The 57,671-nt window shown below is 37.4% G+C and carries 52 protein-coding genes and 2 riboswitches (2 of these 54 cut by a window edge); of the genes, 19 read left to right on the plus strand and 33 right to left on the minus strand.

Going from position 1 to position 57,671, the window contains the following annotated elements:
• On the plus strand, nucleotides 1-172 hold the end of the coding sequence (locus tag AC3WJF_RS04900; RefSeq protein ID WP_492450005.1) for a hypothetical protein. 296 nt of this gene lie to the left of the window's left edge; only the last 172 of its 468 coding nucleotides appear in the window; its start codon lies beyond the left edge, outside the window; it ends in the stop codon at nucleotides 170-172.
• Between the two features lie 161 nt (nucleotides 173-333).
• On the opposite strand, the gene AC3WJF_RS04905 is transcribed toward AC3WJF_RS04900, so the two are convergent.
• The 5 genes from AC3WJF_RS04905 to AC3WJF_RS04925 form a co-directional block, all read right to left on the minus strand.
• Complete coding sequence (locus AC3WJF_RS04905) at nucleotides 334-1,530, minus strand: class I SAM-dependent rRNA methyltransferase (protein WP_492450006.1); 1,197 nt, start codon at nucleotides 1,528-1,530, stop codon at nucleotides 334-336.
• A 14-nt stretch (nucleotides 1,531-1,544) separates the two neighbouring features.
• Nucleotides 1,545-2,204 (minus strand): molybdate ABC transporter permease subunit, encoded by a 660-nt coding sequence (gene modB / locus AC3WJF_RS04910; protein WP_492450007.1) that lies wholly within the window; start codon nucleotides 2,202-2,204, stop codon nucleotides 1,545-1,547.
• 179 nt (nucleotides 2,205-2,383) lie between these two features.
• Nucleotides 2,384-2,563, minus strand: a complete 180-nt coding sequence (locus AC3WJF_RS04915; protein WP_492450008.1) for a small acid-soluble spore protein H — start codon at nucleotides 2,561-2,563, stop codon at nucleotides 2,384-2,386.
• Between the two features lie 248 nt (nucleotides 2,564-2,811).
• Nucleotides 2,812-4,674, minus strand: a complete 1,863-nt coding sequence (locus AC3WJF_RS04920) for an ABC transporter ATP-binding protein (protein WP_492450009.1) — start codon at nucleotides 4,672-4,674, stop codon at nucleotides 2,812-2,814.
• A complete protein-coding gene (locus AC3WJF_RS04925) occupies nucleotides 4,674-6,401 on the minus strand; it encodes an ABC transporter ATP-binding protein (protein ID WP_492450010.1) in 1,728 nt (575 codons plus the stop codon). The genes AC3WJF_RS04920 and AC3WJF_RS04925 overlap by 1 nt, the downstream gene beginning before the upstream one ends.
• A 165-nt stretch (nucleotides 6,402-6,566) precedes the next feature.
• On the opposite strand from AC3WJF_RS04925, the gene AC3WJF_RS04930 reads away from it, so the two are divergent.
• Nucleotides 6,567-7,133: a GNAT family N-acetyltransferase gene (locus AC3WJF_RS04930; protein ID WP_492450011.1), complete on the plus strand. Its 567-nt coding sequence runs from the start codon at nucleotides 6,567-6,569 to the stop codon at nucleotides 7,131-7,133.
• 41 nt (nucleotides 7,134-7,174) lie between these two features.
• On the opposite strand, the gene AC3WJF_RS04935 is transcribed toward AC3WJF_RS04930, so the two are convergent.
• Nucleotides 7,175-8,890, minus strand: a complete 1,716-nt coding sequence (locus AC3WJF_RS04935; protein WP_492450012.1) for an ABC transporter ATP-binding protein — start codon at nucleotides 8,888-8,890, stop codon at nucleotides 7,175-7,177.
• A 369-nt stretch (nucleotides 8,891-9,259) separates the two neighbouring features.
• Here AC3WJF_RS04935 and AC3WJF_RS04940 point away from each other — a divergent pair, with 369 nt between their 5' ends.
• From AC3WJF_RS04940 to pepT, 4 genes are all read left to right on the plus strand, one after another.
• On the plus strand, nucleotides 9,260-9,661 hold the full coding sequence (locus AC3WJF_RS04940; protein WP_492450013.1) for a DoxX family protein: 402 nt from the start codon (nucleotides 9,260-9,262) through the stop codon (nucleotides 9,659-9,661).
• Nucleotides 9,662-9,862: 201 nt separating this feature from the next.
• Nucleotides 9,863-11,101: an ATP-binding protein gene (locus tag AC3WJF_RS04945; RefSeq protein ID WP_492450014.1), complete on the plus strand. Its 1,239-nt coding sequence runs from the start codon at nucleotides 9,863-9,865 to the stop codon at nucleotides 11,099-11,101.
• 361 nt (nucleotides 11,102-11,462) lie between these two features.
• Nucleotides 11,463-12,818: an MATE family efflux transporter gene (locus tag AC3WJF_RS04950; RefSeq protein ID WP_492450015.1), complete on the plus strand. Its 1,356-nt coding sequence runs from the start codon at nucleotides 11,463-11,465 to the stop codon at nucleotides 12,816-12,818.
• 82 nt (nucleotides 12,819-12,900) lie between these two features.
• Complete coding sequence (pepT, locus tag AC3WJF_RS04955) at nucleotides 12,901-14,133, plus strand: peptidase T (protein ID WP_492450016.1); 1,233 nt, start codon at nucleotides 12,901-12,903, stop codon at nucleotides 14,131-14,133.
• A gap of 25 nt (nucleotides 14,134-14,158) precedes the next feature.
• Here the strand turns inward: pepT and AC3WJF_RS04960 are convergent, their stop codons facing one another.
• Nucleotides 14,159-14,371 (minus strand): hypothetical protein, encoded by a 213-nt coding sequence (locus tag AC3WJF_RS04960; RefSeq protein ID WP_492450017.1) that lies wholly within the window; start codon nucleotides 14,369-14,371, stop codon nucleotides 14,159-14,161.
• Nucleotides 14,372-14,464: 93 nt separating this feature from the next.
• Here AC3WJF_RS04960 and AC3WJF_RS04965 point away from each other — a divergent pair, with 93 nt between their 5' ends.
• From AC3WJF_RS04965 to AC3WJF_RS04995, 7 genes are all read left to right on the plus strand, one after another.
• On the plus strand, nucleotides 14,465-14,794 hold the full coding sequence (locus AC3WJF_RS04965) for a PadR family transcriptional regulator (RefSeq protein ID WP_492450018.1): 330 nt from the start codon (nucleotides 14,465-14,467) through the stop codon (nucleotides 14,792-14,794).
• A complete protein-coding gene (locus AC3WJF_RS04970; protein ID WP_492450019.1) occupies nucleotides 14,791-15,201 on the plus strand; it encodes a permease prefix domain 1-containing protein in 411 nt (136 codons plus the stop codon). Before AC3WJF_RS04965 ends, AC3WJF_RS04970 begins: the two co-directional genes overlap by 4 nt.
• 677 nt (nucleotides 15,202-15,878) lie before the next feature.
• Nucleotides 15,879-16,904 carry a Delta(5) desaturase DesA gene (desA, locus tag AC3WJF_RS04975; RefSeq protein WP_492450020.1) on the plus strand — a complete coding sequence of 342 codons (1,026 nt, stop codon included), beginning with the start codon at nucleotides 15,879-15,881 and terminating at the stop codon, nucleotides 16,902-16,904.
• 121 nt (nucleotides 16,905-17,025) lie between these two features.
• A complete protein-coding gene (locus AC3WJF_RS04980) occupies nucleotides 17,026-18,333 on the plus strand; it encodes an alkaline phosphatase family protein (protein ID WP_492450021.1) in 1,308 nt (435 codons plus the stop codon).
• Between the two features lie 76 nt (nucleotides 18,334-18,409).
• Complete coding sequence (locus AC3WJF_RS04985) at nucleotides 18,410-19,687, plus strand: MFS transporter (RefSeq protein WP_492450022.1); 1,278 nt, start codon at nucleotides 18,410-18,412, stop codon at nucleotides 19,685-19,687.
• A 90-nt stretch (nucleotides 19,688-19,777) separates the two neighbouring features.
• Entirely contained in the window at nucleotides 19,778-19,900 is a 123-nt protein-coding gene (locus AC3WJF_RS04990; protein ID WP_492450023.1) for a DUF4023 family protein, read from the plus strand.
• A gap of 373 nt (nucleotides 19,901-20,273) precedes the next feature.
• The gene (locus AC3WJF_RS04995) at nucleotides 20,274-20,642 is read left to right on the plus strand and encodes a VOC family protein (protein ID WP_492450024.1); all 369 of its coding nucleotides are present in this window, start codon (nucleotides 20,274-20,276) and stop codon (nucleotides 20,640-20,642) included.
• Nucleotides 20,643-20,710: 68 nt separating this feature from the next.
• On the opposite strand, the gene AC3WJF_RS05000 is transcribed toward AC3WJF_RS04995, so the two are convergent.
• The 3 genes from AC3WJF_RS05000 to AC3WJF_RS05010 all read right to left on the minus strand — a co-directional run bounded on the left by AC3WJF_RS05000 (nucleotide 20,711) and on the right by AC3WJF_RS05010 (nucleotide 23,253).
• Nucleotides 20,711-21,196: a PaaI family thioesterase gene (locus tag AC3WJF_RS05000; protein WP_492450025.1), complete on the minus strand. Its 486-nt coding sequence runs from the start codon at nucleotides 21,194-21,196 to the stop codon at nucleotides 20,711-20,713.
• Nucleotides 21,197-21,298: 102 nt separating this feature from the next.
• Nucleotides 21,299-22,540 (minus strand): MFS transporter, encoded by a 1,242-nt coding sequence (locus AC3WJF_RS05005; protein ID WP_492450026.1) that lies wholly within the window; start codon nucleotides 22,538-22,540, stop codon nucleotides 21,299-21,301.
• A 263-nt stretch (nucleotides 22,541-22,803) separates the two neighbouring features.
• On the minus strand, nucleotides 22,804-23,253 hold the full coding sequence (locus tag AC3WJF_RS05010) for a CBS domain-containing protein (protein WP_492450027.1): 450 nt from the start codon (nucleotides 23,251-23,253) through the stop codon (nucleotides 22,804-22,806).
• A gap of 330 nt (nucleotides 23,254-23,583) precedes the next feature.
• On the opposite strand from AC3WJF_RS05010, the gene AC3WJF_RS05015 reads away from it, so the two are divergent.
• Complete coding sequence (locus AC3WJF_RS05015) at nucleotides 23,584-24,024, plus strand: MarR family winged helix-turn-helix transcriptional regulator (RefSeq protein ID WP_492450028.1); 441 nt, start codon at nucleotides 23,584-23,586, stop codon at nucleotides 24,022-24,024.
• A gap of 102 nt (nucleotides 24,025-24,126) precedes the next feature.
• On the opposite strand, the gene AC3WJF_RS05020 is transcribed toward AC3WJF_RS05015, so the two are convergent.
• From AC3WJF_RS05020 to AC3WJF_RS05030, 3 genes are read right to left on the minus strand one after another with little or no spacing between them, the layout of a single operon-like run.
• Nucleotides 24,127-24,291 (minus strand): hypothetical protein, encoded by a 165-nt coding sequence (locus AC3WJF_RS05020; RefSeq protein WP_492450029.1) that lies wholly within the window; start codon nucleotides 24,289-24,291, stop codon nucleotides 24,127-24,129.
• Nucleotides 24,292-24,300: 9 nt separating this feature from the next.
• Nucleotides 24,301-25,734: an aldehyde dehydrogenase family protein gene (locus tag AC3WJF_RS05025; protein WP_492450030.1), complete on the minus strand. Its 1,434-nt coding sequence runs from the start codon at nucleotides 25,732-25,734 to the stop codon at nucleotides 24,301-24,303.
• A 17-nt stretch (nucleotides 25,735-25,751) separates the two neighbouring features.
• Nucleotides 25,752-27,386, minus strand: coding sequence for an acetolactate synthase large subunit (locus AC3WJF_RS05030; protein ID WP_492450031.1), 1,635 nt, complete (start codon nucleotides 27,384-27,386; stop codon nucleotides 25,752-25,754).
• 285 nt (nucleotides 27,387-27,671) lie between these two features.
• Here AC3WJF_RS05030 and AC3WJF_RS05035 point away from each other — a divergent pair, with 285 nt between their 5' ends.
• Nucleotides 27,672-29,276 carry an FMN-binding glutamate synthase family protein gene (locus AC3WJF_RS05035; RefSeq protein ID WP_492450032.1) on the plus strand — a complete coding sequence of 535 codons (1,605 nt, stop codon included), beginning with the start codon at nucleotides 27,672-27,674 and terminating at the stop codon, nucleotides 29,274-29,276.
• A 68-nt stretch (nucleotides 29,277-29,344) separates the two neighbouring features.
• On the opposite strand, the gene AC3WJF_RS05040 is transcribed toward AC3WJF_RS05035, so the two are convergent.
• Both AC3WJF_RS05040 and AC3WJF_RS05045 read right to left on the minus strand, forming a co-directional pair.
• The gene (locus AC3WJF_RS05040) at nucleotides 29,345-30,133 is read right to left on the minus strand and encodes an ABC transporter permease (protein WP_492450033.1); all 789 of its coding nucleotides are present in this window, start codon (nucleotides 30,131-30,133) and stop codon (nucleotides 29,345-29,347) included.
• Nucleotides 30,130-31,011, minus strand: a complete 882-nt coding sequence (locus AC3WJF_RS05045; protein ID WP_492450034.1) for an ATP-binding cassette domain-containing protein — start codon at nucleotides 31,009-31,011, stop codon at nucleotides 30,130-30,132. Before AC3WJF_RS05045 ends, AC3WJF_RS05040 begins: the two co-directional genes overlap by 4 nt.
• A gap of 186 nt (nucleotides 31,012-31,197) precedes the next feature.
• On the opposite strand from AC3WJF_RS05045, the gene AC3WJF_RS05050 reads away from it, so the two are divergent.
• Nucleotides 31,198-31,983, plus strand: coding sequence for a TetR/AcrR family transcriptional regulator (locus AC3WJF_RS05050; protein ID WP_492450035.1), 786 nt, complete (start codon nucleotides 31,198-31,200; stop codon nucleotides 31,981-31,983).
• Nucleotides 31,984-32,021: 38 nt separating this feature from the next.
• On the opposite strand, the gene AC3WJF_RS05055 is transcribed toward AC3WJF_RS05050, so the two are convergent.
• From AC3WJF_RS05055 to AC3WJF_RS05075, 5 genes are all read right to left on the minus strand, one after another.
• A complete protein-coding gene (locus AC3WJF_RS05055) occupies nucleotides 32,022-32,744 on the minus strand; it encodes an amino acid ABC transporter ATP-binding protein (protein ID WP_492450036.1) in 723 nt (240 codons plus the stop codon).
• Nucleotides 32,737-33,396 carry an amino acid ABC transporter permease gene (locus tag AC3WJF_RS05060; RefSeq protein WP_492450037.1) on the minus strand — a complete coding sequence of 220 codons (660 nt, stop codon included), beginning with the start codon at nucleotides 33,394-33,396 and terminating at the stop codon, nucleotides 32,737-32,739. The genes AC3WJF_RS05055 and AC3WJF_RS05060 overlap by 8 nt, the downstream gene beginning before the upstream one ends.
• A gap of 36 nt (nucleotides 33,397-33,432) precedes the next feature.
• A complete protein-coding gene (locus AC3WJF_RS05065) occupies nucleotides 33,433-34,209 on the minus strand; it encodes a basic amino acid ABC transporter substrate-binding protein (RefSeq protein WP_492450038.1) in 777 nt (258 codons plus the stop codon).
• Between the two features lie 220 nt (nucleotides 34,210-34,429).
• The gene (locus tag AC3WJF_RS05070; RefSeq protein WP_492450039.1) at nucleotides 34,430-35,596 is read right to left on the minus strand and encodes a M20 family metallopeptidase; all 1,167 of its coding nucleotides are present in this window, start codon (nucleotides 35,594-35,596) and stop codon (nucleotides 34,430-34,432) included.
• Nucleotides 35,597-36,012: 416 nt separating this feature from the next.
• Nucleotides 36,013-38,232, minus strand: a complete 2,220-nt coding sequence (locus AC3WJF_RS05075) for an MMPL family transporter (RefSeq protein WP_492450040.1) — start codon at nucleotides 38,230-38,232, stop codon at nucleotides 36,013-36,015.
• A 137-nt stretch (nucleotides 38,233-38,369) separates the two neighbouring features.
• On the opposite strand from AC3WJF_RS05075, the gene AC3WJF_RS05080 reads away from it, so the two are divergent.
• Both AC3WJF_RS05080 and guaC read left to right on the plus strand, forming a co-directional pair.
• Nucleotides 38,370-38,993, plus strand: a complete 624-nt coding sequence (locus tag AC3WJF_RS05080) for a TetR/AcrR family transcriptional regulator (RefSeq protein ID WP_492450041.1) — start codon at nucleotides 38,370-38,372, stop codon at nucleotides 38,991-38,993.
• A gap of 149 nt (nucleotides 38,994-39,142) precedes the next feature.
• Nucleotides 39,143-40,126 (plus strand): GMP reductase, encoded by a 984-nt coding sequence (gene guaC, locus AC3WJF_RS05085; protein ID WP_492450042.1) that lies wholly within the window; start codon nucleotides 39,143-39,145, stop codon nucleotides 40,124-40,126.
• 78 nt (nucleotides 40,127-40,204) lie between these two features.
• On the opposite strand, the gene AC3WJF_RS05090 is transcribed toward guaC, so the two are convergent.
• The 11 genes from AC3WJF_RS05090 to yeiL all read right to left on the minus strand — a co-directional run bounded on the left by AC3WJF_RS05090 (nucleotide 40,205) and on the right by yeiL (nucleotide 53,699).
• Nucleotides 40,205-40,468, minus strand: a complete 264-nt coding sequence (locus AC3WJF_RS05090) for a helix-turn-helix domain-containing protein (RefSeq protein ID WP_492450043.1) — start codon at nucleotides 40,466-40,468, stop codon at nucleotides 40,205-40,207.
• 16 nt (nucleotides 40,469-40,484) lie between these two features.
• Nucleotides 40,485-41,483 (minus strand): hypothetical protein, encoded by a 999-nt coding sequence (locus tag AC3WJF_RS05095; protein WP_492450044.1) that lies wholly within the window; start codon nucleotides 41,481-41,483, stop codon nucleotides 40,485-40,487.
• A 248-nt stretch (nucleotides 41,484-41,731) separates the two neighbouring features.
• Nucleotides 41,732-43,267 carry a malate:quinone oxidoreductase gene (locus tag AC3WJF_RS05100; protein ID WP_492450045.1) on the minus strand — a complete coding sequence of 512 codons (1,536 nt, stop codon included), beginning with the start codon at nucleotides 43,265-43,267 and terminating at the stop codon, nucleotides 41,732-41,734.
• A 220-nt stretch (nucleotides 43,268-43,487) separates the two neighbouring features.
• Nucleotides 43,488-44,918 (minus strand): aspartate ammonia-lyase, encoded by a 1,431-nt coding sequence (aspA, locus tag AC3WJF_RS05105; RefSeq protein ID WP_492450046.1) that lies wholly within the window; start codon nucleotides 44,916-44,918, stop codon nucleotides 43,488-43,490.
• A gap of 123 nt (nucleotides 44,919-45,041) precedes the next feature.
• Entirely contained in the window at nucleotides 45,042-46,439 is a 1,398-nt protein-coding gene (locus AC3WJF_RS05110; protein ID WP_492450047.1) for an NAD-dependent malic enzyme, read from the minus strand.
• A gap of 355 nt (nucleotides 46,440-46,794) precedes the next feature.
• The gene (locus AC3WJF_RS05115; protein ID WP_492450048.1) at nucleotides 46,795-48,369 is read right to left on the minus strand and encodes a nuclease/transposase family protein; all 1,575 of its coding nucleotides are present in this window, start codon (nucleotides 48,367-48,369) and stop codon (nucleotides 46,795-46,797) included.
• Nucleotides 48,370-48,765: 396 nt separating this feature from the next.
• Nucleotides 48,766-49,650: a VOC family protein gene (locus AC3WJF_RS05120; RefSeq protein ID WP_492450049.1), complete on the minus strand. Its 885-nt coding sequence runs from the start codon at nucleotides 49,648-49,650 to the stop codon at nucleotides 48,766-48,768.
• Nucleotides 49,651-49,815: 165 nt separating this feature from the next.
• Nucleotides 49,816-50,070, minus strand: coding sequence for a zinc ribbon domain-containing protein (locus AC3WJF_RS05125; protein ID WP_492450050.1), 255 nt, complete (start codon nucleotides 50,068-50,070; stop codon nucleotides 49,816-49,818).
• Between the two features lie 500 nt (nucleotides 50,071-50,570).
• Entirely contained in the window at nucleotides 50,571-52,130 is a 1,560-nt protein-coding gene (locus AC3WJF_RS05130; protein ID WP_492450051.1) for an MDR family MFS transporter, read from the minus strand.
• Nucleotides 52,131-52,311: 181 nt separating this feature from the next.
• Nucleotides 52,312-52,917 (minus strand): TetR/AcrR family transcriptional regulator, encoded by a 606-nt coding sequence (locus AC3WJF_RS05135; RefSeq protein WP_492450052.1) that lies wholly within the window; start codon nucleotides 52,915-52,917, stop codon nucleotides 52,312-52,314.
• A 110-nt stretch (nucleotides 52,918-53,027) separates the two neighbouring features.
• Nucleotides 53,028-53,699: a transcriptional regulator YeiL gene (gene yeiL, locus AC3WJF_RS05140; RefSeq protein ID WP_492450053.1), complete on the minus strand. Its 672-nt coding sequence runs from the start codon at nucleotides 53,697-53,699 to the stop codon at nucleotides 53,028-53,030.
• Nucleotides 53,700-53,779: 80 nt separating this feature from the next.
• Here yeiL and AC3WJF_RS05145 point away from each other — a divergent pair, with 80 nt between their 5' ends.
• Nucleotides 53,780-54,958 (plus strand): MFS transporter, encoded by a 1,179-nt coding sequence (locus AC3WJF_RS05145; protein ID WP_492450054.1) that lies wholly within the window; start codon nucleotides 53,780-53,782, stop codon nucleotides 54,956-54,958.
• A 90-nt stretch (nucleotides 54,959-55,048) separates the two neighbouring features.
• A riboswitch (glycine riboswitch) is annotated at nucleotides 55,049-55,127 on the minus strand.
• 3 nt (nucleotides 55,128-55,130) lie between these two features.
• Nucleotides 55,131-55,233: riboswitch (glycine riboswitch) on the minus strand.
• 186 nt (nucleotides 55,234-55,419) lie between these two features.
• Here the strand turns inward: AC3WJF_RS05145 and AC3WJF_RS05150 are convergent.
• Both AC3WJF_RS05150 and speB read right to left on the minus strand, forming a co-directional pair.
• A complete protein-coding gene (locus AC3WJF_RS05150; protein ID WP_492450055.1) occupies nucleotides 55,420-56,799 on the minus strand; it encodes a purine-cytosine permease family protein in 1,380 nt (459 codons plus the stop codon).
• Nucleotides 56,800-56,930: 131 nt separating this feature from the next.
• Nucleotides 56,931-57,671 carry the 3' portion of an agmatinase gene (speB, locus tag AC3WJF_RS05155; RefSeq protein WP_492450056.1) on the minus strand. The gene runs 255 nt beyond the window's last position, so the window shows 741 of its 996 coding nt (coding positions 256-996); its start codon lies off the right edge, out of view; its stop codon occupies nucleotides 56,931-56,933.

Consider the following 57,671-nt stretch of genomic DNA (forward strand, 5'->3'; position numbering starts at 1 on the left):
TGTGGAGGATTTCCCTGAAGAAAAGTGGAAGAACGATGAAGGACATACGCTAATTCTCGTCCACGAGGATGATATGTGGAATGTTTATGCAGGATTGAACCTAGATGGGACGTTTAATTCATATGGGGAAGCGGCGGAATACTTGGATGAAGAAGGATTCGAGCGCGCTTAGAGCCTGAATGGCCCGAATTTATATTGGAATGGCCCGAAACGCAGCTTGAACGGACCGAAAATAGGAAAAAACAGACCGAAATAACCACCGAACAGACCGAAACAGGACTATATACCTATACAAACAAGCACTTAAAAAACCCGCCTAAGCGGGTTTTACTTTTATCCTAGCTTTTCTATAAATACTACTTTTAAGTAATTCCCCTCTTTAAACTCCGGTATCGTTCGAAAATCTTTCGGCAAAGAAAATTCCTGCCTCAATTTATACCCAACACCTGATTCCTTAAAAGCAGCATCAATAAATCCTTTAAATTTCCTCATATCAAACGTACTGCAATTCGTGGATGCCACAATGATTCCCTTGTCTTCTGTAATTGCGATGGCATCTATTAAGAGATTTTTGTAATCCTTTGCGGCACTAAATGTATGCTTCTTCGATTTAGCAAAGCTTGGAGGATCAAGGACTACCATATCGAATCGTAATCCCTTTCTAACTGCGTACTTAAAGTAATGAAAAACATCCTCTACAATAATATCGTGGTTATCGGCGTCCACTCCATTTACAGTAAACTGTTCAGTGGTTTTCGCCTTGCTTCGATTCGCAACATCCACACTTGTTGTTTTGGAAGCACCACCTAGAGCAGCAAAAACGGAAAATGCTCCTGTATAGGAAAAGAGATTCAAAACAGTTTTTCCCTTGGCATAATGGTCACGGATCGTTTTTCTAACTTCACGCTGATCTAAAAATACCCCCACCATGGCACCTTCATTTAAATAAATCGCAAAATTTACCCCGTTTTCTTTTACCAAAAGAGGGAAGCTGCCCCGTTCTCCCATGACAAAATCATCATCTTCTATGTATTGACCTTTAGTGTCAAACCTTTTTTTCTCATATACCCCTTTAAACGTAACAAGATTTTGCAATGCTTGCAGCACAAAAGATTTATATTGGAATATCCCTTTGCTATACCAATTGATCACATAATAACCATCATAATAATCAATAATTAGCCCGCCAATTCCGTCTCCCTCGCCATTAAAGACTCGGAATGCTGTCGTCTCGGAATCTTGAAAGAAATGCTCCCTTTCTTTAAAAGCAGCACGCATTTTCTTTTCAAAAAAGCTCTCATTTATTTCCTCATTTTCTTTTTGAGTCAATACCCAGCCATATCCTTTGTTCTGCCGGCCAAAATACCCTTTTGCAATAAACTGTTTACGCTCATTCAGCAGTTTAATAACTACGCCTTCGTCATGCAAGCCATCTACGTCCGCTAACGAATCTTTCAATATAAGGGGATATCCTTTCTTATATTGATTCACATATTTTGCTATCACTTGTACGCTAACTTCATTTTTCATAAAAATCGTCCAATCTACAATTTCTTATTTATATTGATAATCATTAACATTAAAAAGGAGATTCCTATTATACACCCTACCCATGCCCAGGCAAGCTTCATGTTCCCAGCATCTATAGCAAGATAAACAGCTGTTGGGAGTGTTTGTGTTTTCCCTGGGATATTACCGGCAAACATTAAAGTTGCCCCAAACTCGCCAAGTGCACGTGCGAAGCTTAGAATCCCACCTGTAATGATAGATCTGAATGCAAGCGGAAGCAATATGAATAAAAAAATGACCTTCCGATTTGCCCCGTCCACTTTTGCCGCACCAACAATATCCAAGTCAATTGCTTCAAAGCCTGTTTTGGCGGATTGATACATAAGCGGAAATGCTACAACTGCCGCTGCGATTACAGCTGCTCCGAATGTGAAGATGATGGACTGATGAAAAATCCATTCATAAAACTTGCCAATAGGACTATTTTTCCCAAAAGCTACAATTAATAAAAATCCCACAACAGATGGTGGCAAAACAAGTGGAAGCAAAAACAACGTTTCAACTAAGCTCTTCCCTTTAAACCTTGTACCAGCCATCATCGCTCCAAAGCATACTCCAAAAATAAGGACGATGAAACATGAGATAATTGCTACTTCGATGGATAATGTAACTGGTGACCAAAAATCAAGGACCATTTTCTACAATATTTCCCCTCTCCCCTATGTATTCAATTTAGAAATCTATATTTATTACCATATTAAATAACCTGTTCTTTTATAAAATTGTTTTACCTATTTACACTATATTAACATGTTATCTGTTCCAATTTATAAAAGAAAAGAGATCAGCTCCAAAAAGAACTGATCCCTCACTATTACTGTTCTATTAATTCGTTTACCGATACCTCTTGCTCACTTTCAGGCTGTCCAAGGGGATAAATTCTAGCTGTTTCCCTCTTTTCATCGACATTCTGGATATAAATAGGAGTACCGTTGTATGTAACATTTGCCATCACAGGGGAACTCGCAATTTCTTGTGCACGTTGTTTGTTCACTCTTCTAACCCTCCTTTTATAAATATCCTTTCAAAAAAGGAGGAGGATTATTCCTTTTATGATTTTATGAGGACACAGATTCCGCTATTTGCGTAAAAACACACAGAAATCACTGTATTTTTGCAAAATAACGGATCCTATGTCCGCAAATATAAAGAAATACCCCATTTTGTCACATATAAAGGAACTGGTGCCCGCTAACTACGGTAACCTTGTTCTAAACCAAAAAAGAACAAAATTTTATCTATTTAAGATTCAATCGCATTCTCAATATTTTTAAATTGATTAAAAAACATATTATAATATCTACCTTGCTTATCCAACAGCTTCTCATGGCTACCTTTTTCGATAATTTCCCCATGATCCACGACCATAATCGTATCCGCATCCCGAATCGTGTTCAAACGATGGGCGATGATGAAACTCGTTCTACCTTGCATAATATTTAATAATGCCTCTTGGATATGAAGCTCTGTTCGAGTATCAATACTGCTTGTTGCTTCATCTAAAATAAGCAGTGAAGGCTTTGATAAAATAACCCGGGCAATTGCTAGTAGCTGTCGTTGACCTTGACTTAGGTTGCCGCCATTCTCCAATAGCATCGTGTCATATTTCAATGGCAGCCTGTTAATGAACCGATCCGCATTCGCCATTGCAGCTGCTTTCTCCACTTCTTCATCTGTTGCATCTGGTTTTCCATACATAATATTTTCTCTAATCGTTCCCGAAAATAAATACGTATCCTGAAGAACAATACCAAAGCACCTTCTTAAGCTGTCTCTTGTATACTCCCTAATATCACGACCATCGATGTAAATACTGCCATTTGTCACATCATAAAATCGAGTTAAAAGATTCACAACAGTCGTTTTACCTGCTCCAGTTGGGCCTACTAATGCGGTGCTTGTGCCCACTTGAGATTCGAAGTTTATATTTTTTAAAATTGGTACATCCGGCCGGTAACCGAAGCTGACATCCTTAAATACAACATGACCTTTTGGATTTTTTAATTCGACTGCATTTGGCAAATCTTCCGGTTCTTCTTGTTCATCTAAAATTTCAAATACACGCTCCGCACCGGCGACGCCAGATTGTAGGACGTTAAAGATATTAGCTAAGTCGTTAAGCGGTCTAACAAATTGTCTGGAATAACTCAAGAAACTGGCTATTATCCCAACTGTAATTAAGCTTTTCACTGCTAATATCCCACCAACAATCGCAACTGCTGCAAATCCAATATTATTGATTACATTCATGATCGGCATTAAGAATCCCGAAAAAGTTTGTGCCTTCAAGCCAACCTTTCTTAACTCATTGTTGACTTCCTCGAATTCCTCAATAGCTTTTTCTTCATGGTTAAATGCCTTTACTACTTGTATGCCGGAAATTGTTTCTTCAATATGGCCGTTTAATTTTCCAAGCTGCACTTGCTGATTTTTAAACAAAACACTTGTCTTTTTCGCAATCGATCTAGTTAATAAATAAACTAAAGGTACTGTAATTAGACTGGCTAATGTCAATATTGGACTTAGGATAAGCATCATAATCAGGGAACCTAAAATGACAATGGATCCAGACATTAATTGTGTTGTGGACTGTGAAATCGTGTTGCTTACATTATCAATATCGTTCGAGAGTCTGCTCATTAATTCTCCGTGAGTACGTTTATCGAAAAACGCTACCGGGAGCTTTTGTAATTTCTCAAATAAGGATTTCCTTAAGCTTTTTACAATTCGCTGTGATACACCAGCCATTAACCAGCTTTGTAAAAAAGTAAGGGCGCCATCCGCAATATAGGCTATTAAAAGAACGAATATCATAATCTCCAGTAGTCCGAAATTAACTTTTCCACCTTTAATTGACATCGCATCAATCGATTTTCCAAGTAGATATGGTGCAGACAGTGTAAGAACAGAATCAAGGATGATAAATAGAAAGACAATCGATAGTAGCTTTTTTTCCTTTCCGATGTAAAACCATATTCTTTTCAGCGTTCCTTTAAAGTTCTTTGGTTTTACAACCGGTGCTCCTCTTCCAGGCCGAAAGTTTCCTCCTGGTCTAAGCGGCGGCGCAGTTTGCCCGCCTCTATTTTCATTTCTTTCTTGAGACATTAGCGCACCTCCTTGCCGACTTGCGATTGGAAGATTTCTTGATAGACTCTACATGTTTTCATTAATTCCTCATGGTTGCCGATTCCGACAACTTCCCCATTGTCTAAGACGATAATTTTATCAGCATCCATAATCGAGGTAATTCTTTGTGCGATTAGTAGACATGTTAAGCCGTTCGCATATTTTTTCAAAGACTCCTTAATTCTAGCCTCCGTCGCTACGTCTACAGCACTTGTACTATCGTCTAAAATAAGGATCTCTGGATTCTTAACCAATGCCCTTGCAATCGAAACTCGTTGTTTTTGACCGCCAGAGAAATTAACTCCTCCTTGACCTAAACGAGTATTGTATCCTTCTGGTGAAGCGGAAATAAAGTCATGTGCACCAGCCATTGTAGCTGATTTCTCAATTTCTTCAATGGTTGCATCATCTTTTCCCCAACGAATATTTTCCGCTACTGTACCTGTAAAGAGCGTTGTTTTTTGTGGGATAATTGCGATTTTCTCTCTTAATTTTTTTGGATCTATATTTCGAATGTCTTCTCCGTCTACTTTTATACATCCGGAAGTTGTTTCATAGAAGCGCGGGATTAGCCCTACCAGACTGCTTTTCCCCGAACCTGTTGAGCCAATAATTCCCACTGTTTCTCCAGGTAAGCATGTAAGATTAATATTTTTCAATACAGGGTCACCAGATGCACCTTTATAGGAAAAAGAAACATTTTCAAAGTCAATTCTCCCCTTGATGTTGGGATTTCCAACAGCCCCTTCTTTCCACGTTACTTCATTTTCCTCAACGAAGACTTCTCCAATACGGCCGGCTGATGCACGTGCTCTTACAAACATATTAAATACCATGGAAATCGTCATTAAGGAAAAAAGGATTTGCGTCATATAATTGATAAACGCAATAACGTGACCAATTTGAATATGGCCTGATTCTACACCATTTCCACCTATCCAAAGCACCGCAATAATCCCGAAATTGACTGTCAGCATAATCGCGGGGCTAAAAACAGACATTAGCCTTGTTGCGGAAATGGATTTAGCTTGAAACTCCTCATTAGCTACATCAAATTTTGTAACTTCATAATCAAAACGGTTAAATGCCTTCACAACTCGCACACCGGATAAATATTCCCGCATTACCCTATTCACCTTGTCCAGCGCTTTTTGCACTCGAATAAATAATGGGTAGCCAAGCTTCATGTTCATCACGATTAATATCGCTACCATTGGTACAACTACAGCCAAAACAACAGCTAAATGCAAGTTAAGGCGAGCAGCCATAATAAGGCCGCCGACACAAAGAATTGGTGCTTTAGCGAATATTCTCATCAATCCGTTCATAAACACTTGTACTTGTGTGACATCGTTCGTTAACCTAGTGATTAAGGAAGCCCTGTCAAACTTATCAATTTTTTCAAACGTTAAACTCTGAATTTTTTTGAATAAATCTGATCTAAGCTCCGCCCCAAAGTTTTGTGAGACGATACTTGCTGCGATATTTCGAGTGGAAGCAGCTATTGCCCCCAACCCTGTAATCAAAAGCATAAGTCCCCCTTTTTGCAGAACATAGCTTAAATCTTTATTGGCCACTCCAACATCGATTATTTTTGACATAATAGTTGGCTGCATGAGGTCACATATTGCTTCAAAAGTTACAAACATAACCGCTACACTAAAAGGCAGCCAGTATTTCTTTGAATATTTCTTCAAGAAGCTCATTGTAGTATCCATCCTTGGCTCTATTTATTTCGTAAAACGAATCTACTATTAACAAGATACTACCCATTTTCGAAATAGTCACTACTTTTTTCGCTTCCCTAAATATTTTTTAGAGGATTTTATTGGATTATGCTCGAATAGACTTCTAACGAGGTGAAAAAATCGATGAATACATCATTGGAGCTTTCGGATATTCCGGTTATCGAAACGGAGAATTATTACTTGCGGGGGGCCACATTAGAAGATGCTAGGTCCATGTTTCCATTTATGAGCGACCCCGAAACCATGAAATATATTACCTCCCATCCGGTAATAACAGTGGAGGAATTAGAAACAAATATTGTAAGGAAGCTAGAAAACTTTAAGAAGAAAAAGGAAATTCCGTGGGTTATCGTTCATAAGCAAGACGATCAAGTCATCGGCATGTTCCGATTTCACCAATTACATACATGGCACCAAAAAACGGAAATGGGTGTGGTTATTCATAAGGATTATCAACAAAAAGGAGTCATGACAGAAATTCTACCCAAAATTTTAGCTTTTGGATTTGATAAGCTTCGGTTAAATCGAATTGTCGGTGATATTTTTGCGGATAATCAAGGTTCGAAAAAGTTAATGGAGAAGTTCGGCTTTCATAAGGATGGGGTTCTTCGCCAGACCGATTTTGACGGAGAACGGTTTTATGATACCGTGGTTTATTCTATGTTGAAATCGGAATATAAGGGTGTGTGATGACTGCATTAATAAAGGACTGACCAAGTCAGTCCTTCTTCTTATCTTTGGTATTGAACACGATGAAGTCTCGCAAAAATTCCGTCCTTTTCCAATAATTCATCATGCTTTCCTTCTTCCGCTATACCTGTTTCGTTCACAACTACAATACGGTCTGCATTGCGAATGGTTGCTAAGCGGTGTGCAATAATCAAGGTAGTTCGGTCTTTCGCAAGCTCCGTCAAGGCATTTTGAATAATCATTTCAGTTTCTGTATCTAATGCGGAGGTTGCTTCATCCAAAATTAATATTGGTGGATTTTTCAGGAACATCCGAGCAATGGCAATCCTTTGTTTCTGCCCACCTGAAAGCTTCAACCCTCTTTCCCCAATTTGCGTTTCATATCCAAATGGCAGAGAATCGATAAAATCCTCGAGATGAGCACGTCTGGCTGCTTCCGCTATGTCTTCCTCTGTAGCATGAAGATTACCGTACGCAATATTTTCTCTTAATGTCCCTGTAAAAAGAAAGACATCCTGTTGAACAATCCCTATTTGCGATCTTAGGGAGTTTTTTGTCATTTGCCGAATATCTATTCCATCGATGGTAATGCTTCCTCCATCAACATCATAGAACCTCGGAATCAAGGAGCAAATGGTTGTTTTACCAGCACCAGAAGGACCTACAAATGCTATTGTTTCTCCTGACTTAATTTTTAAGCTAACCCTTTCTAAGACGGATTTATGCTCATCATAACTGAACGTAACATTATGAAATTGAATATTCCCTTTAAGAAAAGGAACCTCTACAGCATCATCAACATCCACCACATCTGGTGCTGTATCAATGAGCTCAGTAAATCGTTTAAAACCTGCCATTCCTTTTGGGTATAACTCCATTAATGCACTTATTTTATCAATCGGTTTAAAAAGTACATTTATATAGAGTACAAACCCGACAAGTTCTCCGTTTGTTAGTTGATCGTTAAAGCATAGCCATGCTCCGTAAATCAAAACAGCAAGTGTAATAAAGCGGGTCATCATATAGATTCCTGAACTACTGAAGGACATGACCTTATAGCCGCCAAGCTTAGCTGCCCGAAACTTACGATTATTCGTTGTAAACCTTTTAATCTCGTAACCTTCATTCGTAAAAGATTGAACAACTCTTACCCCGGACACACTATCCTCAACTCGGGCATTCACATCAGCAATATCACTGTACATCTGCTTCCATGCACGATTCATTTTCAAATTACAAACAATAATTAGCCAAATTAAAAAAGGAACAATCACAACGGCAAGAAGTGCAAGCTTTACATTAACCGTAAGCATGATAATGAAGGCACCGAAAAACGTCATCACAGCAATGAATAAATCCTCCGGCCCGTGATGAGCCAGTTCTCCAATATCAAATAAATCATTCGTAATACGACTCATAATATGGCCTGTTTTCGTATTATCAAAAAATCGGAAGGATTGCTTTTGGACATGCTGGAACAATTGCTGGCGCATATCCGTTTCAATATTAATCCCAAGCTTATGGCCCCAATAATTCACAATGTACTGTAAAAATGTACTAATCATATAAATACATAATAATCCAATGCTAACCGTCACAATGGTGGACCAATTTTTGGTCGGCAATAGGGAATCAATAAACCATTGAACCGCGAGCGGAAAAGCTAATTCTAGGATTGCCACCACAACCGCACTGCTGAAGTCCATCATAAATAGTTTTTTATGTGGAATATAGTAAGAAAAGAAACGTCGAATCATAAGAAACTCCTTATCTAAAAATATAATTCCGATTATATGGTTAATAAGTCTTTTTATCAAGAAAATTGTTACATTATTTAGAAAAAAAGAGGGATGCAACCGTTAATATAGGCCCATATGTTGTAGTATTTCTATATGTAATGGAAGTTCTCGTTGCACTAACAGGAAGGCATCCCGTTTCTAAAATTCCAGAATCAGTTAGCTTGTAGACCAAAAGCACCCTTCATCGGTGTTCTTTTATTACCATAATTTTAAGCCATTCTTACTATAGGGATAAAATGGTAATAGGTATAAAATATTTACATAAGCTCATAATAAGTTTATCTATGCGTACAGTTACGATTCACTTTTGCGAGAGTAGGGATACAAATGTTAGCAGACCTTGGACTTTTAATTATCCGGGTTGTCATTGGTCTTACCTTTATCGGACATGGTTCACAAAAACTATTTGGATGGTTCGGGGGTGGTGGCCCAAGCAAAACAGGAGATTGGCTTGAATCAATCGGAATACGTCCTGGCGGTAAAATATGGGCCATTCTTGCAGGATTGTTCGAGTTTATTGGGGGATTACTTTTTGGTGCCGGTGTATTTACTCCAATAGGTGCCGGTTTAATCGTTATTATTATGATTGATGCCATTTTTTCCGTCCATATTAAAAATGGATATTGGATTGATCAAAACGGATATGAATATTGCTTTGTATTGATTGCTGTAGTGATAAGTGTAGCGATGATTGGTCCAGGTAAATATGTATTATTTAGCCCTTACTAATTACATAAGAGTATTAATGAAACCCAAATGGTAGTGGTCTAATATTTCATTAGGTCCTTCCCTTTGGTTTTTTATTTTTACAGCAATAGTTAATATAGCGCCAACTTTATTTAATCTTATTAGGAAATAAAAAATCCGTTGTGCTATGACAAGGATTTGGTATAATTCCTCTATAGATGAAAATTTTGGGGGTCACCAAATTTGAGAGATTTCATAGAATGTTTATTCTTACATTTTTTTATTTTGATGATCATCCCACTGGTTAATAATATCATCTATAAGAGTAAGAAGATACTTCATAAAAAAATCATCATGACTGCCATTCTTTTATCTGCATTATTTCTTACACTTATCTTCCCCATTGTTTTTCCAAATGGCGTACAATTTGATATGAAATTCATCCCAGTTTATATTTCTTATTTCTATATAAGCCCTTTGGCCGGTTTTCTATCAATATTAGAAATTATTATTTTCAAAGGATTTACAGAACAAAATCTAGTATGGCTTGAAATGATTAATTACACTATAATGCTCCTTATCTTTTATGGTGCAGGAAAGCTTTATAAAAAACTTACTTTAAAGCAAAAATTATATATTCCTATTATTATCTATTTACTAATTCTTGGCACCCGAACGCTTTACTTTCTAAAAGAAGGCGATTCCCACTATATAGTATATCTTGTATTATTTGTTGTTGTGTCATGGTTGGCACTGGCATCTATTATTTACATAATTGAAATGAATGTAGTTCATTTGTCTATGCTGGAAAAATTACAATATGCCGATAAATTAAATGCTATTAATCAGCTTGCTGCCTCGGTAGCACATGAAATCCGAAACCCTATGACAACTATTCGCGGGTTTTTGCAAATAATGAAGGATGAAAAAAACCTTACACTAGATCAAAGCTCCTTTATTTCTATTTCCCTATCTGAACTTGATCGTACGCATAACATCATTAATGATTTCTTAGCCTTGGCAAAGCCATTGAATAAGGAAGTGGAACGAATTAATGTTACAAGCCAATTGTATGCAATTATTGACTTTATGATTCCATTTGCCGTTTTGTCCAATGTGGAAATTACCTGTGAAATTAATAAAAACTTATGGATAAACGGGAATCAAAATGAATTTAAGCAATTAATTATCAATCTTTTTAAAAATGGAATTGAAGCTATGCCATCCGGAGGCATTTTATCCGTAACAACCTCTTTATCTAAAAATACTGTTGCCATTTCTATCAAAGACCATGGTATAGGGATGTCAAAACAACAAATTAAACTGTTAGGTCAACCCTATTATTCCACCAAAACAAAAGGAACCGGTCTAGGACTCTTAATTTCGTTCGATATCATTAAGAGGATGAACGGAAAATATGAAATCGAGAGCCAGGAGCAGAAAGGTACATGCTTTACCCTTACATTTAATGAAGCAAACTGACAATAAATATTGATTATGATGATTGAGCAAGTTTGTGATACTTGCTTATTTTTTTATGTATTGGTCAAATTATTTCAATTATTTGGGTCCAAAAACAAATTTCGTGCGCAGAAGAAATTTCTAATATCTTTCTCATAAACATAGGGTTAAAATGGAATTTGTATTTATTAAAGGCTCCTTTCTTAAACATTGTTGCTTTTGTAGATTAAAAACCTAAAAAACATCTTTTTTTCGGGTTAAGAAATTATAAACTTTTTAAGAAAAGATGCCCCGAAACTAAACCTACATTAGGATATATAACAATTTACGAGAAGCAACTCTTTATAAGAAAACAACCTTATTATATGAAGGGGATATTTTCTTGGACACAAATACGAATAATTATCAGGAACAAACACTTTTTAATATATCGTGGCCGCTTTTCATCGAACTCGCTCTCCATATGGGGATGGGGATTATTGCCACTCTAATGCTGGGTCATTATTCCGATGATGCGGCGGCTGGAGTTGGTGTCGCCAATCAATTGCTGAATATGTTTATTTTAATTTTCACCGTTACTTCCGTTGGTGCCACTATTTTAATTGGACAGAAGCTTGGAGCAGGCGAATTTAAACATGCCAGACAGCTTGCTCGTTCTGCATTTGGACTAAATTTTTGGTTCGGGGTTGCTATTTCCCTTTTTATTACCCTTTTTGGCAAACAGCTTTTAAGCTTATTTGATATCCATGGAGATGTTCTTCGTTACAGTCTTACCTTTGTTCATATTTGTGGGATTTCACTCTTTCTTGAATCAATCTCTCTCGCACTAAGTGCTGTTCTTCGTAGTCATGGGCACACAAAGGAATCCATGATTGTGACGATTATCATGGATATTATTAGTGTCGGTGGAAATGTAATTGCCATTTCCGGCATCTTCGGCCTTCCAATCACAGGTGTAACAGGTGTTTCTTGGGCAATGGTCGTGGCACGTGTTTTCAGTGTCACTGCTCTATTATTTATGGTCTACCAGCGACTTGCATTAAAAATGAAAATAAGTGATATTTTCAAACTAAAAAAAGAGGATATTCGCGGGCTGATGTCCATAGGAATACCATCAGCAGGTGAAAACCTTTCCTATCAATTTTCACAGCTAATCATTACAGGTTTTATTGCAACGATCGGCGTTTCCGCCTTAGCAGCAAGAGTTTATATATTAAATATTAACATGGTTTGTTATTTGTTTACGCTTGCAATTGCACAAGGGACCCAGTTACTCGTCGCTCGTTATATAGGTGGAAAACAGTATGACCGGGCATTACATCGCGGCATCCGCACGCTCAAGATTTCGATGTGTGCTTCCTTTATCACATCACTCATTATTGCTTTAGTAGGCGCTCCTATTTTAAAGATATTTACACACGACCCACATATCATCGCTATTGGACTACCGGTATTATGGGCTATTGTCTTTATCGAGCCAGGTAGAGCCATGAATATTGTATTAATGAACTCCCTCAAATCGGCTGGAGATGTTCGCTTCCCAGTAGTTATTGGAATTATTTCGATGTGGGGAGTTGCTGTTTTTCTCAGTTATGTACTTGGAATTCATTTTGGACTTGGTCTATTAGGTGTTTGGCTAGCCCAAGGTGCTGATGAATGGCTACGTGGTTGTTTCGCCCTTAAGCGATGGATGAAAAAACCATGGGAACGAATATCAAAAGTAAAAATAAGTGCGTAGAATTTTTTAGACTCCCCTCTCTTAAAACGTGTGGGAGTCTTTTTTTAGTGGTATTATAAGTATAAAAAAGGAGTTGAGATTCATGAAAAATGAAATCATTGAAAGATTTACATCCTATGTAAAAGTCGACACTCAATCAAATGAAGATAGCAATACATGTCCTTCAACACCTGGTCAGTGGACACTTCTTAACATGCTTGTAGATGAATTAAAATCTATTGGCATGGAAGAAGTAACAATAGACGAGAATGGATATGTGATGGCAACCCTTCCTTCCAATACGGATAAGGATGTACCAACGATTGGATTTCTTGCTCACGTTGACACTGCCACTGACTTTACAGGCACAGACGTAAAACCACAAATCGTGGAAAACTATGATGGAAGCGATATTGTATTGAATGAAGCCTTACATATTGTGTTATCTCCTAAAGACTTCCCAAGCCTTGAACAATACAAAGGGCACACATTAGTAACAACAGATGGTACCACCTTACTTGGTGCAGATAACAAAGCTGGCATTACTGAAATCATGACTGCAATGGCTTATTTGATCAAACATCCAGAAATTAAGCATGGAAAAATAAGAGTTGCCTTTACTCCTGATGAGGAAATTGGCAGAGGGCCTCATAAATTTGATGTCCCTGCATTTAATGCAAAATTTGCTTATACAGTCGATGGCGGTCCACTTGGCGAATTAGAATATGAAAGCTTTAACGCTGCTGGAGCAAAAATCACTATAAAAGGTAACAATATTCACCCTGGATCTGCAAAGGGCAAAATGGTTAACTCCGTTAAAATTGCAATGGAATTACAAAGTCTGCTACCGACTGAGGAAGCCCCTGAATATACAGATGGCTATGAAGGCTTCTACCATCTTCTCTCGATTAACGGTGATGTGGAACAAACGAAGCTTGCTTATATTATTAGAGATCATGACAGAGAAAAATTCAATGCGAAGAAAGCTAATCTCGAAAAAATCGTTCATGAATTACAAGACAAATACGGCAAAGACAACATCATTCTAGAAATGAACGATCAGTACTACAACATGAAGGAAAAAATCGAGCCGGTGAAGGAAATCGTCGATATCGCTTATCAAGCAATGAAGAACTTGGATATCGAGCCAATAATCGCCCCAATTCGTGGCGGTACAGACGGTTCTCAGTTATCATACATGGGACTACCAACTCCAAACATCTTTACAGGTGGAGAAAACTTCCACGGCAAATTCGAATATATTTCTGTAGATAATATGGTAAAAGCAACAACCGTTGTGATTGAAATTGCAAAATTGTTTGAGGAAAGAGCATAAATATGATGAAATGAACGAATCCGAGTTATTTCGGGTTCGTTTTTTTATGATAGATGCAAAATTTTGCTTTTTTCCACCATTTCATTTCCACATTATACGGGATTTCCCCAGCAAAACTACGCATAAATTTTTCTGCAAAAAATAATTCAGGCACTTCTTGCAATAATTCAGGCATATCCCTCAATATTTCAGGCACTTTGGCAAATAATTCAGGCGTTCCGCACAATAATTCAGGCAAAACAAATAAATTTCAAAAATTACTTTGACAGATAGAGTAATTTAAGCTAATATTACTCTATCAGATAGAATAATCATTATGGAAGGTGAATCCATGATTAGAAGTGATATTATCCGCGGGCATTTAGATTCGATTATTCTGCGATTGATACTGGAAAAGGATCAATATGGATATGAAATTTCGAAGCAAATTAGCATGCGGACAGATAATCGGTTCCAAATAAAAGAAGCTACCCTCTATGCAGTCTTTCAAAGGCTGGAGAAAAAGGAACTGATTGAATCCTATTTTGGGGAAATTTCTCATGGTGGTAAAAGAAAATACTACAGAATCACTACCTTGGGGAAAGCATACTTAAAGGAAACCGTAAAAGAATGGAAAGAAACAAAAGAAATAATTGATCTATTTATGGAGGAATTAGAATGAAGAAGATTAAAAACCATGTAGATGACTTATTTAAAAATGTTCCAGATAGTGAACAAAAGGAACAAATTAAGCAAGAGATTGTAGAAAATCTCGAAGAAAAAGTCTTTGATTTAATGGGACAAGGAAAAGAAGAAGAGGATGCAATTAATAAAGCAATTGTCGATTTTGGAGATATTGATGAGATAGAAAAGGAACTTGGAGTAAAACTGCCTGCACCTGGGAAGAAAAACATGTCAAAAATAGATTTAGGCTTTTCCATTTGGGGCAGCACCTTAATCATTGCATTAGTAGTGTTTATTAATTTTTACTACACCCCTCACATTATTTGGTTCGTATATCCAACCTTTGGTGTATTATGGTGGCCGCTATGCATGTTCTACAGATGGCTACGTATACGTCATAAATAAAGGAGGATTTCTATGCATAAATATGATCTGATTTTTGCCTCCGTAGGTAGTCTTATAAGCATACTGTTCTTTATTCTTGTAAATTACTTAACTAGTCCTAGCCATATTTGGTTTATCTATCCTGTCTTTTTTCTCCTTTTATGGCCGGTTAGTGTCTACTTTATAAAAAAAAGGGAGTATAAAATTCATTCTCTCTGTATCAGTATTATCATAATCTTGTACCTGTTTATAACAAATTATCTATACTCCCCTAGTCATCCTTGGGCTTTGTACGCATTCTACCCAATCATTTGGTGGCCAATTATGGTGATATTTGAAGATGCTAGAAAAACAGTTTCCTTAGGTCTCATAGGGAGTTTCATGACTATAGTGTATTATTCCATTTTGAACATGGTTATTTCGCCCGGCTATCCTTGGGCAATATACCCTTCTTTTATAGTATTATGGTGGCCTTTGGCTTTATATCATGCAAAATCTAATAAATTTTCCCAATTTTCAATCATATCAAGCGTGTTTATAAGCGCATTTTTTATCATTGTGAACATGGTATCTTCCCCAAACGAGATTTGGGCTGTGTACCCCATTTTTGCAGTATTATGGTGGCCATTAAGCATGTATTATTACTATTTTAAAAGAAAAGAATCGATCCGTTAAATTCAGAACGAGGTGAAGGTACAATGGAAAAACAGTCCAAAAATAGTATTCGCGAGTGGAAAGAAAAATTAAAATCATTTGAAAAACCACGTATCTCAGCTAGTGTAAGGCAGCTTATTAATTCCGTAGGTCCATTTTTACTATTATGGGTTTTAGCTTACTTTAGTCTTCGAGTCTCCTTTTGGCTAACATTATTATGTGTGATACCTGCTGCGGGATTTTTAGTAAGGACATTTATTATTTTCCATGATTGTACACACCATTCTTTTTTCAAAAGCAGAAAAGCCAATAAAATTGTCGGTATGATTACGGGGCTTCTTACATTTTGTTCCTATGAACAGTGGAAAAATGAACATAATCTCCACCATGCAACAAACGGAAATTTAGAAAAACGCGGTGATGGCGATATTTGGACGTTAACTTTGCAGGAATATGCCCAGGCTTCTTGGATCAAACGATTATTATACCGGACATATAGAAATCCAATTGTCATGTTTATATTTGGACCGTTATATATTTTCTTAATTTCTTATCGATTTAATAGAAAGAATGCAACAAAAAAAGAAAAAAGACATGTTTGGATGACAAATATTATATTAACTTCCATTGTATTATTATTAGGATTCACCCTTGGATGGAAGGCATTTCTTCTAGTTGAATTACCGCTCTTCTATATTGCTGCATTTTCAGGAGTCTGGTTATTTTATGTCCAGCATCAATTTGAAGATGGTTATTTTGAAAACAGCGATAACTGGAACTATGTTGAAGCAGCATTACAGGGAAGTTCTTACTATAAACTCCCAAAAATATTACAATGGTTTTCCGGCAATATTGGGTATCATCATGTCCATCACTTAAATTCCCGTGTACCAAATTATCAACTAGAAAAGGCACATAAAAGTGATAAGCGTCTTCAAGAAGTTCCTACCTTAACACTTTGGACTAGCTTAAAATCCCTTACTTTTAAACTTTGGGATGAAAAGTCGAAAAAATTCATAGGAAATCGGGAAATCCACCATTTTATTCGAAATTATCAACAATCTTTGTGACAGGTATGCGGAAGCTACCTGTCTTTTTTTTATTCATTTTTAGAGTGCAAAAATAAACATTCCTAAATTCTAAATTTTCCATTATATTTAATAATATACAGCTCACCCCAGGGAGGTCGTTATGAAACGCCTAACAGACCATTTAATCGTCATTTCATTTGATTGTTTATCTTCTTTAGATTTCCCTATTATTCAGGAGCTTCCTCATTTTCAAGAGCTTTTGGACAATAAGTCTTATTGTAAAAATGTAAAAACGATTTATCCATCCGTTACATACCCATGCCATGCGACGATTGTAACCGGAAAATTCCCTAATAGGCATGGTGTAATTAATAACACCCTTCTGCAGCCCGGGAATCCCTCTCCGGATTGGTATTGGTTCCGGCGCTATGTAAGAGGAACTACCCTTTATGATGAGGCAAAAAAAGCCAAGATGACTACGGCGGCATTGCTATGGCCCGTTACCGCCAAAGCAAATATTGATTACAACATGCCGGAGATTTTTGCAAATCGGCCTTGGCAAAATCAAATAGCGGTCTCTTTATTAAGTGGCAGCGCTTTTTTCCAATTAGATATGAATCGCCGATTCGGGCATATCCGAAAGGGACTAAGTCAGCCTGAGCTAGATGACTTTGTGTTAGAATCAACCGTTCAGACTATACACTCGAAAAAACCTAACCTATTACTTGTCCATTTTACAGATCTAGATACACAGCGTCATTACCATGGCTTCTCATCTGAACAGGCACTTGCAGCACTGCGGCGACACGATAACCGTCTTGGGCGGATCATCCAAGCTTTGAAACAGAGCGGAATATATGAAAACTCCACCATAATTGCATTGGGTGACCATAGTGCCTTAGATGAATCCAAAGCGATTAAGTTAAATGTATTACTTCAACAACATGGCCTTATAAATGTTAATAAACGCGGAAAAGTAGTGGATTGGAAGGCATATTGTAAGAGCTGTGATGGATCCGCCTATCTTTACGTGAAAAGGGAAGATGATCAGGAAACAAAGTCCGCCTTACATAGCATCTTAAACAACTTACTAATAGACGAAAAAAACGGAATTGAAAAAGTCTTATCCAAAGAAGAAATCCGTATGAAAGGTGCTGATGCCAACGCATTCGTTATGCTTGAGGCACAAAGAGACTTTTACTTTACTGAAGGGTTATCCGGGAAATACATCGATACCATTACTGCTGAAGATGTAAGCAGTAAGAAATATACGGTAGCTTCACACGGTTACTCTCCAGACAAAAAGAATTATACAACGATTCTTATTGCCTCTGGAAAGGGTATCCGTTCAAACGAAATAATCCCTTACATGCATCTAGTTGATGAGGGTCCCACCTTTGCCAGGTTGCTAGGATTAGATCTTGGTGATACCGATGGAAAAGCTATAAAGGAATTATTAACAATATGAAGATAATGTATAAGTCATATTAATTTTCCGAATCAAGCAAACATTCCATATACAATATATTCAAAAGGGGGCTATGATGATGAAACGGTATACGAAGGAAGAAAGTAGCTGGATATTTTATGATTGGGCTAAATCCGCATACTATATTATTATCTCCACAGCGGTATTTCCACTTTTTTATAAAGCTGCTGCTACAAAAGCCGGAATAAGCGCCGCCAACTCTACTGCCTATTTAGGCTATACTATTGCGATAGCAACGTGCATAATAGCATTGCTTGGTCCCATTCTTGGCACTATCGCAGACTATCAAGGATTTAAAAAGCGTTTTTTTGCTTTCTTTTTTACAATTGGTGTTTCCTTTACAGCTATACTTGCCTTTATTCCAAGTGATCAATGGTTGCTATTATTAATTACTTATTCGGTTGCTGCAATAGGTGCTTCGGGTTCTAGTGTGTTTTATGATGCTTTTATAGTGGATGTTACGACGGAAAAAAGGATGAATAAGGTCTCAGCGATGGGCTTTGGATTCGGATACATCGGCAGTACGATTCCTTTTATCATCAGTATCGCAATAATCATCTTAGCTCAAAAAGAAATTTTGCCTATTCCAGTAACCGTTGCAAGCAAAATAGCATTCCTTATTACCGCCATATGGTGGGCAACTTTCACGATTCCTTTGTTTCGAAATGTCTTTCAGCGCTATTATATTGAACGCGAACCAAATCCTGTTGTGAATAGTTTTAAAAGACTAGGGAAAACCTTTAAGGAAATCCGTAAGTTTCGCTCGTTATTTCTATTCCTTCTTGCTTACTTTTTCTATATTGACGGGGTTGGAACGGTCATCACGATGTCGACGGCATATGGAACAGACCTAGGAATCAACTCTACTAATCTTTTGATTATTTTATTTGTTACTCAAATAGTTGCGGCACCATTTGCAATTCTATATGGAAAATTAGCTGAGAAATTTTCGGGGAAAAAGATGCTGTTTGTCGGTATTTTTGTTTATATGATTGTTTGTTCATATGCCTATTTCATGAAGACAACCTTAGATTTTTGGATATTGGCAATGCTAGTTGCTTCCTCTCAAGGCGGAATTCAAGCATTAAGCCGTTCCTATTTTGCAAAGCTTGTTCCGAAAGAAAATTCCAATGAGTTTTTTGGTTTTTACAATATCTTTGGTAATTTTGCTTCTATTATGGGCCCTTTGTTGTTAGGTGTAACTGCTCAAATAACTGGGAAAACAAATAGTGGAGTATTTAGTCTTGTTATTTTGTTCATCATTGGTGCCGCTATTCTTATAAAAGTACCAAATGAAAAGAATGAAATTGTCGTAAGCAAGAAAATTGTTTAGATCTTTTCGAGATGCCAAGTTTTTTATGTATTATTTCTCTCTTGAATGGAAAAATTAACAACCGAAGTTCAATTTCAAGGAGGAAATAACTTGGAGAACACACATGAATTTGTAGAAAAGCTTCATGATACACAAAAAAAGGAGCAAGAAAATAAAAAGAAACAAGGCAAGGGGCACCCAGACAAACAACTGCCAAATAACCAACATAATTAAGAAAAGTAGAAGCGCCTCAGCGCTGGCGTACGGATTTCGTAGTCTTCGACTGAGATAAAGGAAACACAGTGAGGTAGTTCACGAGCTATTGAAATTGGTAATTCAAATTTCACCTGATGTTGACTTATCGTAGGGAGGAGACGGAGAAATCCGCTAGCCGATAGGCGCTGGAGCTAGACAAAGACTGGACTTATTAGATAATCCACTTGATGGAAATATTACCACTTTATCATTTTTTTAAACAAGGCCATGATTTTTTAATCATGGTTTTTTATTTATCCGAATAAAGATACCCGAATTTTTCGAAATATATGTATAATAGTCGTTAATGAATACTAATTTAAATATGAAAATCATTAAGGAGTGATACATAATGGCAATTGAAAAGATTGGGCAAATAGGAATTACGGCAAAAATTTTTGAGAGAGCAGTTCAATTTTATCAGGATGTATTAGAATTACCGCTATTATTTAATACAGGTTCACTTGCATTTTTTGATTGTAATGGTGTTAGGCTGTTGATAAGCCTTCCTGAAAAAGAAGAGTTTGCACATGCAAGTTCCATTATTTATTATCAGGTTAAAAATATTAAAGAACAATATAACCAATTAATCGAAAAAGGCGTAAAATTTATCGATGAGCCTCATATTGTTGCTAAAATAGGGCAAGTGGAAACATGGATGGTGTTTTTCAAGGATACAGAGGGTAATACTCTAGGTTTGATGAGTGAAGTAGAAGTTTAATAGAATGAAAAACGGTGTCCCTTGAGTACTAATGGGACACCTTCATTTTATGATTATTTATACCTAGTTTAATCTTTTTTAAGAAAAGTACTAGGCATCACTACCGCCACAACTTCCCCGCGGGCACAAAGCGTGTCACCAGCGTACACCTCTGCATCTACCTTCCACTTTTTAGGGTGAATCTCTTCGACTTTTCCAACTGCTTTCAATGGAATGCCATGTGGAGTTGGTTTCATAAAATCCACCTTTAAAGCAGCTGTTACAAAGCGTGGTGGCTCTGATCCATCACCAGGTTCATGGCCATTTTTTCGGTGTAATGCCAATGATGCAGAACCAGTTCCATGGCAATCAATAAACGAAGCAATTAAACCGCCATAAACAAAGCCTGGGAGTGCTGTATGTTCCTCACGTGGGGTGTAAATAGTCAGTGTTTGTTCCCCTTGCCAACCTGTTCGAAAATGATGCCCTTCCTCATTGAGGCGGCCGCAACCATAGCACCATGCAAAATCATCTGGATAATCATCTTGGATAGCTTTTTCCACTAATTCTTCCATTTATATCCCTCCCCTTTTCAGAATAGTATAACATATACAAGTGATATACAAAAAAATGACTGAATAAGGAAAAAGCTTATTCAGTCATTTTTTTCAATATAATTAATGGCCAGCTCCAACATGATCAACGTGATGAACATGTCTAGTATTTGCCCAGATAAACACTACGGAAACTAGAACAAAGCCTGCTCCTACTATAAAAGGAACATGTGGATTATATATCTCTGCTAATTTTCCCGCTAAATAAGGTGCAATTGCCCCCCCTAAGAATCGCAAGAAACTATATGCAGCAGAGGCTGTTGATCGTTCAACATTTGTTGCATTCATAACAGCAGTAGTAATTAATGTGTTGTTATTACCTAGTAATGCTCCTGCAAAAATAACAGCTGCAATAACTACCCATTGTGTTGATGTCCAAATACCCATAACTAAAAGAACTACTGCAAATAAGAACAACATCAAGCACATTGATTTTACTGTTCCGAAGAGCTGCTGGAGTTTAGGTGCCATAAACACGGATGTAATTGCAAGTAAGATACCCCAACCTAAGAAAACAAACCCTAATCCATGTTCATCTAATCCCATAACAAATGGTGCATAAGCCAATAAGGTGAAAAAGCCAAAGTTGTATAGAGCTGCTGCAATACCGAAAACTAAAAGAGATCGGTGCTTTAAAGCTCGGAATGGATCAAGTAAAGATGTTCTATTTTTAGCTTGCGATTGATTATTTGTAGTTTGCTTTGGCATTAGTGATATAAGTCCAAAAAATGCAATGACCATTAAGGAAGCAACGCCCAAAAATGGACCTCTCCATGACATTCCTCCTAGCCATCCTCCTAGTAATGGTCCTACGGAAATTCCAAGACCTATTGCGGCTTCATATAAAATAATCGCCTTTGCTGTCCCACTATTAGAAAGGGATACAATAGCCGCTAAGGCAGTGGCAACAAACAATGCATTTCCAAGACCCCAGCCGCCTCGCAATCCAACGAGTGCCCAAATATTATTAGATAATCCACCTAATAATGAAAATACCGCAATAATAACAATACCTATTAATAATGTCCATTTAATTCCAAGTCGAGAGGAGATAGAACCGGTAATAAGCATAGCAACCGCCATAACCGCATTATAGCTAGTAAAAAGTAAAGTTACTTGGCTTTCCGTTGCCTGCATATTTTTAGCAATTGCCGGCAAGATCGGATCAACTAGACCAAGTCCCATGAATGCAATAATACAAGCAAAGAATACCGCCCATACCGCCTTAGGTTGGTTCAGTAACCCAGGCTCCCCTGGAAGGGAAGCGCTGCTGGCAGATACAGTTTTTTGTGATATTGATGGCATTTTAAAAACTCCTATTCTGTTGTTATTTTCCTTTTGTATGATGTGAATTTGTCGATTAACAATATGAATCTAATATAATTGCAAACTAAAATATTAAGGCCGTTTTCGCATAAATTGTTGTTATTCGAATCAGTATGGAAGACCGTACCAATATTGGTGTCGTGGCATCTTTTCTACATCAAAACTAAATTTCACGGCAAAAAATCATATTGATATTCTAATTTTCCTTCCGAAAGCAACAAAGATTACGAAAAGAGCCATTATTAAAGAACTGATTTAAATGTATTTCGAATGACATCTCCACGACTAATTATTCCAACTAGCACACCATTACGCTCTACTGGAAGCTTTTTAATTTTCTTCTTCCCTAAAATCGCTGCAATCTTTTCTATCTCTTCATTCCAGTCGACTTTTATTACCTTGTTTTTTGAAATCTTCATGACATTTAGGTCCAGTATTTTCTTGGCCCTTTCTTCAAACTCATCACCTTTTATCACATTTACATAATAAAAGGAATCAACCACAATATCCGTGTTCTTCCCAATATATCGCATGATGTCTCCATCACTGATATAACCAACGATTTCATTTCTATCGTTTACCACCGGAAGACCACTTATACCGTGTTCAATAAATTTTTCAATTACGGAACGGACGGTATCATTTTCCTTTACCTTATAAACTTGATTAATCATAATTTCATGTGCTTGCATGGTTAGTCCCCCCTTCATCCTTTTATAAATCTCTCACCCTTCGTATTTAATTGTATCATACAACCTTATAATTGTATAATACAATTATTTTTCCAATTGTCAATATACCTCACGATCTTTTTGTTATGGCTTTTTCGCGTTAAATGTTGCTTTTCGTCATTTGTTACAAAACCGAAGTAGGCTAGGTTTCGTTCATTTTTATCCCAGACAAAGTTGTAACAAAGAGTTTGCGATTCAAAATCAACGAAGTATAAGAAAAGAGCCTTTATTGTACTAATTTGACAAATATATAAGAGAAGTTATCCTATTCATAGGTAGTAAAAACGTGAGGTGGTAAGTTTGAGTGAGCATTCTTTAGAAACGATACAATTTGAATTAGCAACCTTAGTTCGTTACATTACATCTGTTTCTTCGGATAAAAGAATCAGTGATCTGGACCGATCTGGTTACCTTTTATTACATAATATATCCTTTCGTGGCTCGGCAGGTGTGAAGACATTAGCAGCTGAGTACCACTTAGATATTTCCACTGTAAGCAGACAAGCTGCATCTCTAGAATCTAAAGGCTATGTATACAAAATTCCTGATCCTTTGGATAAGAGAGCTTACTTTTATGAAATAACGGAACGCGGTAAAGAAGAATTAGAAAAATATAGAGCGGAAAAAGTAAAAAAACTAAAAAAGATACTAAGTAACTGGTCTGATGAAGATCGACAACAATTTGGAGAGCTGTTGAGAAAATTTAATTTTGCTTTTGGTGATAAAGCATAGAATTTTATTGTCTAGCTTAAGTCTTCCCTTATTTTTCAATCAAAAATAGGGGAAGACTTTATTTTTCATCTAGTAATTAAAGGTATGTAGCACTTATTTATTTTAATCTGCACGGAATAGTTGGTGAACTGCACAATTTATGGATTGAACCGCACGAACCATGATGTGAACTGCACGAAATTCACATCGAACTGCACGATTTAGGCCTTTATACCCACCGCCGTCCTCTAGGTATACACCAAAAAAGGTGCCAAATCCATTTGACACCTTACTTTGTTATTCATCCCCAACTTTAAAGCTAATAAATTTTTGCTCCATCATTTCATCCATTGCATATTTAACGCCTTCTCTCCCTACACCACTATCTTTCCAGCCACCATATGGCATATTATCAATCCGGTACGTCGGAATATCGTTGACGATAACACCGCCCGTTTCAAGTCGCTCAGCAGCGTAAAATGCCCGTTCCAGACTAGGTGTGATAATTCCAGAATTTAACCCATAACGTGAATCATTTGCATCGTTAATGGCATCATCTAGCGTATCAAATGGAAAGATACAAACGACAGGACCAAAAATTTCGAACCGAAATACCTTCGATTCACGATTTACATTCGTTAATACAGTTGGTGTTAATACATTCCCCTCTACCTTCCCTCCGCACTCAATCTTCGCACCTTCCCCAATAGCCTCATCAATCCAGCTTTTGATCCGCTCTAAAGATTTTTTGTTAATCACCGCCGTAATATTCGTTTTTTCTTCGAATGGGGAACCAATGACAAGCTGCTTTGTTCGAGTAACAAATCTTTCTAAAAATTGTTCGTAAAGTGATTTATGAACATAAATACGTTGAATCGAAATACAAATTTGCCCATTATAAGAAAACGCCCCTTGTACACTACGGTCAATCACTTTGTCTATATCTACTCCTTCATCAATAATGAAAGGAGAATTGGAGCCGAGCTCGAGCGTTAGCTTACGAAAGCCGGCTTGCTGCTGAATAATATGTCCGACCTCTACACTTCCTGTAAAAGTAACCTTCTTCACATGGGGATGTGTCGTTAACACTTCACTTAACACATCTCCTTTCCCAGGAATAATATTTAAAACACCATCTGGAAGACCAGCTTCTTTAAAAACCTCTGCTAAAAACAAAGAACATAACGGTGTTTGTTCAGCCGGCTTTAACACAATGGAGTTTCCTGCAGCTATGGCAGGACCTACTTTATGGGCAACAAGATTAAATGGAAAATTAAATGGAGTAATGGCAGTGACAACCCCAATTGGGCTTCGAACCGTGAAACCGAAACGTTTTTCACCACCTTCTGCTGCGTCCATTGGAATTTTCTCACCATAATTACTTTTCGCTGCTTCAGCTGCAAAACGATAGGTTTGAACGGTTCGACTAACTTCCTCCCTCGCATTTCTTATCGATTTAGCCGCTTCCGCTGCCATGATTTTTGCACATTCCTCACTACGCTCTTCCATAATCGTAGCAACACCTGCTAAAATTTTCGCACGGGCATGCGCAGGGAAATGACGAAACTTTTGAAATGCCGCATGCGCCTCGACAACTGCTTCTACAGCATCTTCCGGTCCAGCTTGCCCTATCTCGGCAATTTCTTCTTCCGTGTGTGGGTTATACAAAGGTTCATATTTTTTCGCTTCTCTCCACTTACCACCAATCCATAGCTGCCACTTTTTCTTCATTTCATCGTTCCTCCTATCTATAATTTACAAATATAATCACCTAATGTTTTCGAAAGCTTAACATTTTCGGAGTAATCAACATCGACATCAATGAGAACAATATCCTTGCTGTTAAGCGCATCTTTCAATGCAGGCAAAAGTTCATCAGAATGCTTCACTCTTACACCTTTAGCCCCAAAGCTTTCGGCAAATTCTATAAAATCAGGATCCTTAAATTGAATATCATTTGACCGATTATATTTATTTAATTGCTTCCACTCAATTAACCCAAACTTGGAATCATGGAATATAACGACGACAAAAGCTAGACCTAATCGCTTGGCTGTTGCTATTTCCACCCCATTCATCAAAAATCCCCCGTCGCCAGTAACCGCAATTACCGGCTTATCTGGGTGGACAAGCTTGGCAGCAATTGCACCTGGAACTGCAATCCCCATTGATGCCCATCCATTTGAAATAATCGTTTGGTTCGGATGTTCTGGCTGATACATACGGGCAATCCATACTTTGTGTGCTCCAACATCCGAAATCACAATGGCTTTACCTTTTTCAGCCTCTTTGATATCTGCAATAATTCTTTGCGGTTTAACCGGGCTTCCCGAAACCAAGTCATTCTCATGCAGTTTTTCGTCTAGTTGGGATTTCAATTTTTTCACATCCGGCCAAAGTTCTTTCTTCTCCACATGTGGGCTTAGATGGTCCAGTGCTTTTCCAACATTTCCAACTAACTCAGCTGCAAGCGGATAATATTCATCGACTTCTGCAGGAAGACTATCGATGTGAACAATCGGATTCATCGCTTCATCATTCCAATATTTTGGCAAATACTCTACGAAGTCATATCCCACCGTTATAATAAGATCTGCTAGATTGAACCCGCACAAAACATAATCCTTTGCCTGCATTCCAACTGTATAAAGAGTAAGTGGATGATCGGAGGGCAAAATCCCTTTTGACATAAACGTATTAACAACTGGAATATTTTTATCTTCCGCAAATTTACGTAAGCTTTGCGTAGCATTATCACGAATAACGCCATTGCCTACCAGAATGATTGGTCTTTTGGCATTATTAATAATTTCCACAGCCTTCTTCATTTCTTCCTCATCAGGGCATGAAATCGGGATAGGTGTTACCTGTAATGGTTTCCCCTCCGTATCCTCCATTGCAATATCTTCTGGAAGCTCAATATGTACCGCACCTGGTTTTTCAGAAACAGCCATCTTAAAGGCTTTTCTTATAATTTCTGGAATGGTTTTCGGAACTCGGATTTGTTGATTCCATTTTGTTACTTCTTGAAACACGCCAATAATGTCCACATATTGATGGGATTCCTTATGAATTCGATCGAGTCCTGCTTGTCCAGTAATTGCCACAACTGGAGAGCGGTCCAAATAAGCATCACCAATCCCTGTTAATAAATTTGTCGCACCTGGGCCAAGTGTTGCAAGGCACACCCCTGGTTTCCCTGTTAATCGACCATATACATCCGCCATGAATGCAGCTGCTTGTTCATGGTGAACTAAAACAAATTCAATATTGGAGCCAATTAGCGAGTCTATTAAATCCGTATTTTCCTCCCCGGGAATGCCAAATATATACTCTACTCCCTCATTCTCCAAACATTTTACAAATAAGTCGGATGCCTTCAAGAACAGATTCCCTCCTTAAGTTAGTTTTGAAATGAATTTATTGTTCTATACCCTAAAAAGGCGATTGATAGTGCTATCTGCTTGTAATAGTTTTCCGATGAAAATGGAATTTATGTATAAATTGGCGGTAATACCGTCATTTGTATAAATTTGTACATGTCCGCCTATATTAATTCATAGGGAATTTTTATGAGATAAAAATTCATAAGTTTTGTATCAACTAATTACTTCACTCGTTCGTAAGCAGAACTAAGGCGCTTGCGCTTTTCTAATAGGAGGAAAACCATGTATTTTGCAGCAAACCTACTTGTCGTAATTGGATTCATTATTTTGGCACTTGTGCTCTTAACACTGATTATTTTTCTCGTCTATTTATTTGTGTTTGATCGAAATCAAAAAATGCATTCAATATTACGAAATTATCCAGCACTTGGAAGAGTTCGCTATTTTTTTGAAAAAATCGGCCCTGAAATGCGTCAATATTGGTTTAATAGCGATACAGAAGGAAAGCCTTTTTCAAGGGACGATTATGAACATATTGTAAGAAGTGCGAAATATAAGCGTGATGTAATTGGCTTTGGCTCCAAACGTGATTTTGAAAGTGATGGGTACTATGTCCGTAATGATATGTTTCCAAAGCTAACCGAGGAGTTAAAAGTCGACAAAGAAACGATGGCGTTAACTCAAAGATACTTACTCATAAAGGATCCGCTGTTTGCCCAAAGAGAGGAAAAGATTGAGGAGGATGTCTCATCCGCTTATTTACTTCATGACGATGACGCAGTTATCATTGGTCCCAATAGAAAATATCCATTCGTACTCAAAGGGCTGATAGGCATGTCCGCTATGAGTTATGGTGCATTGGGGAAAAATGCGATTACCGCATTATCGAAAGGATTAGGGATCGCAAAAGGAACTTGGATGAATACAGGTGAAGGCGGCTTATCTCCTTATCATTTAGAAGGTGGAGTGGATATTATTATGCAGATCGGCCCTGCACTATTTGGAATCCGTAATAGAGAGGGAGACGTTGATTGGGACGAGTTAAAAAGAAAAAGTGAAATTCCGCAAATAAAAGCGTTTGAGATTAAACTTGCTCAAGGTGCAAAAGCACGGGGTGGCCATATCGATGCGGAAAAGGTTAATCCGGAAATTGCAGAAATCAGGAAAGTGGAAGCTTATAAATCAGTGGATAGCCCGAACCGTTTCCATCAGTTTAGCGATGTCCCTTCGATGTGTGAATTCATCGAAAAAATTCGCGATGCAACCGGAAAACCAGTTGGTTTAAAGATGGTTGTTGGCGGTAATGATAGTGCGGAAGAATTAGCAAAGTATATGAGAGAAACTGGTAATGGACCAGATTTTATAACGATAGATGGTGGAGAAGGCGGAACAGGGGCTTCCTACCAAGAATTAATGGATAGTGTTGGATTGCCAATAAGATCCGGGCTCCCTATTCTTGTATCTACCTTGAAAAAATACGGTGTCCGCGATCGAGTTAAAATCATTGCTTCAGGGAAGATGTTCACCCCAGACCGAATTGCAATTGCTTTGGCAATGGGTGCAGATCTTGTGAATATCGCACGTGGATTCATGATATCAGTTGGGTGCATCCAAACGTTAAAATGTCAATCTAATACATGCCCAGTAGGGGTTGCTACGACAGATCCTGAATTACAAAAGGCGCTTGTCATAGACGAAAAAAAGTACAGAGTTGCAAATTATCTTATAACATTGCGCAAAGGGCTATTTCGAATTTCAGCAGCAGCAGGACTGGAATCTCCTGTTCACTTTTCGCCAAAAAACATTATGTATAAAGATGATAAGGGTGTTGTTTATTCATTGGAAAGTATTTTGAATGATATACAAAAGCAAATAGACGTAAGTTAATCCATAAATAGAACAGTGGCTGGAGAAAATTTTTCCAGCCAACTGTTCTTTCTTTTTTACTACAATTGCTAACGACTTCCAGCTTTTCTTTTGAATGACCATGCTGACCACATAGTTGCTACGATAAGGATCAGCAAACACCAACCAATCGCCCACCATATATGATTCCCTACGCTGGTACCGGTAAGGAGTCCACGAATTGTTTCAATTACTGGAGTAATTGGCTGATTTTCCGCTACACCTTGTAACCATTTTGGCATTGTACTTGTTGGTACGAATGCACTTGATAAGTAGGGAAGAAATAATAATACAAAGCCATATCCACTAGCCGCAGCTGGTGTACTAGCGACAATACCGATTGCTGCAAAAAGCCAAGTGAATGTCAGTATAAATAAAGCAATGACTCCTACCGCCGCAAACCATTCTAAAACATTTGCTGTTGGCCTAAATCCAACAAGGAGAGCAACAATGATGACGACACCTGTAGCGAGGAGATTACGAGCTAAGCTTGCTACAACATGGCCCGTAATGACATTGATGCTTCGAATAGGCATGGTTCTGAAACGATCAATAATACCATTTGTCATATCAGTGGCTACATCAATGGCGGTATGAGATGATCCAAAACCTGCACACAACAAAATGATTCCCGGAACTACATAATTCACATAATGTCCGCTTGAATCAATTGCACCGCCAAATACATACGTGAACAACAGCATAAGCATTATCGGCAGTACAATTGCCATCATCAAAGCTTCAGTATTCCGTATACTATGAAGCATACTCCTTCCAATAAAAACGGAGTTGGTAATTAGTAACGAAGGTTTTTTCGTCTGAACGATCGGGTTTATCATTTAACTCTCTCCTTTTCTGCAGTAAATGATAAAAACACATCATCCAAGCTTGGTCTGCGGACGGTTATCCGCGTCTCTTCCGGTAGCGAAGCAGCTATCTCCTCAAGAATATGTTTAACCTCAAGAATACTGCCGTTCGTAGGAATTTCACGTATAATTTCATCATTCTCATTACGTAATTCGACCATCTCATCGCCAATCTGTGATTTCATTTCCTCTGGGGTCCCATGTGCCACAATTCGCCCACCCGCAATAACTGCAATTGTATCGGCTAACTGATCCGCTTCTTCTAAATATTGCGTTGTTAGAAACACCGTGACACCTCCTTTTGCCAATTGAAGAATAATATCCCATAGCGCACGTCTACTTCGTGTATCAAGACCGGTTGTCGGCTCATCTAAGAAAATAACCGGCCTCTGCACCACTAGGCTTACAGCAAGATCCAAACGACGGCGCATTCCACCTGAATAAGCTTTTACCCTTTTGTGAGCAACATTCGTTAAATCAAAATGTTCAAGTAACTCCTTTGCCCGCAAACGTGATTCTAATCGCGACAGGCCGGAAAGTCTTCCCATCATTCGTAAATTTTCCTCTCCTGTTAACATTTCATCCACGGCTGCAAACTGACCGGTAAGACTGATGGAACTTTTCACTTCTTCTATATTACGGACAATATCATAACCAGCAACATGTGCCGATCCTGCATCAGGCACTAACAATGTCGATAAGATATTAATAAATGTCGTCTTTCCAGCACCGTTTGGTCCAAGCAGTGCAAAAATCTCCCCTTTTTGAACTTCTAAATTAATACCATCTAAAACAAACTGTTCCCCGAATTTCTTTTGAAGACCTTTCACCTCAATAGCTAGTTGACTCATGTTTTCTCCTCCCTTGTTTTATATACGATATGTTTTGTGTATACTATAAACAGTTTATTGCATACACAGTATATTACATATACAATTACATTGCAACCAAAAAAATGAAAAAATATATGCCTATTTGTTTTTAAAAACTGTGATTGAAATATGGAGTAATTGTAATAAACCAGAGGTGAACTGAATATGAAGGACAAAGACAAGATAGATGAGGAATTAAAGAACTTGCCTTCTGGCATAGCGATAAGCTGGGGATTAAGTAAACAGCCACAACGAGGCCCGAAGCGAGAACTTAGTATCGATCAAATTGTGGAAGCAGCCATAGAAATTGCCGATAAGGATGGACTGGCTGCACTTTCCATGAACAGAGTTGCATCGTCATTAGGATTCACGACCATGTCCCTCTATCGATATATTCCTAGCAAAGATGATTTACTATTATTGATGCAGGACAAAGTTTCTGATATTGCTTACCCAACGGGGGAACCGGATACCGATTGGCGTGAAAAAATGCGTCAGTATGTTAGGATTTGTATTAAAGTATTTCAAGACCATCCATGGTTTGCTGATATCCCTATTACAAGCGTACCTGTCACACCCAATCAACTTAAAGTAGTTGATATAGCGCTCGGTACCACTCGTGATCTTCCTTTAAATGATTATGAAAAAATGTCTATTGTTCTTCTTATAAGTGGATATTCACGTTGGTGTGGAATGATTATGAAGGATATGAATATGGCCATTCAAGCAGGGAAGAGCCCAGGTGCTTTTAGTGGTCATGATTACAGCGCGGCACTAAAAAAACTGGTTACACAAGATCGCTATCCAGACCTTTATCCCGTTCTAATGTCTGGAGCGTATACCGAGGATAATGAAGAAGAAAATACAGTAGGCGATGACTTTGATTTTGGGCTTGAACGGATTTTGGACGGTATCGAGCAATACCTTTCATTTAAAGAAAATCAAAAATAGAGTGTCCCATTTGGAACACTCTATTTTTGAACTTGTCCTTATAAAACCTTTTCCAAAAAGTCCTTCGCTCTGCTTGTCTGAGGGGAATTAAAAAAGTCTTCGGGTTTTCCCTCTTCAAGGAGAATTCCGTCATCAAGAAACAAGACACGGTCCGCTACTTCCTTTGCAAACCCCATTTCATGTGTCACAATCGCCATCGTCATACCCGACCCGGCAAGGTTCTTCATAACATTCAGTACTTCCTTCACCATTTCTGGATCCAGTGCTGATGTCGGTTCATCGAACAGCATTAATTTTGGTTCCATTGCAAGAGCGCGGGCGATGGCAACACGCTGCTTTTGACCTCCTGAAAGATTATTAGGATAAGCATTCTCTTTTTCCGTTAAACCTACTCTAGATAATAATTCCCTTGCCTTTTTTTCCGCAACCTGACGTGATTCACCTTTTACTTTCATCGGTGCGTACGTTAAGTTATCCAAAACTGTCATATGCGGGAATAAATGAAAATGTTGAAATACCATCCCGATTTGCTCACGGACTTTATTAATATTTGTTTTCGGATCCGTAATATCCTGATCATATACGAGCACACTGCCTTTTGTCGGTTTTTCTAACAAATTAATGCAGCGGAGTAAAGTAGATTTCCCCGATCCGGATGGCCCGATGATTGAGACAACCTCTCCAGTGTTAATACTCGTAGATATATTTTTTAATACCTCGTTTTTCCCAAATGTTTTAGAAAGGTTTTCTATTTTAATCACTGTATTTCATTCTCCTTTCTACCCATTTACCTAGTAAAGTTAAAATCAATACCATTACCCAATAGATTAAACCCACGAATATTAACGGCTCGAAATTCCGGTATAGTTTTGAGCCAACCACTTGGGCACGACGCATTAAATCCAAATAACTTATAGAGGAAACAATCGCTGATTCCTTCGTTAAGGAGATAAATTCATTCATTAAGGCAGGTAAAATATTTTTCAATGCTTGCGGCATGATTAAATCCTTCATCATTAACCGATATGGTATACCAAGAGCTGCAGCTGCCTCCGTTTGCCCTTTATCCACCGCTTGAATACCTGCTCTTATTATCTCAGAAACATATGCAGAGGAATTTAAACCAAATGCTAATATTGCGGATAAGAAGGCAGAGATATCATATCCTGTTAATTGTGGAATTGCGAAATAAATAATCATTAATTGCAAAATCAATGGAGTTCCACGAAAGATAGATGTATAAATATCCGCAAGCCATTTTAAAAATTTCACTCTAGAAATCTTAAATAATGCTAATATCGTTCCAAATACAAAACCAAATAAAATCGCAATAATAACCAGTTTTATCGTAGCCCATATTCCCTTTAGTATAAAAGGAATATAAGGCACAATTTGGCTAAAGTCCAAATTCATGCCTTACACCTCTTTTCTATATTATTTTGTGCATTCTTAGTTGTTTTTTACCCACTTTGCTTTCAATTCTGCTAGTTTTCCGTTATCCTGCATTTCCTTCAATACTTTATTAACTTTAGCAACAAGGTCACTGCCTTTTGGAAAAGCAACAGCCATCCCTGGAGAACTAGATGTTGTATCATCAAATCCAGCTAATCCTTGTTTTTTGATGTAGCCTTCTGCCACTGATTTATCTAAATAAGCCACTTGAATACGGTTTGATAATAGTTCTTGAATAAGAGTTGTAGAGTTATCAAGTGCTTTCGTTTCAAATTTAACGGTTTTCTGCAGGTTTTTTGCGCCTTCTTCTTGAATAGTCCCTAACTGAACACCAAGTGTTTTTCCTTTTAAATCATTTACTGTTTTAATGGTAGAACCCTTTTTGGTTATGAACATTTCACCAGAGTTGTTATATGGTGTTGAAAAATCAACATTTTTCTTACGCTTTTCCGTTGCAGACATACCTGCAAGAACCATATCAACGCGTTTTGTTTGTAATGCCCCTATTAAACCATCAAAATTCATATCTTTTATTTCCAGCTTATACCCTAGTTTTTTAGCAATATATTTAGCTAAATCCACATCAAATCCAACAATATTGCCATCTGTATCACTTGTTTCAAATGGTGGGAAGTCAGCAGAAGTCCCCATCGTTAGTACTTTTTCACTCTTAGTGCTGCCATCATTTGTGCCTGCGCTCTTACTTTGCCCACATGCACCCATTAATGCAACTGTAAATACAATCGTAACCAATAATATAATCTTCTTCATCATGTTTTCCCCTTTCAGATATATAGAATGTAATATTTATTTTTATTAATAGAAATGTATTTTTATACAACATAATGAATTTTAACACATAACCTAAACCTTGAAAAGTAGATAAAATAAGTTATAATATTCTAATATTTCATCTCGCTTAATCACCTTTACGTATAAACATACATTTTCACACAAAAAAGAAGCACCTCTTAAAGGTACCTCATCATTTCTTTTAAATATTTACTGATTTACGAAATTCGTTTTGCATTTTTTCAAACTCTGTCTTATTCGTAATTAAATCATATCCTGTTAGTGCAAGGGCAAGAGCGCCATTAGAAAGGATTCTATGAGAGTCATCGGTAATCGTAATATCTGCAAATTCTTGGGTATGTGCAATTAACCCTGGAGAATTGAGACCAATATACGGATGGATAGCAGGAACAACATGACTTACATTCCCCATATCAATTGAACCATATGAGTCTTTTGCTTTTTTCACCTCTTCCGTACCAGTCGATATCAGATTCTTGTTAAAAAGCTGTGATAATGTTTGATTGGTGATCATATTGTCATAGCTTAATTCATAATTATCAATATTAACTTTTGCTCCAGTCATTAATGCTGCGCCCTGGGCAATACTTTTTACCTTTTCAACAACCTCATTTAAATTATTACGATCCTTGGCACGTACATAAAACTGAGCAACTGCTTTTTCCGGAACGATATTCGCAGCAAGCCCACCTTCTTTGATAATACCGTGAATTCTAACATCAGAAGTAACATGTTGACGGAGTGCATTAATCCCATTAAAAAGTTGAATAACCGCATCAAGTGCATTAATTCCCTTTTCCGGTGCTGCAGCTGCATGACTCGGCTTACCTCGGTACTCAAATTGAATCGCATCCATTGCTAATGATTCTCCACTTTCATATGATTCATCAGATGGATGTAAAATCATCGCCGCATCAATATCTTCAAAAATACCTTGTTCTGCCATCGGAACCTTCGCGCCATTCGTTTCTTCTGCTGGCGTCCCAAGTACTACAACACGGCCGCCAATTTCATCTAACACTTTGCTTAAAAGAACTCCTGCACCCGCTCCCATCGTACCAATCATATTATGACCACATCCATGTCCGACACCAGGCAATGCATCATACTCGGATAAATATGCAATAGTCGGACCTGGCTTTTTACTATCATACACAGCCTTAAAAGCAGTAGGTCTGCCGACAACTCCTGTTTCGACCGTAAAATCATGTTCTTCCAAAAATTCCACTAACAGTTTCATAGAATTATATTCTTGGTCACCTAACTCCGGATGATGGTATAAATAATCGCTCATTTCCCAAAGCTTGCTCTGTAAAGATTGTACATATGATTTTAAAAGATCCTTCATCTTTAATGATCCTCCTGTATTTTTATACGACTCTATAAATATTTATTACATTTTATAAATATACATTAAAAATTGCCTTTCAACAATATTTCTATTCCAACTTAAAGGAACATATTTATTATTACCAACTTTTAATATAGGAGGTAATTATGTCTCATCAAATTGCCTTATCTCCCTTAGCCTAAGCGGACATAGGATCCGTTATTTCTATAAAATGCCCCTACTTTAAGAGTTTAGAGGACACTGAATCCGTTATTCATGAAAAAATGGGTGGAAAACACGGCTTATATACAAAATAGCGGAACCTCAGTCCGCAAACAAGAGGGAAAAGCCCATTTTGTCACAAATAACGGATCTGGTGTCCGCCAAACGCTAACAATTTAAAATATCAGAGGCCAAATCAAAATGTGATTTGGCTATGAGTCCATCTTCTCCTTTTCCCACTTATCTGCCTTCCACAACTTCCCTGGCCAAAATGCATAGCGGCCAAGTACCGTCGTAATTGCTGGAACCAATAATGGTCGAACAATAAATGTATCTAGTAAAACACCTACTGCTGTTACAATACCAAACTGTAATAATACTTGAATCGGTAAGGTCGCTAATACTGCAAATGTACCAGCTAATATAAGCCCAGCTGAGGTAATGACACTACTCGTTTCACTAACTCCATTTGCTATCGCTTGGCGGTGCGGCTGGGTTCGCCTGTTTTTCCAGATGCTAGAAATCATAAAGATATTATAGTCCTCCCCAAGAGCCACAAGGAAAACAAACGCATATAAAGGAATCAATCCGGATATTGCAGGTATATCCATACCATCATGAATGAGCAGCCAGCTTGCGCCTAAAGCAGATAAATAGGAAAGTATGACGGTAATAATAAGGTAAAACGTTGCAACTATTGACCGTAAGTATAAAAGCAAAAGCGCAGCTATAATTGCTATCACAACTGGAACGATTACTTTTGTGTCACGATCTGTTGTATTTTCCGTATCGTATAGCTTCGATGTTTCTCCGCCAATCCAATAATGCCCTTTCACCTTAATCCCTGCATCATGCAGCACACCAGAAACTTCTTTTGTCACTTTTGGAATGGATTGTACCGATTCGGGACTGTATGGATTCCCTTTTAAAATCACATTATAAGATAAATAGTTTCCATTCTTACTGCTTTTTGTTGGATCTGAAACACTTTTCACAATGGAAAGCTTGCTTAATTGCTCTTTGATTGGAAGATCCTTACCCTCTGTATTAACGATCACTTCCATAGGAGCAAGTTCTCCTTCTGAGAAATGATCCCCCATTAGTGTAAATCCTTCACGAGAGGGCATATCCTTAGGAAATGAATCTATTAAATTTTGTGTATATTGGATTCGAGGAGAAAATGCTGCTAGCCCGCCTAATAAAACAACACATAAAATAATAACCGTCCACGGCTTTCCAACAACAAAATTTCCAAACCTTTTGCTTAAATCTCTAGATTGCCTTCGTATTTTCTTTCCCTTTTTTGTCTCTAACTCTTTCACCATTTCTTCGGTTCTAGGAATAAAAGGAAAGAAGGAAACCCTTCCGAAAATCGCAAGTAATGCCGGAAGCAAGGTTAAAGCGGCAATACCCATTATTAGAATAACTAAGCTAAATGGGATCGCAAACCTATGGAAAGAACCATAATGAGCCAATAATAGGGTACTTAAGCTCAGAACAACTGTAATGGCACTTACAAATATTGCCCCACCTGAATGCTTTAATGCTTTTTTCAATGCAATAAATTTATCTGCTTCCTCCAATAAATACTCTCTATATTTAGAAACTAAAAACAAACAATAATCTGTGCCTGCACCAAATAGTAATACAGTCATAATGGATATACCTTGTGAATCTACAGTGATAATTCCTTGCTTCGCTAAAAATCCAAGAATAGGACCTGTTAATCCGTATGCAAACCCAACTCCTATAAGCGGAACAATCGCTAAAATTGGGGAGCGATATAACACAATTAATAAAATTAATACCAATAATACGGTGGATATTAATAAGGTGATGTCAGCCTTACTAAAGAGCGCGACAGCATCTGTTGCAATTCCCACTGGCCCTGTAAAACGAACATGTAAACCTGACTCTGTAATCTTTTTATCCAGGATATCCTTCGAAAGCTTGTTTTCCATATACTCTTTAAGCGACGATAGATTATCTGTTAAATCGTCAGAACTTGCCTTTTCATCCATAAAGATTGGTGTGACAAGCGATGTGCCATCCTCCGAAACAGAGGTTTTTAATGCTTGTACCGGAATATCTCCTAAAGGCGGAATAAAGCTTTGTTCAGACAATGGACTAGTTTTTAAATGCTTATACAACTTTGTCACCTGTTGAAAGTCTTGATCCTTCAAACCATCTTCCCGGTACCAAACTAAAAGTAGTGGTGTCCCGGAATTATTCGGAAACTGCTCCTTCGCTACTTTTTCCGCTTGTACAGACATAGAAGTGTTCGGTAAATCTCCCGCTCCATTGTCGGCCATTTTATTTACATTTGGAAAAATCGCTGAAAGAAGACCAACCAAGGCAATCCAAATAAGAAGTGTTACCCATCTTCCTTTTTTGCTTGAGACCGCTTCTACAAAATGTATCAGAAACTTCATTAAGTCAACACCCCTTGGAAATTCATCAGTACTATGTTTTATTATTTAATATATATACTATAAAATTAATTATATATACTGGTTAGTTAATTATCAAAAGAAATGATTATGAACTTTTTAGCAGGGAGATGATACAAATGACAGAACAAAAGCAAGGTCGAACACTTGGCAGACCAAAAAGCAAAGATAAAAAAACACCTACAAACGAAGTCATCTTACAAGCAGCAACCCGTTTATTTTTTGAAAATGGTTTTCAAAAAGTATCCGTCGATGATATTGCAACAGCAGCAGGCATGACGAAAGCAACCGTTTACTACTATTTTGATACAAAAGCAGTGCTTTTTAAAGAAACAATCGTTTCGTTGATGAGAAGAATACGAGAACGGATTATACAAATACTTAGTACAGACAAACCTTTATATGACAGGCTTTTCGACGTTGCAATTGCCCATTTACAAGCGACCACATCCATTGATTTAGATGGCTTCATGCGAGAATCGAGAACTTCCTTATCAGATGAACAAATACAGGAAATGAAAATAGCGGAAGAAAAAATGTATAGCAGTATTGAGCAAGCATTCTTGACAGCTATAGATGCTGGAGAAATACCAAGTGTAAATGCAAAATTCGCCGCCCATTCTTATATTTCATTAGTTAGAGTGGGTAACTATAAGCAATCGGATGGAACATCTTTCTTTCCTTCCATTGAAGAAGCAACAAAAAATATCATGAACGTTTTTTGGAGAGGCTTTTTTGGTTAAAAAAGAAGCGCTCTTCGTTAAGTACTTTTCCTGATTACCTAGCATATTTTTCAAAAACTTTGACATGCAGAGCAAAATAAGTTAAATTAAAAATATACGAACGTTTAAAAATAACACACGTTAAATATTCGTGTTTTGAGGTGAATTTCATGGAAAATGTATTTGATTACGAAGATATTCAATTGATTCCTAATAAATGTATTGTGAATAGCCGCTCTGAATGTGATACTACGGTGACGCTTGGAGGGCACACTTTTAAATTACCTGTCGTTCCTGCAAATATGCAGACGATTATGGATGAGAAAAACTCCATTTTTCTTGCAGAAAACGGTTACTTTTATATAATGCATCGCTTTGAGCCAGAGAAGCGCATTGCTTTTATTAAAGATATGAAATCTCGTGGATTAGTCGCGTCCATAAGCGTTGGTGTGAAAGAGGAAGAATATCAATTTATAGAGGAATTAGCGGCCGTAAACCTTGTTCCAGAGTTTATTACGATTGATATCGCACACGGTCATTCCAATGCGGTGATCAACATGATTCAACATATTAAGAAACACTTACCTGGGAGCTTTGTGATTGCGGGAAATGTTGGAACTCCTGAAGCAGTGAGGGAATTGGAAAATGCCGGTGCAGATGCAACTAAAGTTGGTATTGGACCAGGAAAGGTATGCATTACGAAAATTAAAACCGGATTTGGGACAGGCGGTTGGCAACTAGCCGCTCTTCGTTGGTGTGCTAAAGCTGCAAGCAAGCCAATCATTGCTGACGGAGGAATTCGTACACATGGTGATATCGCGAAATCAATCCGCTTCGGTGCAACGATGGTCATGATTGGTTCCTTATTTGCAGGACATGAAGAATCACCAGGTGGAACGATTGAAAAAGATGGAAAGCTTTTTAAAGAATATTTCGGTTCTGCTTCTGAATTCCAAAAAGGCGAACGAAAAAATGTAGAAGGCAAAAAAATGCTAGTAGAACACAAAGGACATCTAATTGACACGTTAATCGAAATGGAGCAAGACCTTCAATCCTCTATTTCTTATGCAGGCGGCAATAAGCTAGACGCCATTCGTAACGTGGATTATGTTGTGGTGAAGAATTCGATTTTTAATGGGGATAAAGTATACTAAGAGGGACTGATCGGCGTCCCTCTCTTTATTTTATTGAATATTGATCCGCATCATTAATATGTCTCTGAAACACACTCTTTACCCTTTACTAGCTAATCTTTCCTTTATTTCCGTAATACTTAGCCCTTCTTTTTTCAAATCCTTTATTTTATTTATTCTAGTAATTGCTTCTTCTCTAGGGTACCGTCTGGTCCTCTTCTCTTCTTCTTGCTCAAAAGGAAGCATCCCTTCTTCTGTATAGAACTTTAGCGTACTGTACCGACTTCCGCTTATACGTACTAATTCCCCTATCGATACAAATTTAGATGCAAGTATTTTTTCTATGGAGCGTTGTCGGGACAAATTCCTTTTCCTCCTGTCATAAAGATAATGGATATTTTATTAAACGAACACCATGAACAGGGAATCTGTATATCTTGGAATGGGGAATCGCTTCATATGGAATATTATCAATCTTGATAAGTGGAATTTCTCCCTTACGAATCACTGTAACAACGTGACCATTACTTTCCAACCTTTTCATTACATCACGTAAACGATCTTCCTTATTAGAAAAATAAGTCTCCGTATCGATAAAAACAGATTGGGACCGTTCAATAACGGGGAAGACAAAACTAATTCCTGAACCAGAAGGAGTAGACATGATTTCCCTTTTTATCTTTAAGAAATTCTTCACTGCGTTTTCTATTGTTTTATGAATATTAATTGGTAGTACTAGTTTACCCAGAGAATTGTTATCGAATATTTCATATATGCGGCCTGCAACACGTTTTAATTCTTCTTTTGAGAAAAGGTCATAAAGACAGCCACTTTCTCTTAATAACCAAAGCATTAAAATCGTTTCATCCGTCATCTGCCCATCCTCTAAAATTTCAGCACGGAGGCTTTCCGTCAATCTAGTGAAGAGTTCTGAATTGCTGCAGTATTCCTTCATGGTAATACCAGCAGTTACAAATTCCAAATCACAGCTTAAAAGTGCAGGTATTTCTTCTAAAGCATTAGCTTCTTTTAATACAACCACAAAAGCATTTTCCAGTTCTTTTAATTGCTTTCTAGTCATTTTTAACACTTTTGTAAGATAATTCGGAAGTGATTCATTTAGTTTGTCACTTTTAACTAGTAGTACATTTAAAACAGATTTTTGATACAGCGTAAGTGATGGGCCCTCTATACTTCCTTTTGTAAATTCCAGGACATCACCCTTTTCAGTAAATTTCCCATTCAAATACAATTCTAATATTGCTGCGGCAGCCATACAACGCAAGGACACTTTCTTTGAATTAGTTAAACGAGTACTTTCCTGACCATTAAGTGCTAGCATGGAAAAGTTTTGTGCAAAACTAAGTTCCTTCACCATTGTCCCTCCTAGTTAAATTTAAAGAGAAATCTGTTTACTCGCTACTTACTACTTACTACTTACGATTTAATTATAACAAGTATCAATCATAATGTTAAGTTAATTTCGAAATATATAAATAGTTGGTATATTTATTTCGGTGGTATTTAACGGAAAGAAAGAAAATAAGCCAGTCCCTCTCCGATAAACCAGAGAGAGACTGACTTCAATTCTCAAGAAAACGATTCTATATTGGTGAAAAATAAACTTTAACCTTTTTCTACTTCCAAAGAATTAGATTGATTCTGCATGTTTTCGTTTAGACCAAGCGCTTGTGCTGTTGAAGTATGAATTTCTTGGCAAAGCTCTGGATTTTCCACTAATGACAAGCCATAAGAAGGAATCATTTCTTTGATTTTCGGTTCCCAATCTTTTAGGTATTGAGGAAAGCATCGTTTGATCACATCTATCATGACCTGAACGGCAGTAGAAGCCCCTGGTGATGCTCCAAGCAATGCAGCGATGGAGCCATTAGCCCCAGTAATAACTTCTGTTCCAAATTGAAGCGTTCCTTTGCCGCCTGCCTCCGTATCCTTAATAACTTGTACACGTTGGCCCGCTACTACAATATCCCAATCTTCGCTCTTAGCATTTGGAATAAAAGCTCGTAACTCTTCGATACGTTTTTCCTTCGATAACATAAGTTGTCCGATCAAGTATTTTGTTAACGGGATGTTTTTTACTCCTGCTGCTAACATAGTTAAAATATTATACAGTTTAACAGATAGAAATAAATCCAAATTGGAACCAGTTTTTAAGAATTTTGGTGTGAAGCCAGCAAAAGGTCCAAATAGTAATGATTTTTTGTCATCAATAAATCGTGTATCCAGATGCGGTACAGACATAGGTGGAGCACCAACTGCAGCTTTTCCGTATACTTTTGCATGATGCTCTTCAGCAACTTCCGGATTGTTACATACAAGGAATAGTCCGCTGACCGGGAATCCACCAATATGTTTGCTTTCTGGAATACCAGTTTTTTGCAATAAAGGTAAACTTCCTCCGCCGGCACCAATAAAGATAAATTTGGCAGTGTGGCATTCGACAGTACCATTATCGAGATTTTTCACTTTCAATTCCCATAATCCATCGCTAGTACGCTTAATATTATTAACACTATGTTTGTAGTTTATATCGACGTTATTCTTCTTTAAGTGGTCAAACAACATCCGTGTCAAAGCGCCGAAATTAACATCTGTTCCGGAGTCAATCTTTGTTGCCGCTATCGGTTCATTTGCAGTTCGGCCCTTCATCATAAGCGGAATCCATTCCTTCAGTTTTTCCGGGTCATCGGAAAATTCCATTCCTTGGAACAGATGGTTTTGTGAAAGAGCTTCAAAACGTTTTTTCAAAAACTTTACATTTTCTTCCCCATGTACGTAACTCATATGAGGCAATGGCATGATAAAGTTATCTGGATTATCGATTAGATTACTATTTACAAGATAAGACCAAAATTGCATAGAAAGCTGGAACTGTTCGTTAATACTAATAGCTTTACTAATATCTATGGATCCGTCCGGTTTTTCGACAGTGTAATTAAGTTCACACAGTGCAGCATGCCCCGTTCCCGCATTATTCCATTCGTTAGAGCTTTCCTCACCTGGGTTTTCAAGCTTTTCAAACACTGTAATATTCCAGTCTGGTGCTAATTTTTTCAAGAATGTGCCCAATGTCGCACTCATGATTCCGGCACCAATTAAGATAACGTCTGTTCTAGTTCGTTCGTTGCTCATTTTTTTCATCCTTACACCCTAATATTTGCAGAAAGGATGTAGGCTATCCTGTTTAGGCGTCACATCAAGCCATGGCGCGACCTAGTCACACCTTTTCTGCATCAATTTTTATCATACTAATAGTATATCACTATTAGTATTAGTTTAAAATAACTAGGATTATCTGATAATCATTAGCCGTTTGAAAATATAGCAAAAATTGGAGAACCAAGAATTTTAATTTTTAGTACTAGTCTCGTTCAAGCAATTCCGCACCGGCAATTCCTGGATGTGTCATCTCATACGGATCTAATATCAAATTTAATTCTTCTTCTGTTAAGATATCATATTTCAAACAAAGCTCCCGGACAGGTGCACCGCTTAAGATTGCCTCACGTGCAATTCTTGCTGCTGCTTCATACCCTATATGGGGATTAACCGCAGTAAGAAGTCCAGCACTCTTCTCTACATACTCTTTCAGTCTCTCTTCATTGGCTTTTATTCCTTTTAAACAATTGTCTGTAAAAGTGCGGAAAGCATTATTCATAATGCTGATGGATTGCAGCAAATTAAATACGAGAACAGGCTCCATGACATTCAACTCAAGCTGTCCCGCTTCGGATGCAAGGCAGATTGTATGGTCATTACCAATGACTTGGAATGCCACCTGATTAATTACTTCCGCCATCACTGGATTTACTTTACCAGGCATAATAGAAGATCCTGGCTGTCTTGCAGGCAGCATGATTTCACCCAAACCAGCTCTTGGTCCTGAGGCCATTAAGCGCAAGTCATTGGCGATTTTCGACATATTCATCATACAAACCTTCAACGCTGCAGATACTTCAGTATAAGCATCTGTATTTTGGGTAGCATCAACAAGATGCTCGGCACCAATTACCGGCAAACCGCTGATCTCTGCCAGATGTTTTACTACCAATTCGATATACCGCGGATAAGCATTTAAGCCGGTACCGACCGCTGTTGCCCCCATGTTCAATTCATATAAATGCTGACGAGATTGTTGAATTCTTTTGATGTCACGACCGATGACACGGCTATAGGCTTCAAATTCTTGGCCGAGTCGAATCGGGACAGCATCCTGAAGGTGAGTGCGCCCCATTTTAATGACATGATTAAATTCCTGTGCCTTTTCCTGAAAAACTGCATGCATTTCTTCCATGGTAACCAATAAGTTTTCCAAAAGATTTAAAACGGCAATATGAATCGCAGTAGGAAATGCGTCATTAGTAGATTGTGACATGTTGACATGAGTATTAGGACTACAATGGAAATAGTCACCTTTTTCTTTCCCGAGCAATTCGAGAGCACGGTTGGCAAGGACTTCATTCACATTCATGTTAATCGAAGTTCCTGCTCCGCCTTGAATCGGGTCAACTATTATTTGATCATGCCATTTGCCTTCTATCATTTCATCTGCTGCCTTAACGATTGCTTCTCCAAGTTCGGAGTAGAGGCTCTTAACATCCATGTTTGCAAGTGCAGCTGCCTTTTTCACGATTGCCATACCCTTTATTAATTCTTCATGGATATGATAACCAGTGATTGGAAAGTTCTCAACAGCACGGAGTGTCTGAATCCCATAATAAGCTTCGGAAGGAACTTCCTTTGATCCTAAAAAATCATTTTCAGTACGCATTTGACTTATTGTGATTGACATATTTTTCGCTCTCCTATTTAGTAAAGTACATTATGTCAGCATTACTTTTCTTAATTTCATGATTTAATACTTATACTTCCATTCTGGGTTAAGAAAAATAAATATTGTAAGAAAGAAGAACCTTTATCTAAAATCCTTTGGAATTCGACGGTTCACCCCTGTTAAGATTGCTGCTTGTACAACAGCTTGTCGTACTTTTGTAACAACATGTTCGTTGAAAATACTAGGAATAATATATTGTTCGTTCAATTCTTTTTCCGTAACAACAGAAGCAATTGCTCGAGCCGCAGCTAACTTCATTGGTTCATTAATAACAGTTGCCCGACAGTCTAGAGCTCCACGATAAATACCAGGGAACGCTAAAACGTTATTGATTTGGTTCGGATAGTCACTACGTCCAGTAGCAAATACTCTTACATGATCACCCGCTTCTTCCGGAGAAATCTCAGGGTTTGGGTTAGCCATCGCAAAAACGATTGGATCTTCTGCCATCTTCTGAACGTCAGCACCCGACAAAATGCCACCTCTTGATACGCCAATAAAAACATCTGCATCCTTAATAACGTCTTTCAAAGTTCCTTCTTGCTTTTCTACTTGATCTTGTTCTGCCAACCATTGCCACATTGGATAAGCATAAGTTCCACCATTTACGATTGCCCCATCACGGTCAACCGGAACAAGATGCTTTACACCCGCATTGATAAGCATTTTACAAATGGCTACGCCGGCTGCACCGATACCGTTCACAACTACGCGAACGTTTTCCGTCTTTTTACCTACAACTTTTAAGGCATTTAAAAGACCTGCGACAACAACCACTGCAGTTCCATGTTGATCATCATGAAAAACAGGAATATCTAATTCTTCCGTTAAGCGCTTTTCAATTTCGAAACAACGTGGTGAACTAATATCTTCTAAATTAATCCCACCAAAAATAGGCGCTATATTTTTTATTGTTTGAATGATCTCCTCTGTATCCTGTGTATCTAAACAGATTGGAAAAGCATCCACATCTGCTAATTGCTTAAATAGCATCGCCTTACCTTCCATAACCGGTGCCGATGCTAGTGGTCCTATATCTCCAAGACCGAGTACAGCACTCCCGTCTGAGATTACCGCTACAGTATTTCGTTTAATCGTCAAAGAGTAAGCTTTCTTTGGATCTTCATGAATAGCGGAACAAACCCGAGCAACTCCTGGAGTATAAACTCTTGATAAATCATCTCTATTTTTAATAGGTATCTTTGATTTAATTGAGATTTTCCCACCTAAATGTGCAAGGAATGTTCGGTCTGATACGTTAATTACTTTCACACCTGAGGTAGATCTTAAATGTTCAAGAACCTGCTCTTCGTGTTTATCACTTACTTCAATTGTAATGTCACGCACGGAAGATTCTCCACTAGAGCTAATAACATCAATTGAAATAATATCTCCTCCTGCTTTTCCAATAACAGAAGCAACTTCTCCAAATGAAATATCTTTTAATTCAACACGTGCTACCAAATTATTAAAAGCCATTATTTCTCTCCTCTTTGCATAATTTGTTATCTTCGCTTGAGGTACTACCTCTTAAATAGAATATACACCGACTTCATTATACTACCAAAAAATAAAATTTGTTTGGTATTTAGTTAATATTAATTTGGTAAAATACTGATACTCCCACAGCTAAAGCAGTGGGGTTCCGAATCTATTGCTTTCATCTGACCGGCAGCCACAAATCATACATATTGTATGCTCGGCATTTAGGGTTACAGATACTGAGACAATTTTCTCCAGAACATTCGCTGTCAAAGAAACATTCGCTTCCATTAATGACAGCATCTCTCGGCTCTCACGAGTTCGGTTGTATCAAACCGCTACTATCATTCCATCAATTATTTTGGATGATGCCTGAATTCAGGATCATCTTTTTTTGATCTAAAATTTCTTTTACTTCAATATCGTGTAGTTTTTTTAAAATATGAAATGTTTCTTTACAAAGTGTTCGATCTGCTTTCGTTCCAGATACATTGGAGTTCATTAACAAAAATGCTGAATATATATCCCTTTGAATTTTCGTGTTTTCGTCTATCTGATGCCAGCGCTGTGACAAAGATTTCTTTATATAATCATCTCGTACGTGATAATACTGACTAGCCTTAAATGTATGCGTATTAACTTTTACAAATATACCACCAAGACGTTTTACTTTTTCTTCTAAAATAGCAACAAACATTGCCGGAGCTCTATGTCCTAGTGTTTTTCCAAACCTCTTTTTCCGTTTATATTTACCTGTTTTTTCGGAAACCTCTGTTTTCCCTTTTCGCTTTTGCAGTGTTTTGAAATTCATTGTTTCCGTATAGAACGTGTCGCCTAATTCTAAAAGTCTATTCGCTAATGTTCGATGAGATAATTTTCTAATAGCCGCTTGTTTCCGATAAAGCTCTTTAAGGTTAGAACGAAGTATTGTATACCGGTTCGAAAACACCCAGAATTTCTTACCTTTTTTGATTGTCCCGTCAAAATGAAAGCATGTTGGATTAGTGGTACGCTTCGAGCGGTCCATCTTTCTTTGCGTTAGCTTTATTTGGCGAGAAACTTCTTTTACTTGCTCAGCTAAATTTTCCAATGAAACTTTCGTTAAAGAAGATACAGCTAAGGTTGATGTACCAATATCCAAACCTACTTTTCCATTACCAAGTTTTCTGTTTTTTGACGGTGGATATCCGGCAATAACTAGATCGGCAAATAAACGAACCTTTCCGCGAATTTCTTTCTTTACGATACGGACATATTTCACACGATAAAAATCCTGAACGGTTTTTGTTTCCCCTTTTGATGCTACCTTATAAGAAAACGCTGTTTTATTTTCTAAATGACGAAGGAGTTCTAAAGCATAATGGTCTTTATTTTTCACCATTAATGGAGAATGCAGATCCTTATACACGATACATCCATCGACATATCTCCAACCTGTTGTGTTGGTTTTCCCTTCAAAACTATCCATTTCATCCTTTCGAATGAAACGAACTTTTTTAGCTTTCCCAAACAATTTTCTACTAAAAGTATTCCAAGCTCTGGTCGCTACTTTTTGAGCAACCGCTGAATTCACTTGATTTCCATAGTGTTCACGAATCGGTTTCACCCATACGTGAGAGGCATATTCCGTCAGGTGGTATTTTTCTCTTACTGTTCTTAAATCATCTTGAATTTGTTTTTTATCTTTCATCAAAGCTTTATTTTGTTTATCTTTCTCTAACTTTTTCAAAACAGCTTTATATTGACGAATGAGTTTTTTATAATGTTTTACACGTTTCATTTGTTTTTCAAATTTCAAATATTGACCTAATACCGTATTGTACATGACTCTACAGGCCTCTAATTCATCATAAGCTACCGAAAATAAAAGAGTATTTCTCCGTAACTCTAACGATAATACGAAACTTGGTGAAGTTGTTTTTGCCATTCGTGAACACCTCCGCTACGAACATTTGTTCTTGTATCTATTATTATAGTATTTTGAAAATAAAAAACAAGGGGAAACACTGAGGACATTCCGAATTTTTCAGATACTTGAAGTACCACAAACCTTCTGTTTAGTGGAACTCCGTATCTGACCTCTCTTTCATCCCACCCCTAAAGAAGTGGGCTTTCTCGTTCGGGGAGTTCTGTAATTAAATACTGCACTATTTTAATTTTACCAATCCTCCAATAATAGCTGGGGTGAAAATAAAAAGAAACTAATGAGATACAATTAGTTTCTTTTTATTTATCAAAATTGCTGGCTGGTGATTTTAGTTTCTTCATTTCGCATATTTCTTACAATTATTAAGAAAGAGAATTAATTTTATCTTCCTCCCTTTTATCGTTTTTCTATACGAGCATTTTCCAAAACATTTATATCAATTTTTTTCATCTTAAGGAGTGCCTCAGTGACTCCAATGTTTTCGTCTCTTGATCCTTTAAATAAAACCTCATCCATATTACCCGGAACAATCTGCCACGATAGTCCAAATTTATCTTTTACCCATCCGCATTGTTCTGCCTCAGGTACGGCAGAAAGCTTGTCCCAAAAATAATCAATTTCATTCTGATCTTTACAGTTAACAATTAGTGAAAATGCTTCATTAAAGTTGAAATCTACGTCATTTCCATTGTCCATTGCTGAAAAATTAATACCGCAAAGTTTGAAAGCAGCATAATTCACCTTTGCGTTTGATGACACTGATTCTTCTCCATATCTACTAATTATCTCTACTTTCGAATCTTCAAATATTCCAGTGTAGAACTCTATTGCTTCCTCAGCTTTCCCACATGAATCACTAGAGAAAAGTAAGTTAGGCGTAATCTTTTGAACTGGTTGACCATTGTCTATAAGCATTAACTGCCAAAACAAACCAAATCTATCCTGAACCCAGCTATACCACTTACTAAAAGGATATTCACTTAATGGCATTAATTCAGTCCCACCGTCAATTAATGCTTTCCATAGAGTATTTACTTCTTCTACAGAGGAGCAAGCTACCATTAAAGAAATAGATGGATTAAATTTGAAGTAGGGACCTGCACTTATTGCCATGAATGATTGACCAGCCAGTTTAAAGCTCACCATTTCTGAATCTCCAGAAGGAGTGTTTTCAATAACTGTTACATTTAGTAGTTCAGATCCGTCAAATAGACTGGTGTAAAACATTGCTGCTTCTTTAGCTTCTTTGTCATACCATAAATGTGGAACTATTTTTTGCATAAATACATCCTCAATTCACTTTAATTTTACTAATTTCGAATTGTCACAAGGCTGCTATTTTTTCTATCGTACATTACATTTTCAGCAGATGAAACGAGTATCCAATCCATAGTCATAAAACTTGAACGAAATACTGTTTGGCTATTTACCAATCAATATGGATTTCTATTTCCATCTTTCTAGCTTATGTAAATTTCTCACGAACATGCTTGCTAAAAATTTGGGTAACCCCATTTCAACACACTTTCTTTTTACGATTTCTTTCATCTCATCTACAGATATATTTTTTTGAGTAAACTCTCCTTCCTGATAACAATGCTTACAATACATAGAGCTTTTTCCATTATTTTTTTCAGTACCTCGATCTTCTAGCTTCTTTATTGGCATAGAACAACTTTGGCATTTATTAAATTCTTTCATTATAACTCCTCCAAATCTTTTCATTCAGTACTAATAATTTATAAATCTTTTTAATTAAGGTGTTGTCAGTTCATATTCTCTTCGTTTTAACACGGTTAAAAATGCATCTTTATTATAACGGATTATTATCGTTAACTAATTCTGTACTAGTTTCTTCATCACAACGTTGTAAGCTTGAAGACAACTTAGGCATTATCGACTTACTATTCCTCCTTTTCTTTGATATCATCTATCCATAGAATATCATAATAGTCGGAAAATATTGTGTTTAATTTTTTTTACGGTTATTCAAAGGGAAATTCACTTTAATAAGCAAAAAGAAATGATTTCCATTAAGAAATCATTTCTTTCAGTATTTTTATTATATACATTATTTTCATAGATTTTAACAAAAGATACTCTTTACACTTCTAATATATAAAACCTCACTCACTTATGATAAGGTTACAGCGAAGTGTAATCTGATAAGAGTAAATTAGTCAGTAAACTTAACTAATCTATTATTCTTCATTGCTTGATGCTTTTGTTAATGGGATCTCCTTCATGAAGAAGATCAAGAACAGAGCAATCACTGCAATTACGATACAAATCATAAAAACATCATGAATTGAATTGGTAAGTATGTGTTTAATCTGATTAATCACGTTCCAGAAAGTAGGCAATACCTCCGCAGGAAGCTTTGCTTTTAAACCGTTTATCACATCTGCATTTGATAAAATACTAGGATTCTTTAGTACAGTTGCCATACTTGGAGGAAGGTTGCTTACATCTAAGCCTTGGATTCCTCTCATAATCGATGAATTTAAAATAGTTCCCATTAAGGCTGTTGCAATAGTCGAACCTAATAATTTAAAAAATTGTATTCCTGAAGTTACAACACCCATTTGTGATTCGGAAAAGACATTTTGTGCAGCTGAACTGAGTATTGGCATTACGATTCCCGTTCCTACCCCCAAGACAATCATATCCATAATAATCTCGAAGTTGCTGGAATCCATTCCTAAAAAACCAAGCATTAATGCACCAATGCCCAAAATAATAAAGCCAATGATTGATTGTGCTTTATATCTTTTCGTTTTCGAGAGGATAATCCCACTTAAAATAGATCCCACAATAAGACTGACCATCATTGGGGTCATTATCGCACCTGATTTACTAGCACTTTTCCCAACAACACCTTGTACGAATAGTGGTATAAAAACAGATGCGCCCATCAATATTGCATTGACTAAAAACATCTCAATCGCAGAAAAATTAAAAACAGAGTTTTTAAAAAGAGATAATGGAATGATCGGATCAGCGACTTTTCTCTCAATAAGCAAAAATACAACTAACATGATAACGGAAAAAGAAAACATGGAAATAATTTCAACAGAACTCCATTCATACTTATTTCCTCCCCAGGTAAAGCCGAGTAATAGCGGAATAATTGAAATAATGAAAGCAGCTGCTCCTAAGTAATCGATCTTTTTTCTTTCTGTAGTAACCGTTTGGGAGGGAAGGACAAACATAATAATGACCAAGGTGATAAGACCAACTGGTATATTCACATAAAATATCCATCTCCAACTAAATGAATCTGTTATATAGCCTCCTAATGTTGGACCGACGATGCTTGCCAATGCTCCTGCTGTACCCAAAATCCCTATATATTTAGCTCTTTCTGCTGGAGGAAATAAAATACCAACGATCGCCATTGTATTTGAAATTAGAACAGCACCGCCAATTCCTTGTAATCCCCTAAAACCAATTAATTGAAACATATTTTGCGATATTCCACATAGGGCTGAACTGACGAGAAAAATGATAATTCCAATTACATAGATCTTTTTAAATCCATATATATCCGATAACTTTCCAAATAACGGCATAGAAATGGTTATGCCAAGTAAATACGAAATCATTGGCCATGTATAATATTCAAATCCTTTTAGTTTCTCCGTAATTTTAGGCATAGCCGTCGCTACGATTGTACTATCAAGTGAAGCGAGCAATACGGCAAGCATTAATCCCACCATTATTAACATAACTTGCTTCTTGTTCAAATTTTTAAGTTCCATTTTTATCACTCCTTCTTCTGTCGTACCGAACGGTTGGTTTGTAAAAGTTGAAAAAACTCAGTATCGTGATCCAAAAAATTATTACCTTCTTCGCACAGACCGAATGGTTGGTTTGTTTCTTTCGATAAAGAAACTCGCTAATTGCGAGCCCTTACTCGTAAAAACAAGGGATACGTTGATTTTAGCTTTTAATTTCTTGATAAAAACTATCCCACAGTTCGAGCATCTTGCTCTTCGTGTGTTCAGTATTCATTTTCATAATAATGCTAGACATACCGATACCATCAGATGAATATATGAACATTTTTGCGATTTGTTCATCGGTCATTATGGAGTTAATCTCACCATTTTCCCTTGCACTACAAACGACTTCTTTCCAAGCATTTAGTTCAAATTGCAAACTCTCATAAATTTTGTCCTGAAAACTTGGAAAAAGTTTAATTCCATCAAAATAAAGTGTAAAGATATTTAGATCAAAGCTACCTACTTCATTATCATTTTTATCAACCTGAAAATAAGCTAACATATTTTGATAGTAATCAAAATATGAGTGATAAAATTGATAAAGCGAATCCTTATTTAAGTTCTCAAAAACGTTAGTAACAGATGCTAGAGTATTACTGAGGACTTCAAGAAAAAGCTGTTCCTTACTCTCAAAATAATGGTAAAATGCCCCTTTAGATAATCCCGTTTTCTCTACAATTTCCTTCATGGTAACTTCCTTGAAATTCTTTTGCAGGAAAAGTTTTAAGGATACATTTAAAATATGTTCTCGTGTATTGATCATTATTAAATCACCTCGGAAACCGACCGTTTGGTATGTGCGTTTATCATAATACTGCATTTTTGATTTGTCAATACAGTACAGCTTTAAATACCACTTTTATTATTTTTTTGTTATTCATTCTCCAACATTCCAGCAAGTTTATTAAGCGCGTCATGATGCAGAATGCGATAGTGACGTCCTTCTTTTTGTAAATATCCTTTATCGCAAAATTGGGCAAACACATATAATAAGTGACGATAGGAGACTCCTAAAAAGTCACATACAACTACGTGCTTTTCCCTATATGTCTCTCCGTCAGTTGTCTGTAAAATAAATGCTGCCAGCCGGTTTTCAAGCGGGAAGGAGCTACTTTGCGAATACTTTGCAGCCATTTGTGTTGATTTGACACTTAAAAACATGGCTAGTTCACGTAGAAATGTCGCATCTTCTATCATTTTTGTGCGACATGGATGAAAAGGAATAGCAAAACAAATGGTCTCTGTAGTAGTTTGAATCCCTTTTGTATAGTAAATCTGATTTAATAATTCCATTTCCCCAATAAAATCTTTTGCTTTGATAAAATTTAACAAGGAAACTTTTCCGTTTTGATGTGTTACATAAATTTTCGCTTTTCCTTCTATGACATAAAATAAATAATCTGGTCGCATGCCTTCTTGAATGATCCATTCGCCACGATTATATTTATGGACTTCTATATACTCTTCAATTGGAAATGAAAATAAATGCTTAATCGAATATTCATCCAAATAACGCTGCCTTTTCTCACTTTTATATATTTCCATAAATACACCCCATAATATGAGATATCTCATATTATTGTAAGTATCTCCATGATATTATGCAAGCATTGGGGGGAAATAAAATGAACACACATCGCTGGATGAGTATGCAGTTTTTTAGTTTTTTCATGACATGGGGTATTTTTCTTCCTTATTGGACGGGATGGATTATTCATACAAAAGGAATGACGGTTCCTCAAGCTAGTTTGATTATGAGTCTAGGCTTGGTGGCAAGAGGCATTTCCACATTATTTGCATTTCCTTATTTATCCGGGAAATTTAGTAGTAAAAGCTTATTAAATGGGGCGGGAATCGGTACGCTGATCGCTATTCTGTTTTATATTCCGGCAAGCTCCTTTACCAGCATACTTATCATCACATTAGTATTTCACTTTTTTTACCCAGCATTGATGCCTACTCTGGATAGCGCCGCTGGTGTCCTCGTACAAAGTAACCAATTAAGACATTATGGAAAAAGCCGTCAATGGGGATCCATTGGTTTCATCTTCGCCGGCATGATTCTATCTGTCTTTACATGGATGCTTGGAGATAAAGTGATTTTATGGGCGTTTTTACTTGGTACAGTTGTATTGGTATGTCTTGGCTTCATGCGTGCACCTGTTATTCTATCTAAAAAGCCACTTGTAGACAGGATACAAAAAGGCGGCATGTTAAAATTATTTCAAATCAAGCACTTTAGTTTGGTACTTATTATTGTAATTTTACTGCAAGCTGCACACGCCGCTTATTACAATTATGGTTATCTCTTTTTACAGGAAATCCATGCACCCAAATATTTAATAGGTGCAATTATTAATATTTCCGTAATCGCAGAAATCATCTTTTTTTCCATCGCGGATCGGAAGTTTCATAATTTTTCAGTTGGCTCCCTGCTGGTTCTGGCAGCACTTGGTTCATCCATACGTTGGATATTAGTATTTGCCTTTCCTAATGTAATTGTTTTCTGTATTGCGCAAACCTTGCATTCATGCTCATTTGCTATGGGTCATTATGCCTTTATGAAATTCCTAATAAAAAACATTTCACCTACGCAGATTTCGAAAGCACAAGGCATGTATTCAGCGCTGGCTCTTAGTTGGAGCACTGCTGTGTTTACGATATTCGGCGGCTATTTATACGAAATTGAGCCAAGATATGCATTTATCGGAATGCTTGTTTGTTCTATTCCATCCATGCTGCTGGCATTGGTTTATCGGAAACTGGAGCATCGAAAGGGAGAATTGATTGAGAGTGCCAGTTAGAAGATGAAATATTGTCAGGTCATTTTATCTAAAGTATATTTTTTTGCACACAAAATAGGACAGAGAAGGGCAATTTTAATCATCCCCCTTCTCTGTCCTTTTACCTGAGAGTTTAACTCTATAATAGAGCTTCTCCTTTGGTGGCGTTTTGATCACGCTCTCTCCAGAGTTGCGTCCCATTGTGGTTCTTCTACCTGAGAGATTAATTCCAAGGGTCTTTTTGGAACTTGCTCCTTCGGTGGCTTAAAGCAATTGCACTCTCCCACAATCGTCATCCGCTGTTTTTATCCACTATTCAAGTTGATCTAATGAAAATCCTAGACAAGCTATGTGTTGGGATGGAATCAGGCGCTGTTCAAGAAGCTCTTTAGTTCAACTGATATAGTATGGTAGTCCATCTCTATTTCAACGTTTTCTGATGTTTATCTATTTTCAGTGTATTGTGCGCAAAAAGATACACTCTATACTGTTTTTGTATCCACATGTGGAACTGAAACTTGTGGAGCTTTCAGCTTTTTCTTCATCATCACATAATAGATAACTGACGGAACGATTAGTCCCCAGATCCAGGCAAGATCGGCTCCTCCCATTGCTTTGGCTACTGGTCCAACATAGATGGAAGTATTCATGAATGGCACCTCTGCAACAATCGATGCCAGGAACGAAATTGCGGTTATTTTGTTTATCTTCCCGTATTTTCCGTTTAAATCAAAGATATCTTTAATGCTATACTTGCCGTGGCGTAGTATGTAAAAGTCAACAAGGTTAATGGCTGTCCATGGGATTAGGAAGTAACTAATAAACAAAATAAAGTTAATGAAGTTGGACAAGAAGTTTCCTTGACCTAAAATGGCTAGAATGGTTCCAACTGCTGCTATTCCAAACACAAAGAACACTCTGACCTTTGGCGTTACTTTCACTTTTGAAAAAGGCTCAACAGTCGTTATAGTAGACATAAAAGCACCGTATAAATTAAACACGTTAATCGATAACTGACCGAATAGGATAATGATAAACATAATAAACGAGAAGCTGCCAAACTGACTTGCCAAATTAGCTCCTGTGTGGTCTAGGAAATGCGGGATGGCTGTTGTTAATATTACTCCCAAAAGCATCATCCAGCCAGTTCCAAGAATCGTCCCGGCATACGTATACCAAAAGGTTTTTGAATAAGAAGTTTCTTTCGGCAAATAGCGTGAGTAGTCAGCGACATATGGTGCATAGGAAAGCTGCCAAGTTGCCACGATACTAACACTTAACATAAAGGTCCCAAAATTAAAATGTGAAGGTGACCAGCTTCCTGCCGGTAATGGTAATTGAAAAACAATAAAAGTTAAAACAACGAATGAGAGTAAAAACACCCATGTTAAATATTTTTGCATTTTATGAATAAGATCGTGGCCGACCATTGTTACAATAAAGGTAATGAGATTGAGGATGATGATACTCCATGTTACATTGATGTGAATGGTGCTGCTCAATACTTGTGCTCCTAATAATCCGCTACTGGCGAAAAAACCTAGATACATGAAAATAACAAGAAGTAACGGAATAACGGCACCAATAACACCAAATTGAGCACGGCTTTGGATCATTTGTGGAATTCCAAGCTTTGGTCCTTGCGCAGAATGGGAAGCCATAAAAATAGCTCCTAGCAGATTACCTACTATTATGGCAACAACACTCCAAAAAAGATTTAAACCCAACGTAACACACAAAGCCCCTGTAACTAGTGTTGTAATGTGCATATTAGCAGCAAACCAAATTGAAAATAATCCTTGTGGCTTTCCATGGCGTTCATTTTCAGGAATAAAATCAATACTTCTCGTTTCAATCTTCATCTTAATACCTCCGATATTAATTTTTGGAGACTATGCTGATTTTTCCATGGTGATAGCAGTATGGGGCACTAATCACCTATCTGTTGATATATTTTCATGAATAGTGGATGTCTAAGGATATCCTCCTAGACTCAACAAGAGTGAACTTTTTCATTTTGCGTGCTTTTTTCTCCTGCTAATTCTCTCTCTTTTAAGACGAAGCTGAGCAGATCAAGCGCTAGCCTTGCTCCTACTTGACCAGTCATTCCGGCCAGATCATATGGTGGGGCAACTTCTACTACGTCAAAGCCAATGACTTTCCCTCGTTTCGCTATTCCTTCAAGTAATTCATTTACTTCATCATAAACAAATCCGCCTGGTGACGGTGTACCTGTAGCAGGTGCGACCGAAGGATCCAAACCATCAATATCAATGGTAATATAGTATTTTTCACCTGGAGGAATCAGCTCCAGTACTTTTTCAAAGCTCATTTTTCTCATTTGGCGTGGCGAAAGAATTACTGCGCCGTATTCTTTTGCGGCGTCGACATCTTCTTTTAGGCTGCTGCTAATCCCGCGGATGCCGAATTGGAATATTTTCTGAACATGATCCATTTCCGATAAGCGGCGGATACAGCTTCCATGGCCATAGCGCTGTCCAGAACGATGATCAGCCCAGTCCAAATGTGCATCGATTTGGATGACGTGGAATGCCCCTACTTCCTCCAAGCCTTTCCCCACTGGTATCGTAATCGAATGGTCACCACCTAGCACAACAGGCATGGCCCCCTTGGAGACGATTTTGCGAATAGTTTCTTCAGTATTATCATGACATTGCTTGATATCCCCGTGAACCATGTCTACATCGCCACAGTCGACGACTTTCCATTTTGG

The sequence above is a fragment of the Heyndrickxia sp. FW510-T9 genome, assembly GCF_058781025.1.

What these genes read in the sequence shown, in the direction of transcription:
- AC3WJF_RS04905 (WP_492450006.1), bottom strand. Translation starts at nt 1,530, where the DNA reads ATGAAAAATGAAGTTAGCGTACAAGTGATAGCAAAATATGTGAATCAA.
- modB (WP_492450007.1), bottom strand. Translation starts at nt 2,204, where the DNA reads ATGGTCCTTGATTTTTGGTCACCAGTTACATTATCCATCGAAGTAGCA.
- AC3WJF_RS04920 (WP_492450009.1), bottom strand. Translation starts at nt 4,674, where the DNA reads ATGTCTCAAGAAAGAAATGAAAATAGAGGCGGGCAAACTGCGCCGCCG.
- AC3WJF_RS04925 (WP_492450010.1), bottom strand. Translation starts at nt 6,401, where the DNA reads ATGAGCTTCTTGAAGAAATATTCAAAGAAATACTGGCTGCCTTTTAGT.
- AC3WJF_RS04930 (WP_492450011.1), top strand. Translation starts at nt 6,567, where the DNA reads ATGAATACATCATTGGAGCTTTCGGATATTCCGGTTATCGAAACGGAG.
- AC3WJF_RS04935 (WP_492450012.1), bottom strand. Translation starts at nt 8,890, where the DNA reads ATGATTCGACGTTTCTTTTCTTACTATATTCCACATAAAAAACTATTT.
- AC3WJF_RS04940 (WP_492450013.1), top strand. Translation starts at nt 9,260, where the DNA reads ATGTTAGCAGACCTTGGACTTTTAATTATCCGGGTTGTCATTGGTCTT.
- pepT (WP_492450016.1), top strand. Translation starts at nt 12,901, where the DNA reads ATGAAAAATGAAATCATTGAAAGATTTACATCCTATGTAAAAGTCGAC.
- AC3WJF_RS04965 (WP_492450018.1), top strand. Translation starts at nt 14,465, where the DNA reads ATGATTAGAAGTGATATTATCCGCGGGCATTTAGATTCGATTATTCTG.
- AC3WJF_RS04970 (WP_492450019.1), top strand. Translation starts at nt 14,791, where the DNA reads ATGAAGAAGATTAAAAACCATGTAGATGACTTATTTAAAAATGTTCCA.
- desA (WP_492450020.1), top strand. Translation starts at nt 15,879, where the DNA reads ATGGAAAAACAGTCCAAAAATAGTATTCGCGAGTGGAAAGAAAAATTA.
- AC3WJF_RS04980 (WP_492450021.1), top strand. Translation starts at nt 17,026, where the DNA reads ATGAAACGCCTAACAGACCATTTAATCGTCATTTCATTTGATTGTTTA.
- AC3WJF_RS04985 (WP_492450022.1), top strand. Translation starts at nt 18,410, where the DNA reads ATGATGAAACGGTATACGAAGGAAGAAAGTAGCTGGATATTTTATGAT.
- AC3WJF_RS04995 (WP_492450024.1), top strand. Translation starts at nt 20,274, where the DNA reads ATGGCAATTGAAAAGATTGGGCAAATAGGAATTACGGCAAAAATTTTT.
- AC3WJF_RS05000 (WP_492450025.1), bottom strand. Translation starts at nt 21,196, where the DNA reads ATGGAAGAATTAGTGGAAAAAGCTATCCAAGATGATTATCCAGATGAT.
- AC3WJF_RS05005 (WP_492450026.1), bottom strand. Translation starts at nt 22,540, where the DNA reads ATGCCATCAATATCACAAAAAACTGTATCTGCCAGCAGCGCTTCCCTT.
- AC3WJF_RS05010 (WP_492450027.1), bottom strand. Translation starts at nt 23,253, where the DNA reads ATGCAAGCACATGAAATTATGATTAATCAAGTTTATAAGGTAAAGGAA.
- AC3WJF_RS05025 (WP_492450030.1), bottom strand. Translation starts at nt 25,734, where the DNA reads ATGAAGAAAAAGTGGCAGCTATGGATTGGTGGTAAGTGGAGAGAAGCG.
- AC3WJF_RS05035 (WP_492450032.1), top strand. Translation starts at nt 27,672, where the DNA reads ATGTATTTTGCAGCAAACCTACTTGTCGTAATTGGATTCATTATTTTG.
- AC3WJF_RS05040 (WP_492450033.1), bottom strand. Translation starts at nt 30,133, where the DNA reads ATGATAAACCCGATCGTTCAGACGAAAAAACCTTCGTTACTAATTACC.
- AC3WJF_RS05045 (WP_492450034.1), bottom strand. Translation starts at nt 31,011, where the DNA reads ATGAGTCAACTAGCTATTGAGGTGAAAGGTCTTCAAAAGAAATTCGGG.
- AC3WJF_RS05050 (WP_492450035.1), top strand. Translation starts at nt 31,198, where the DNA reads ATGAAGGACAAAGACAAGATAGATGAGGAATTAAAGAACTTGCCTTCT.
- AC3WJF_RS05060 (WP_492450037.1), bottom strand. Translation starts at nt 33,396, where the DNA reads ATGAATTTGGACTTTAGCCAAATTGTGCCTTATATTCCTTTTATACTA.
- AC3WJF_RS05065 (WP_492450038.1), bottom strand. Translation starts at nt 34,209, where the DNA reads ATGATGAAGAAGATTATATTATTGGTTACGATTGTATTTACAGTTGCA.
- AC3WJF_RS05070 (WP_492450039.1), bottom strand. Translation starts at nt 35,596, where the DNA reads ATGAAGGATCTTTTAAAATCATATGTACAATCTTTACAGAGCAAGCTT.
- AC3WJF_RS05075 (WP_492450040.1), bottom strand. Translation starts at nt 38,232, where the DNA reads ATGAAGTTTCTGATACATTTTGTAGAAGCGGTCTCAAGCAAAAAAGGA.
- AC3WJF_RS05080 (WP_492450041.1), top strand. Translation starts at nt 38,370, where the DNA reads ATGACAGAACAAAAGCAAGGTCGAACACTTGGCAGACCAAAAAGCAAA.
- guaC (WP_492450042.1), top strand. Translation starts at nt 39,143, where the DNA reads ATGGAAAATGTATTTGATTACGAAGATATTCAATTGATTCCTAATAAA.
- AC3WJF_RS05095 (WP_492450044.1), bottom strand. Translation starts at nt 41,483, where the DNA reads ATGGTGAAGGAACTTAGTTTTGCACAAAACTTTTCCATGCTAGCACTT.
- AC3WJF_RS05100 (WP_492450045.1), bottom strand. Translation starts at nt 43,267, where the DNA reads ATGAAAAAAATGAGCAACGAACGAACTAGAACAGACGTTATCTTAATT.
- aspA (WP_492450046.1), bottom strand. Translation starts at nt 44,918, where the DNA reads ATGTCAATCACAATAAGTCAAATGCGTACTGAAAATGATTTTTTAGGA.
- AC3WJF_RS05110 (WP_492450047.1), bottom strand. Translation starts at nt 46,439, where the DNA reads ATGGCTTTTAATAATTTGGTAGCACGTGTTGAATTAAAAGATATTTCA.
- AC3WJF_RS05115 (WP_492450048.1), bottom strand. Translation starts at nt 48,369, where the DNA reads ATGGCAAAAACAACTTCACCAAGTTTCGTATTATCGTTAGAGTTACGG.
- AC3WJF_RS05120 (WP_492450049.1), bottom strand. Translation starts at nt 49,650, where the DNA reads ATGCAAAAAATAGTTCCACATTTATGGTATGACAAAGAAGCTAAAGAA.
- AC3WJF_RS05125 (WP_492450050.1), bottom strand. Translation starts at nt 50,070, where the DNA reads ATGAAAGAATTTAATAAATGCCAAAGTTGTTCTATGCCAATAAAGAAG.
- AC3WJF_RS05130 (WP_492450051.1), bottom strand. Translation starts at nt 52,130, where the DNA reads ATGGAACTTAAAAATTTGAACAAGAAGCAAGTTATGTTAATAATGGTG.
- AC3WJF_RS05135 (WP_492450052.1), bottom strand. Translation starts at nt 52,917, where the DNA reads ATGATCAATACACGAGAACATATTTTAAATGTATCCTTAAAACTTTTC.
- yeiL (WP_492450053.1), bottom strand. Translation starts at nt 53,699, where the DNA reads ATGGAAATATATAAAAGTGAGAAAAGGCAGCGTTATTTGGATGAATAT.
- AC3WJF_RS05145 (WP_492450054.1), top strand. Translation starts at nt 53,780, where the DNA reads ATGAACACACATCGCTGGATGAGTATGCAGTTTTTTAGTTTTTTCATG.
- AC3WJF_RS05150 (WP_492450055.1), bottom strand. Translation starts at nt 56,799, where the DNA reads ATGAAGATTGAAACGAGAAGTATTGATTTTATTCCTGAAAATGAACGC.